General features: G+C 28.1%; 49 protein-coding genes and 2 tRNA genes (1 of these 51 running past the window's edge). 12 read left to right on the forward strand and 39 right to left on the reverse strand.

Translation table 11 applies throughout. The features are described from left to right. Nucleotides 1–172: 172 nt before the first annotated feature. From Q0J69_RS09540 to Q0J69_RS09560, 5 genes are all read right to left on the reverse strand, one after another. Complete coding sequence (locus tag Q0J69_RS09540) at nt 173–2,113, reverse strand: ankyrin repeat domain-containing protein (RefSeq protein ID WP_297206726.1); 1,941 nt, start codon at nt 2,111–2,113, stop codon at nt 173–175. 89 nt (nt 2,114–2,202) lie between these two features. Next, nucleotides 2,203–4,797, reverse strand: a complete 2,595-nt coding sequence (locus Q0J69_RS09545; protein ID WP_297206728.1) for an ABC transporter substrate-binding protein — start codon at nt 4,795–4,797, stop codon at nt 2,203–2,205. A gap of 186 nt (nt 4,798–4,983) precedes the next feature. Beyond that, nucleotides 4,984–5,301, reverse strand: a complete 318-nt coding sequence (locus tag Q0J69_RS09550) for a hypothetical protein (protein ID WP_297206730.1) — start codon at nt 5,299–5,301, stop codon at nt 4,984–4,986. A gap of 11 nt (nt 5,302–5,312) precedes the next feature. Then, entirely contained in the window at nt 5,313–5,588 is a 276-nt protein-coding gene (locus Q0J69_RS09555; protein WP_297206732.1) for a hypothetical protein, read from the reverse strand. Between the two features lie 84 nt (nt 5,589–5,672). Further along, nucleotides 5,673–6,410 (reverse strand): lysophospholipid acyltransferase family protein, encoded by a 738-nt coding sequence (locus Q0J69_RS09560; protein WP_297206734.1) that lies wholly within the window; start codon nt 6,408–6,410, stop codon nt 5,673–5,675. A 106-nt stretch (nt 6,411–6,516) separates the two neighbouring features. On the opposite strand from Q0J69_RS09560, the gene Q0J69_RS09565 reads away from it, so the two are divergent. After that, nucleotides 6,517–7,395: an NAD(+)/NADH kinase gene (locus Q0J69_RS09565; protein ID WP_297206736.1), complete on the forward strand. Its 879-nt coding sequence runs from the start codon at nt 6,517–6,519 to the stop codon at nt 7,393–7,395. Continuing rightward, nucleotides 7,395–9,116, forward strand: a complete 1,722-nt coding sequence (gene recN, locus Q0J69_RS09570; RefSeq protein WP_297206738.1) for a DNA repair protein RecN — start codon at nt 7,395–7,397, stop codon at nt 9,114–9,116. Before Q0J69_RS09565 ends, recN begins: the two co-directional genes overlap by 1 nt. 64 nt (nt 9,117–9,180) lie before the next feature. On the opposite strand, the gene thrB is transcribed toward recN, so the two are convergent. Both thrB and thrC read right to left on the reverse strand, forming a co-directional pair. Then, entirely contained in the window at nt 9,181–10,143 is a 963-nt protein-coding gene (gene thrB / locus Q0J69_RS09575) for a homoserine kinase (protein ID WP_366030565.1), read from the reverse strand. Nucleotides 10,144–10,145: 2 nt separating this feature from the next. Then, a complete protein-coding gene (gene thrC / locus Q0J69_RS09580; protein ID WP_297206742.1) occupies nt 10,146–11,201 on the reverse strand; it encodes a threonine synthase in 1,056 nt (351 codons plus the stop codon). Nucleotides 11,202–11,413: 212 nt separating this feature from the next. Between thrC and Q0J69_RS09585 the strand changes: the two genes are divergently transcribed. From Q0J69_RS09585 to Q0J69_RS09600, 4 genes are all read left to right on the forward strand, one after another. Next, the gene (locus tag Q0J69_RS09585; protein WP_297206744.1) at nt 11,414–11,911 is read left to right on the forward strand and encodes a DUF2147 domain-containing protein; all 498 of its coding nucleotides are present in this window, start codon (nt 11,414–11,416) and stop codon (nt 11,909–11,911) included. 84 nt (nt 11,912–11,995) lie between these two features. Then, nucleotides 11,996–12,526, forward strand: a complete 531-nt coding sequence (locus Q0J69_RS09590) for a DUF308 domain-containing protein (RefSeq protein ID WP_297206746.1) — start codon at nt 11,996–11,998, stop codon at nt 12,524–12,526. 71 nt (nt 12,527–12,597) lie between these two features. Then, on the forward strand, nt 12,598–12,810 hold the full coding sequence (locus Q0J69_RS09595; protein ID WP_297206748.1) for a (2Fe-2S)-binding protein: 213 nt from the start codon (nt 12,598–12,600) through the stop codon (nt 12,808–12,810). Continuing rightward, nucleotides 12,800–12,979 (forward strand): (2Fe-2S)-binding protein, encoded by a 180-nt coding sequence (locus Q0J69_RS09600; RefSeq protein ID WP_297206750.1) that lies wholly within the window; start codon nt 12,800–12,802, stop codon nt 12,977–12,979. The genes Q0J69_RS09595 and Q0J69_RS09600 overlap by 11 nt, the downstream gene beginning before the upstream one ends. Nucleotides 12,980–13,061: 82 nt before the next feature. Here Q0J69_RS09600 and Q0J69_RS09605 read toward each other — a convergent pair whose 3' ends face one another. From Q0J69_RS09605 to Q0J69_RS09620, 4 genes are all read right to left on the reverse strand, one after another. Then, the gene (locus Q0J69_RS09605; RefSeq protein WP_297206752.1) at nt 13,062–13,979 is read right to left on the reverse strand and encodes a transketolase family protein; all 918 of its coding nucleotides are present in this window, start codon (nt 13,977–13,979) and stop codon (nt 13,062–13,064) included. Nucleotides 13,980–14,008: 29 nt separating this feature from the next. Beyond that, nucleotides 14,009–14,806: a transketolase gene (locus Q0J69_RS09610; protein ID WP_297206754.1), complete on the reverse strand. Its 798-nt coding sequence runs from the start codon at nt 14,804–14,806 to the stop codon at nt 14,009–14,011. Between the two features lie 96 nt (nt 14,807–14,902). Further along, complete coding sequence (locus Q0J69_RS09615; protein WP_297206756.1) at nt 14,903–16,255, reverse strand: TldD/PmbA family protein; 1,353 nt, start codon at nt 16,253–16,255, stop codon at nt 14,903–14,905. Between the two features lie 2 nt (nt 16,256–16,257). After that, nucleotides 16,258–17,646 carry a TldD/PmbA family protein gene (locus tag Q0J69_RS09620; protein ID WP_297206758.1) on the reverse strand — a complete coding sequence of 463 codons (1,389 nt, stop codon included), beginning with the start codon at nt 17,644–17,646 and terminating at the stop codon, nt 16,258–16,260. Between the two features lie 205 nt (nt 17,647–17,851). Between Q0J69_RS09620 and Q0J69_RS09625 the strand changes: the two genes are divergently transcribed. Both Q0J69_RS09625 and Q0J69_RS09630 read left to right on the forward strand, forming a co-directional pair. After that, nucleotides 17,852–18,247 (forward strand): secondary thiamine-phosphate synthase enzyme YjbQ, encoded by a 396-nt coding sequence (locus Q0J69_RS09625; RefSeq protein ID WP_297206760.1) that lies wholly within the window; start codon nt 17,852–17,854, stop codon nt 18,245–18,247. A gap of 313 nt (nt 18,248–18,560) precedes the next feature. Further along, nucleotides 18,561–19,568 carry an aldose epimerase family protein gene (locus Q0J69_RS09630; protein ID WP_297206762.1) on the forward strand — a complete coding sequence of 336 codons (1,008 nt, stop codon included), beginning with the start codon at nt 18,561–18,563 and terminating at the stop codon, nt 19,566–19,568. A 61-nt stretch (nt 19,569–19,629) separates the two neighbouring features. On the opposite strand, the gene Q0J69_RS09635 is transcribed toward Q0J69_RS09630, so the two are convergent. The 14 genes from Q0J69_RS09635 to Q0J69_RS09700 form a co-directional block, all read right to left on the reverse strand. Beyond that, on the reverse strand, nt 19,630–20,316 hold the full coding sequence (locus tag Q0J69_RS09635) for a hypothetical protein (protein ID WP_297206764.1): 687 nt from the start codon (nt 20,314–20,316) through the stop codon (nt 19,630–19,632). An 11-nt stretch (nt 20,317–20,327) separates the two neighbouring features. Next, nucleotides 20,328–21,026 (reverse strand): hypothetical protein, encoded by a 699-nt coding sequence (locus tag Q0J69_RS09640; protein ID WP_297206766.1) that lies wholly within the window; start codon nt 21,024–21,026, stop codon nt 20,328–20,330. Between the two features lie 47 nt (nt 21,027–21,073). After that, complete coding sequence (locus Q0J69_RS09645; RefSeq protein ID WP_297206768.1) at nt 21,074–22,222, reverse strand: hypothetical protein; 1,149 nt, start codon at nt 22,220–22,222, stop codon at nt 21,074–21,076. 2 nt (nt 22,223–22,224) lie between these two features. Further along, nucleotides 22,225–24,117, reverse strand: a complete 1,893-nt coding sequence (locus Q0J69_RS09650) for a hypothetical protein (protein WP_297206770.1) — start codon at nt 24,115–24,117, stop codon at nt 22,225–22,227. Nucleotides 24,118–24,252: 135 nt separating this feature from the next. Continuing rightward, a complete protein-coding gene (locus Q0J69_RS09655; RefSeq protein WP_297206772.1) occupies nt 24,253–25,350 on the reverse strand; it encodes an ABC transporter ATP-binding protein in 1,098 nt (365 codons plus the stop codon). Between the two features lie 220 nt (nt 25,351–25,570). Next, nucleotides 25,571–26,584, reverse strand: coding sequence for a PTS transporter subunit EIIB (locus Q0J69_RS09660; RefSeq protein WP_297206774.1), 1,014 nt, complete (start codon nt 26,582–26,584; stop codon nt 25,571–25,573). A 180-nt stretch (nt 26,585–26,764) separates the two neighbouring features. Next, complete coding sequence (locus tag Q0J69_RS09665) at nt 26,765–30,334, reverse strand: DNA translocase FtsK (RefSeq protein WP_297206776.1); 3,570 nt, start codon at nt 30,332–30,334, stop codon at nt 26,765–26,767. Between the two features lie 21 nt (nt 30,335–30,355). Next, entirely contained in the window at nt 30,356–31,165 is an 810-nt protein-coding gene (locus Q0J69_RS09670) for an undecaprenyl-diphosphate phosphatase (protein WP_297206778.1), read from the reverse strand. Between the two features lie 150 nt (nt 31,166–31,315). Next, nucleotides 31,316–32,041, reverse strand: a complete 726-nt coding sequence (locus Q0J69_RS09675; RefSeq protein WP_297206780.1) for a hypothetical protein — start codon at nt 32,039–32,041, stop codon at nt 31,316–31,318. 102 nt (nt 32,042–32,143) lie between these two features. After that, complete coding sequence (locus Q0J69_RS09680) at nt 32,144–39,058, reverse strand: ABC transporter (RefSeq protein ID WP_297206782.1); 6,915 nt, start codon at nt 39,056–39,058, stop codon at nt 32,144–32,146. An 80-nt stretch (nt 39,059–39,138) separates the two neighbouring features. Then, a complete protein-coding gene (locus tag Q0J69_RS09685; RefSeq protein WP_297206784.1) occupies nt 39,139–39,471 on the reverse strand; it encodes an STAS domain-containing protein in 333 nt (110 codons plus the stop codon). A gap of 88 nt (nt 39,472–39,559) precedes the next feature. Continuing rightward, nucleotides 39,560–40,075 (reverse strand): hypothetical protein, encoded by a 516-nt coding sequence (locus Q0J69_RS09690; RefSeq protein WP_297206786.1) that lies wholly within the window; start codon nt 40,073–40,075, stop codon nt 39,560–39,562. Between the two features lie 13 nt (nt 40,076–40,088). Next, nucleotides 40,089–40,622, reverse strand: coding sequence for a hypothetical protein (locus Q0J69_RS09695; protein WP_297206788.1), 534 nt, complete (start codon nt 40,620–40,622; stop codon nt 40,089–40,091). A gap of 152 nt (nt 40,623–40,774) precedes the next feature. Continuing rightward, complete coding sequence (locus tag Q0J69_RS09700) at nt 40,775–41,362, reverse strand: TetR/AcrR family transcriptional regulator C-terminal domain-containing protein (RefSeq protein WP_297206790.1); 588 nt, start codon at nt 41,360–41,362, stop codon at nt 40,775–40,777. 329 nt (nt 41,363–41,691) lie between these two features. Between Q0J69_RS09700 and Q0J69_RS09705 the strand changes: the two genes are divergently transcribed. After that, nucleotides 41,692–44,865 carry an efflux RND transporter permease subunit gene (locus tag Q0J69_RS09705; protein WP_297206792.1) on the forward strand — a complete coding sequence of 1,058 codons (3,174 nt, stop codon included), beginning with the start codon at nt 41,692–41,694 and terminating at the stop codon, nt 44,863–44,865. A 14-nt stretch (nt 44,866–44,879) separates the two neighbouring features. Here Q0J69_RS09705 and Q0J69_RS09710 read toward each other — a convergent pair whose 3' ends face one another. Further along, nucleotides 44,880–45,608, reverse strand: coding sequence for a hypothetical protein (locus Q0J69_RS09710; RefSeq protein ID WP_297206794.1), 729 nt, complete (start codon nt 45,606–45,608; stop codon nt 44,880–44,882). Nucleotides 45,609–45,780: 172 nt separating this feature from the next. On the opposite strand from Q0J69_RS09710, the gene uvrB reads away from it, so the two are divergent. Beyond that, complete coding sequence (gene uvrB, locus Q0J69_RS09715) at nt 45,781–47,835, forward strand: excinuclease ABC subunit UvrB (RefSeq protein ID WP_297206797.1); 2,055 nt, start codon at nt 45,781–45,783, stop codon at nt 47,833–47,835. Nucleotides 47,836–47,850: 15 nt separating this feature from the next. On the opposite strand, the gene Q0J69_RS09720 is transcribed toward uvrB, so the two are convergent. From Q0J69_RS09720 to Q0J69_RS09775, 12 genes are all read right to left on the reverse strand, one after another. Beyond that, entirely contained in the window at nt 47,851–48,195 is a 345-nt protein-coding gene (locus tag Q0J69_RS09720) for a hypothetical protein (RefSeq protein WP_297206799.1), read from the reverse strand. Between the two features lie 18 nt (nt 48,196–48,213). Further along, nucleotides 48,214–48,543 carry a hypothetical protein gene (locus Q0J69_RS09725; RefSeq protein WP_297206802.1) on the reverse strand — a complete coding sequence of 110 codons (330 nt, stop codon included), beginning with the start codon at nt 48,541–48,543 and terminating at the stop codon, nt 48,214–48,216. Between the two features lie 19 nt (nt 48,544–48,562). Beyond that, nucleotides 48,563–48,922 carry a hypothetical protein gene (locus Q0J69_RS09730; protein ID WP_297206803.1) on the reverse strand — a complete coding sequence of 120 codons (360 nt, stop codon included), beginning with the start codon at nt 48,920–48,922 and terminating at the stop codon, nt 48,563–48,565. A gap of 120 nt (nt 48,923–49,042) precedes the next feature. After that, entirely contained in the window at nt 49,043–49,648 is a 606-nt protein-coding gene (locus tag Q0J69_RS09735) for a hypothetical protein (RefSeq protein ID WP_297206805.1), read from the reverse strand. Between the two features lie 16 nt (nt 49,649–49,664). Then, nucleotides 49,665–50,426, reverse strand: coding sequence for an AAA family ATPase (locus Q0J69_RS09740; RefSeq protein WP_297206807.1), 762 nt, complete (start codon nt 50,424–50,426; stop codon nt 49,665–49,667). Then, a complete protein-coding gene (locus Q0J69_RS09745; protein WP_297206809.1) occupies nt 50,419–50,880 on the reverse strand; it encodes a hypothetical protein in 462 nt (153 codons plus the stop codon). The genes Q0J69_RS09740 and Q0J69_RS09745 overlap by 8 nt, the downstream gene beginning before the upstream one ends. 423 nt (nt 50,881–51,303) lie before the next feature. Next, nucleotides 51,304–52,935, reverse strand: a complete 1,632-nt coding sequence (gene groL / locus Q0J69_RS09750) for a chaperonin GroEL (protein WP_297206811.1) — start codon at nt 52,933–52,935, stop codon at nt 51,304–51,306. A gap of 183 nt (nt 52,936–53,118) precedes the next feature. Then, nucleotides 53,119–53,328, reverse strand: coding sequence for a 30S ribosomal protein S21 (rpsU, locus tag Q0J69_RS09755; protein WP_297206813.1), 210 nt, complete (start codon nt 53,326–53,328; stop codon nt 53,119–53,121). 28 nt (nt 53,329–53,356) lie between these two features. Next, a tRNA-Met gene (locus tag Q0J69_RS09760) sits at nt 53,357–53,430 on the reverse strand. 30 nt (nt 53,431–53,460) lie between these two features. Beyond that, a tRNA-Met gene (locus Q0J69_RS09765) sits at nt 53,461–53,533 on the reverse strand. A gap of 67 nt (nt 53,534–53,600) precedes the next feature. Then, nucleotides 53,601–54,536, reverse strand: coding sequence for a hypothetical protein (locus Q0J69_RS09770; protein WP_297206815.1), 936 nt, complete (start codon nt 54,534–54,536; stop codon nt 53,601–53,603). Between the two features lie 45 nt (nt 54,537–54,581). Beyond that, the gene (locus Q0J69_RS09775) at nt 54,582–55,472 is read right to left on the reverse strand and encodes a hypothetical protein (protein WP_297206817.1); all 891 of its coding nucleotides are present in this window, start codon (nt 55,470–55,472) and stop codon (nt 54,582–54,584) included. A gap of 151 nt (nt 55,473–55,623) precedes the next feature. Here Q0J69_RS09775 and Q0J69_RS09780 point away from each other — a divergent pair, with 151 nt between their 5' ends. Continuing rightward, nucleotides 55,624–56,856: a peptidase U32 family protein gene (locus Q0J69_RS09780; protein WP_297206819.1), complete on the forward strand. Its 1,233-nt coding sequence runs from the start codon at nt 55,624–55,626 to the stop codon at nt 56,854–56,856. A 1-nt stretch (nt 56,857) separates the two neighbouring features. Then, a complete protein-coding gene (gene ruvX, locus Q0J69_RS09785; RefSeq protein WP_297206822.1) occupies nt 56,858–57,277 on the forward strand; it encodes a Holliday junction resolvase RuvX in 420 nt (139 codons plus the stop codon). Here ruvX and Q0J69_RS09790 read toward each other — a convergent pair. Next, nucleotides 57,274–57,671: the 3' end of a hypothetical protein gene (locus Q0J69_RS09790; protein WP_297206825.1), read on the reverse strand. Its footprint extends 598 nt past the window's final position; only the last 398 of its 996 coding nucleotides appear in the window; its start codon lies beyond the right edge, outside the window; the stop codon is at nt 57,274–57,276. The two genes, ruvX and Q0J69_RS09790, sit on opposite strands and share 4 nt — an antisense overlap.

Consider the following 57,671-nt stretch of genomic DNA (forward strand, 5'->3'; position numbering starts at 1 on the left):
AAAGAAAAATATAATAAATTATTTATTGCGGTGCGGTGCGGTGCGGTGCGGTGCGGTGCGGTGCGGTGCGGTGCGGTTACCGTCATAATATTATTCTCCAAATTAATTTATGTTGCAACATATTAATACAATTTAGAATTAAAGTCAAACGTAAATTAAAAATATTAGCTAATTACATATTAGCATTTTGTTTTTCTTCTGCTTCTCTTAATATCTCAAATATAGCACTATTATTATTATCTTTGGCTATATCTATAGGATATTTTCCATTATTATTTCTAATCATAACATCAGCACCAGATAATACTAACTCACTTACTATATCAATATTTCCAGAATTAACTGCTTTATGCAAAGGAGTATCACCATTTTGATCTTGTATATTAAGATTCGGTTTTTTCTCTAATAACATTCTAACAATAGGAAGTTTAGAATACTCCGAAGCTATATGCAAAGCAGTATCTCCATATTTATCAACAGCATTAATATCTACTTTCTGTGTTAATAAAATTCTAGCTATATTTTCAGCTCCGCTTTTTGCAGCTATCATTAACGGAGTATAACTTGATATTCCCGCATAATTTATATCAGCCCCAGCTTCCACTAATACCTGAAGCAAATCAACATTATCATTATTTATAGCATATTCAATTAAACTTTCACCATCCTTTGTAACTATAGAAAGATTAGCTTTATTTGCTATTAATAATTTTGTAAGCTCAACATCATTATTCATAACAGCAATTGTTAAAGGACTTATGCCGTTACTATCCTCTTTATTCACATTAGCTTTATTTTCTATTAGAAGTTTTATCATATCAGTTCGGCTTGATTCTATAGGGCTATTCATAGCATAAATTAAAGGAGTTTTCTCTTCATAGCTTTCAGAATTAATATTAGCTTTATTTTCTATTAATACTTTAGCAAGTTCAATATCGCCATTGTTTGCCGCATACATTAAAGAAGTCCATCCGTCATTATCTGCAGAATTAACATCAGCACCATTTGTAAGAAGCACTTTAACCGTATCTATATATGAATTACCGCTTGCTATTATTAATGCATTTTTCCCATTAACAAGTCTATTTAATACACCTTTATTTATATTTGTAATTATTTTTTCCATTATTTTGGCACTGTCTGCAGATTTCTGCTGAACCAATACTAAATCTACAGGAGATGAACTAGTATTATTAAATTTAGAACCAGCAGCAGCCATTATTATATTTCCGTATAGATCGCTTTCCCCAGCCTCTTCTATTTTAGCTCCTTTTGATAAGAAATAGTCAACTAAAGAAGGATTAAGAGATAAAACGGCATTATAAAGTATAGTTGTGCCGTCAGCATTTTTATAATTAATATCAGCTCCATTATCTATTAAATAGCGTACTATACTTTCATCACTATTTTCTATAGCATAACCCAAAAGTGAAGGCTCTCTTTTTAAATCAAATGAATTATCTAAAAGAAGTTTTATCATATTTTTATTAGTATGAGAAACCGCATAATACATAGGATAATTATCTAAATACTTGCCAGCATAAGAACCGTATACATTTGCATTTCCTTCTTTTATAAGAAGTTCTGCTATTTTTGTATTATTATTACTTACAGCAAGTACAAGAGGACTAATTCCTGAATCATTAGCTATTTCTGTATCAGCTTTATTCTCTAATAAAAACTTAACAGCTTTAATATTATTATTTTGAACAGCATGATATAAAGGAGTTTGATTATCGCTGTCTGTTTCATTAACATCAGCACCATAATTATTAACCATTTCTTTTACAACTCTGTCGCCATATTTTTTATTATATATCTCTTCGCTGTATATTTTATAGCTGCTAACCATTTTCTCCATATCAGAATTGCCCTTTACAAATAAGAACAAACCAACCAATATTCCAGCACCAACAAGAAGTACGAATACTATGGCACAAGCTACTACAGCTACTTTGAATATATATTTTTTATTTTCTTCCGCTTCTTTTGATTTATTTATTCTTTCTATAGCACTGTCATTATTATTAACTATAACATTACTATTTGATTCATTATTGCTTGAATTATTATTAAGATCATTATTATTTAAATTATTCTCCATATTTTCCATAACCACACCTTAAACAAATTAAATTACTGAATATAATAACATATTTTTTATAAATTAAAAGCAGTAAAATTAAAAAATATATACCGCATCTACTGCAATACAAAACTTCTTGTTTCTATATAAGGAGTTTCATCAGCAATATATGATTCTATAATAGCTATATAATTGCCCCTAGGAAGAGATAATAATTCTTCTTTTGGTATAGTAAGTTTAAACACATCGTCCTGTAAAACTGCCTTATACTCTATTTCACCTCCACTTTGTAACTGAAGCAAAACTTTCACAGTAGTATTAGGGTCTGGAAGCTCCAAAGCATTATCAGGATAGTTATATGAAGAAACATAAATATCCATATTAATATCATTATTCCTGTTTGCTATAGCAGGCATTTCAATATCTTCTATTCGGCTCATTTTAGCTGATAATCTTTTAATCCAATACTCAGCAGTATAACTATAATCTTTAAAAGCGGTTAACTCTATATAATTAGCCTTTGAATCTATTCTTGATATAAAGAAAGGTCCATTTGATATATAAGCATGTCCGTATTTATCTATGAAGTCAATAGCAGCCTGATATCTTTTAACAGCTTCTTCTTTTGTTATAAAATCTTCTATGCCTGCAGGTATATATTCACTATCTCTCATCTCAATTAATTTCTCTTTTATATCCGATACGCATGTAGGATTTTTTACATCTATAGAAGTTAAAGACTGATCCTGCGAAATAGTATAAACATTTCCAGATTTAGAACCCTCAAGTACAATTTTCATTATAGCTTCATTTATCTCAAAAGGAATAACAGTATTTCTATTTGGGTTTCCTATTTTAGGACTAACTGCTGCAATAGCAATTTGTCTATCCATATCCATAGGCCAATAATAATTTCCATAAAGAGTAAAACTTCCGTCTTCATTTATAACGCTTCCAACAGATCCATCCATAGCAGAAAGATATCTTCCAGCCATAGCAGAATCATAATATTTATCATTCTCATTAGTTTTTGTTATAACATTAGCTATAAATACGCTTCCGTACATCAAATCAACTAAAGAAGATTCTATGCCATGATGCCATTTAAAACTTCTAGGCTTAAAATCACATTTTACATAAGCGGTAAGATTATCAGACTTTTGATAAACTAACTCTCCTTTTTCATTAACTTTTACAGTAAGTCCCTCTTCCCATTTCTGAGTATAAGGATTATACATTTTAGCATTTTGAGGCACTTTTATAGTACCTACTGGTATGCCGTTATTTCCAGCTCTCACTCCTATTTCTAAACTGTTAGTATCAGCCTCTCCAAGTATAAACTCTGTCTTTGCAGTAGAAGGCGATTCAAAAGTGGCTCCAGCATCGGAACAAGGACCTATCATTATTGAAGAATAAGCATCAGAAAATCCTCCTACACCTACAGGGTCCCAAGGACTTATAAATAATGAACCCTGAGCTGAATGCTGAAGTACTCTTAATATTTTTTCTCCGTTTCGGTTTGGCTTTATATCGGCACTTCTTATAGACCAGTCATTAACACCATCCCCTACTCCGTAAAGCATTCTTTTATTAAATCTCTCTTTATTAGCTACAAAAAACTGAGTCTGAGAGTTCAAATATATTCTTACAGCATCTTCAAGTCCTATTTCCTGCAAACGCATATTACCACTCCAATATTCATCAGCAGTCAAAAACCAGCCATTTGAATTCTTATCGCTTATCCTTGAAGCCTCTCTATTATCATAATTCCAAAACTCAGAAATATTTCCTCCCGGCATATAATTTCCTTCTCTTACATACATCTGTCTTAATGTAACGTCCCACCAAGCTCTTGTTGCACCTGCCCCCCAAGCCTCTGTTATAATATTCCATTCATAATCTTTTGGGTCTGAACCGTATACGACCTGTGTTGATTTATTTCTATCATATAGTAACTTTTCTACTTTTATGCCCGTTTTTTCTATCAAATCGGATATTGCATTACCAGCTGGAAGCCTTCCTGTAGGATCATCAACCCTTATAACAAATTTAATAGTTACTATTTCACCGTTATATTTCCACCATCCATTTTCTTTTACTAATTTTCCTCTGTTTTCTGGTAAGGCAGCAGCTTTTTCAATGGCTTTGTTTATATCATTAATTGCTTTCTCTTCGTTGCCGTTTGCTGTCATGCCCATTTTTGAAGGAATAAGATTATATCTGTAAGTACCTGGCTGTCCAGGTGTAGCCTGTGTAAATGAAGGCTCGCCTGCTCCTCTTAAAATTTCATCAACAAGTTTTTTTCTATCAATCAAAAAATTCATAGCAAATCTTACTTCTTTTATAGCTAAAGGATTAAAATAAGTTTTACCGTCTTTAGTTGTAACTGTATAAGGGGATTTATTAGGTACTGGATTAAATAATAAACTCCAAGAACCAGAAGGTACAGCATAAGTATCAAGTTTTTCTAAATCGCTTTCACTTAATGATAAATATATTCCTCCGTCTATTCCGCTAGCCATTAAATCAGCCCTTCCGTCTGCAACATCTTTAATAGCTATTGTCATATCTGTTCTTACTTCATATATTATTTTATCTATTAATGATCCGCCTCTGTCTATTTCTTTTTGTTCAATCTCTTCTTGATTATTTGAACATGATAAAATTATAATTGATAATATTAGAATATATAATTTATTATTTAATTTCATTATAAAGCCTCACAAATTAACATAATATATAATAATAGCATAAATAATAAATGTCAATAAATAATAATGCTTAAAAAATATGAATGATTTATAATTAGATAATATATTTGTTTCAAAAGTACTTATATAAAAATGATAAATATGCAGTCTTTTACATTAAATATAAAACTAAAGATTCCATATTAATCATAAAGCAGGTGCATGATATCCTTTATAATTACCATTAGGATGACGCATGCATTTTGATGAAGTTAATTGTTTTAAAGTTTTATATTTATTACCGCAGTATTTACATGTATATTCATCTTTTTCGCTTCCTTCATAAAGTTTATGCTTACCTTTATAATTGCCGTTAGGATGACGCATGCAGTTTTGAGATGTTAATATTTTTACAGAATTAAATCTATTGCCGCAATATTCACAATAAAAATTTTCCTGACTCTTTGGAGTTAAACTAAAAGCAAAGCAAAAAAATATAAAAGTAATAATGTATAATTTTCTCATTTTTTATTATCCTAAAGCAAATCTTTATATTTAGAATCTTTAAACTCTATATATGGTTTGGAACTTAGCATGTGAATTGCTGTTATAAGTGAATAGCTAATCCAAGCCTTTTTATCAGTTGGTTTTGATGATGAAGATTCATTTTTTTTTAGAAGTTCATTTAAAGAGGCTGATATATCATCAATATGCTCTTCAAAAAAATCTTCACACTCATCACATGTATCCATAGTAGCCTGACCTTCTACTTCTTCTATGTTTTTTCCGCACCAAACGCATTTAACAGACATTTATTTTCCTCACATAATTTAATTACAAATATTATATAAATAATTTTAACTTTGTAAAGACATAAAATAAAGAATATTACATAATCAATTTTCAGATTTTAACTCATTGTAATTTTTAGACATGATATCATACCAATAATCTAATTTGGCATTATCATCGCCTTCTATTTCATTAAAATAAAAAGGCTTTAAAAATCTTACAGTTATCTTCCTAAATGGAGTTACCTTCAAGCTCCTAGCTTTCATTATACTTCTAGTTCCATATATAACAACAGGAAGTACTGGAATATCTGGACATCTCTCTGCTATTTTTAATATTCCTCTTTTAGGTTTTTTTATTTCTCCAGTATCGCTTCTAGTTCCTTCAGGATATATAATAATACTTGTATTAGATTTTAATCTATTTTCCATATCATCTATAGATTTAGCAGCACCTACAGTACCCCTTTTAACAAATATATAATTAGCAAGCTCCATCCCTTTTCCTATAAATGGAACTTTTCCATAAGTATCCTTTGAAACAAAAGCATAAGATTTTTTGAATATCGTAAAACAGCAGAATATATCAAATGAACTTTGATGATTAGGGGTTAATAAATAAGTTTTTTTAGAATCATAATTTTCTTTTCCTTCTATCTTAAAAGATGATAAAGTTAAACGCATTATTACACTTCCCCATAATTTACCTATAGAATGAACATAATTTATAGCGGCAGCTCTTCCAAATATTCTAGTAAACGGATAAAGTAAAAATAATATGATAACCAATACCAATGTAAATATAATAGATATTAAAAAATAAATTATACTAAATAAAATCATGCCTACAGTTTAATACAAAATTTAAAAATTATCAATATATAACTTGATATATTAATCACTGTTTGTTATAATTATACTTTATTTTTAATGATAAGATTAATTTATTATGAAAAGTAATATAAAAGACAATAAAAAAATAGTTGGGATAATCGTTAACACAATGAGAGGCGATCCCAATATTATAGTGAAGAACATAAAAAAAATATTGAAAAAATATAATGTAAAAGATATAGTTATAGATTATGATATATCAACATATTATAATGTATGCAAAGCTATAAAACAATTAAAATATGTATCAATGCTTATATCTATAGGCGGAGATGGTACTTTATTATCCGCTTTAAAAATAGCTGTAAAATATGATATATCTGTTCTTCCTATATATAATGGTACCTTAGGCTTTATATCAGAAATACCGCCGAATGAAGCATATCTTATATTAGAAGAATATCTTGATAATAAAAAAACATTATATGAAATAGAACCAAGAACTCTTCTGTCTGTAAGAATATCTTCAAATAAAAAATCAAAAGTTAAAGAATATTTGGCAGTTAATGAATTGGTGCTAAGCAAATGCGGAGGAAGAGCAATTTATATAAATATTATAATATCTGGTAAAATGATATCTTCCATAGTAGGAGATGGAGTTGTAATAGCTACGCCTACAGGTTCTACAGCATACGCTTTGAGTGCAGGAGGACCTATATTAGCTCCAAGTATAGATGCAATATCATTTGTTCCAATAGCACCTCACTCTCTTACATTCAGACCTTTAGTAATACCTAAAGAAGACAGCATACAATTAGAACTTACTAAGAAATCTTTAAAAGCGATGATAACAATAGACGGATATGAAGTATGCCAATTTGATAATAATAATATTGTAAAAGCAGAAATTAGTAATAAAAGCTGCTATATATTCCAAAGTGCCAATAGATTATTTTATGATATACTTCGCAATAAACTTAATTGGGGTAGATAATGCTCAAATATCTTGAAATAAGAAATTTTGTACTAATAGATAAATTAAAAATTAATTTTCATAGCGGCTTTAATGTTTTAACTGGAGAAACAGGAGCAGGAAAAAGTATAATTATTAGTGCATTAGAACTTATAACAGGGGAAAAAGGCTCTACTAGAATGGTTGGAGCAAATGGAGATAGGCTAATAGTTACAGGATGCTTCAGCCTGCAGTCATCATCAAGCATAGTAAAAGCTAAACTAAAAGAATGGAATATAGAAATAAATAATGATGAACTTAATATTAAAAGAGAAATAACAAAAGATGGAAAAAGCAAATCATTTATAAATAATGTAGGAGTTAAGGTTGCTGAATTAAAAGAGCTTGGAGATTTAATAGTTGATATACATGGACAGCATGAACATCAGTCATTGTTTAATCCTATTAATCATTTAAATTTTTATGACAGTTATTTGAATATTGATGAAAAACTAGAAAATTACAGAGAACATTATAATAAATTAGTAAAACTAATAAAACAGTATAATGAAATATCTCAGAATAAAAATACCATATTAAAAGAAAAATCTTTTTTAGAATATGCAATAGATGAAATAGAAAATGCCAAATTAAAACCTAATGAAGATGAAGATATAAAAAACGATATAACTATGATGTCTAATGCTGAGAGTATAGCATCATCACTGTCAGCTATAAATAAGGATATATTTGGAAGCGAATCAGGAGCATATATAAAACTTACGAGAAGTATAGGTGCTTTGCAGTCAGTATCAAAATATGACAATAGACTTTCTGATATGGCATCTCAAATAGAAGGCATAACATTAAATCTTGAAGATATAAAAAATGTATTAACAGAAATCAGAGCAAAAACAAAATTTGACCCTGATGAAATGCAATCTCTTAATGAAAGACTTTTTTTCATAAATACGCTAAAAAAGAAATATGGTTCAAATATAAAAGAAATTATAAATTATGCTAAAGAAGCTAAAGAAAAATTGGAATCATTAAATTTCTCAGAAGATGATATTCAAAATCTTAAAAATGAAATAGAAGCATTAAGAGAAAAAACTTCCATATTGGCAAAAGAAATATCTGATATAAGACATAACAGAAAAGATGAGTTTATAAAAGCAATAGAAAATGAAATGAATGATTTAGGAATGTCATCTACAAAATTTGATGTAGAAATAACTCTTGATGAAGATGATGACGGTATACTTATAATAGACGGCTCTCATTTAAAAGCAAACTCAAGCGGAATAGATAATATAGAGTTTATCATAGCACCAAATAAGCAAAGTATGTTCCAGCCATTAAGAAAAATAGCTTCAGGAGGCGAAATATCAAGAATAATGCTTTCATTAAAAAGCGTTCTTTCCATTGGAGATTACTGTGAAACATGCGTATTTGATGAAATTGACGTAGGAGTTGGAGGAAGAATAGCCGAAGTTATAGGAGAAAAAATAGCATCTCTTTCAAAAAGAAAGCAGGTATTAAGCGTTACTCATTTAGCTCAAATTGCAATATATGCTAATACTCATTTTAAGGTTACAAAAAATGAAGGCGAAGATACTGTAACTTCTACAATAGAAGAACTTGATGATTCTGCAAGAGTTCAGGAAATAGCTAGAATGATTACTGGTAAGGAAATCACTGAAGCAAGCATCAAACATGCAGAAGAATTATTAGAACATGCCAAAAAATCTATTATATCATAATATTTTAATATACTTATTATAATAAAAAACATGCTGATAAAAAATTACCAGCATGTTAAAAAATCTATTTTATTAAAACACCTTTTATAGGTATATTTAATACTTTTATTTCAGAATCTATTTTCTTTTTTGAGAAACTATTTTTCATTGCATTGGAAACTTTCTTAATAATTTTTTCATCATCTTTTACTAAAGAAAGTATTGATGATCCTGCTCCGCTTATAGTAACAGAGTATGCACCTGCTATTTTTACTTGTTTAAATAAATCTTTTAGTCCTGGAATAAACTTAGCTCTGTAATCCTGATGAAGTTTATCGTCTGTAGCAACTTCAAGCAAATCAAGTCTATTAGAAGATAATGCAGAAGTGAGAAGTGCTGCTCTTGAAATATTGAATATAGCATCTTTCAAACTTATTTCCTTAGGCAAAGCATTTCTTGCTTTCTCTGTACTTAAATGAAAATTAGGAATAGCAACTATTGCTTTTAATCCTTTAGGAGGATTTATCTTAACATATTTAAAATCCTCATTTTTTCTAACCACCCCAGATATGATTCCTCCTAATATAGCAGGAGATACATTATCAGGATGACCTTCTAATTGAACAGACATATTAAGTATATCATCCTCAAGTGAAAGTTTATTCCCTAATATATAGTTTGCAGAAAGAAGTCCTCCTATTATTGCTGCCGAACTGCTTCCAAGCCCGCGTGAAAGAGGTATTCTATTTATACATTTTATTATATATCCTTTATCTGGCTTTGCCTTTAATTTTTTATATACCAATTTCATGGCATCAAGTATCATATTATTATCTTTTGATATTTCACTTTCGCCTTCTCCGCTTATTTCAAATTCTATATTTTTAGAATTTTCATTAGAGTATATATGAATCTCATTATACAAATCTAAGGCAAGTCCTACACTGTCAAAAGCAGAACCTATATTAGCACTAGTTGCAGGTATTTTGAAAGTTACAAGTTTCTTATTTTTATTATCTTTACTATTTTTCTTTTCATCTTTCTTCATCATTATATCCCTATAGCCTTCCTTATTTCTTCTATGTTATTATCTACTTTTATAGGAGCTTCGCAAATTTTAATGGCATTATCAGGGTCTTTAAGCCCGTTGCCTGTAAGTACAGAAACTACAGTATCTCCTTTGTTTAATTTTCCAGCCTTATAAGTTTTTATAACTCCAGCAAGCGAAGCAGCAGAAGCAGGCTCAGCAAATATTCCTTCTTCTCTTGTAAGCATTTTATAGGCTTCTAATATTTCATCATCAGTAACAGAATCTATAAAACCGTTTGATTCATTAGCAGCATTAACCGCAAGTTTCCAGCTTGCAGGATTACCAATTTTTATAGCTGTAGCAATAGTCTGAGGATTTTCTATTACTTTATTTTGTACTATGGCAGCACATCCCTCAGCCTCAAAGCCTATCATTTTTGGTAAATTTGATACTTTTCCATTTTCTTTATATTCTTTAAAACCCATCCAATAAGCAGATATATTTCCAGCATTTCCAACAGGTATAGACAAATAATCAGGAGCTTTTCCCAATGTATCGCAAATTTCAAATGCTGAAGTTTTTTGTCCCTGAAGTCTGAAAGGGTTAATTGAATTTACTAATGTAATAGGATATTTATCTGTAATATCAACAACAGCTTTTAATGCTTCATCAAAATTACCCTTAATAGCTATAACTTTAGCTCCGTACATCAAAGCCTGTGCTAATTTACCCAAAGCAATATTTCCATCTGGTATAACAACTATACATTGAATACCGCTTCTTGCCGCATAAGCAGCAGCAGATGCTGATGTGTTTCCTGTAGAAGCACACATTATAGCTTTAGAACCCTCTTCTATAGCTTTAGCAACAGCCATAACCATACCCCTGTCTTTAAATGAACCTGTAGGATTAAGTCCGTCATATTTAAAATATAATTCTATGCCTCCAAGTTCTTTTCCTATTTTTTCAGCTTTTATTAAAGGAGTATTTCCTTCATGCAAGGTAATTAATGGGGTTTTATCTGTAATAGGCAAATAGTCTTTGTATTCTCTTAAAAGTCCGTTCCATGATTTCATAATATTATCCTTTCTTATCTTATTATTCTTAATAAAATAATAATTATCATTAATAGTATTTAATATAGAATATAATATAAAGAATAATTTTTCAATACTTTTATATTATATAAAATTTTTTTTATGATAAAAGTATCATATATTCATTATAAAATTGACAATAAAGTTTAAAATGTTAAAATATGATTATATTAATTAACAGAGATTTTTATATGAAAAGAGTTGTATTTTTAATTATAATTATTTTTAATTTAACTAACTTAATTTATGCCTATAGTGCAAATGATGCTGAAGGTTTTTGGCTTATGCCAGAAAAACCAAGAGGAAGAATGGAAATAGTTAAAACAATAGTAATAAATAATAAACTATACGCATACGCTGTTAAACTTCATGATGATGTAAAAAGTAATCTTGATATACATAATCCCAATAAAGATTTAAGAGATAAGGAGCTTATAGGGTTAATATTTATATATGATATGGTATTTGAAAATGGAGAATGGCAAACTGGAAGAATATACCATACGGATCAAGGAAGCATATTCTACGCTAAAATAAGTTTATCAGAAGATAAAAATACATTATTTCTTAAAGCATCATTAGATAAATCAGGTGTTGTAGGAGCTACAGTAAAATGGACTAGAGTTCAAAATAAATATAATGATGTTCCTAGAAATAAATTAAGAACTATAGAAGGTAAAACTTTATAATATTTTATATTTTTTATTGATATCGTATTGTTTTTTTTATAATAATTTATTATTATAAATACAAATATTTTTTAAGGATTTTTTATGGGAAAATTAGGAAGAGTACTATGGTTAATATTTGGTATATTATTAATTATATCAGGTATAGCAACAATGTTTAATCCAGCAGAAACTATATTAATGCTTGCTTATGTTATAGGATTTTTAACTATCTTTTCTGGTATTAGTGCAATATTTTATTTTTTCAGTATAAGACATGTATCAGGCTCTAGTTTAATTTTATTAGATGGTATAATATCTACTATATGCGGTATTATTATAGTTTCTAATTTAGCTATAAGCGGAGCATTCATACCTTATATGGTTGCATTTTTTGTAATAGTAAGGGGTATTGTATCTATATCATCATCTATAGAGTTAAAAAAACATGGCTATAATCAATGGGGGCTTTCTATGCTTAGCGGAATACTTACTTTAATAGTTGGTATAATATTAACATTCAATCCAGTACTTGGTGCTATTTATGTAAGCGTTGTTCTTGGATTATGTTTAATATTCTACGGAATAATAACGCTTCAATTATGGTTTGCTTATGGAAAATTTTTTAAAGCATAAATATCATTGATTTTATTTTCTATTTTGTTAAAATTAATTATATTTTTATAATAAATATTGGGGAGCAAATTATGATACAAAAGAATGCCAACAGCACTTTATGTTTTTGTAAAAATATAAAGTACAAAGAGGTGGTAAATGCTATTAAAAAGAAAGATTTAAAAACTTTGGAAGAAGTTATGCATACTACAAAGGCTGGAATTACATGCTGGAGCTGCAGAGGAGATATAAAAGATCTGCTGGAAGAATATAATAAAACAGGTGATATACAGATTGAAGAATAATGATTTTATATGCAAATGCAAAGAACTTTCATTAGAGGAAATAGAACTCTTAAAAAAAGAACAGGGTATTGACACTTTAAAAAAATTAGTGATAAAGACAAAAGCAGGGACAGCCTGCGGAGGATGCAGAAATAAATTAAAAGAACTTTTTAAGGACAGACTTAAGTAAAATTTTGCTATACAATAAAATATAAAAGGAATAGAAAATTAATTATTCTCTATTCCTTTTTTATTATAATTTTTTTAATTTATTATTTTAAAGCTTCGTATATAGAAGCAGCATTCAATTTATATTTATTCATAAGTTCATTAACAGTTCCTGATTCTCCGAATGTATCTTTTATTCCAAGTCTTATTAATTTACTAGGATATTCATCAGTAAGCACTTCAGATACAGCAGATCCAAGCCCTCCTATAATGGAATGTTCTTCTACACTAATTAATTTTTTATGCTTTTTAGCCATTTCAACAATAATATCTCTATCTATAGGCTTAATAGTATGAATATTGACAACTGTAACAGATACACCATCTTTTTCAGCCATTTGAGCAGCCTCCAAAGCCTCTGGTACAACTATACCCGCAGCAAATATACATATATCTTTACCTTCTCTTAATACATTAGCTTTTCCAATTTTAAAAGGAGTATCATTATTAGTTATAATATTTGTAGCAGGTCTAGCCATTCTTAAATAACAAGGTCCGTTAAATTCAGCAGCAGCAAATACAGCCTTCTCAGCCTCAACAGCATCGCATGGAACAATTACTGTCATATTAGGTATAGAACGCATAAGAGATATATCTTCTATTGACTGATGGCTTGCACCATCCTCTCCTACAGATATTCCTGCATGAGTAACAGCAACTTTAACATTTAGTTTAGGATAGCAAATAGAGTTTCTAATTATTTCAAAAGCTCTTCCAGCACCAAACATAGCAAAAGTAGAAGCAAAAGGTATTTTACCATCTATAGCAAGTCCTGCAGCTGCTCCCATCATATTTTGTTCTGCTATTCCCATATTAAAAAATCTATCTGGAAAAGCAGATTTAAAAGTTTTTGTCATAGTAGAACCTGATAAATCGCCATCTAAAACTACTACATTTTTATTTATTTCTCCAAGACGTTTTAATGCCTCGCCATAAGCATTTCTTATTGCCTTTTTTTCCATAGCACTTATTCCTCAATTTTATAATTTTTTTAATCAAGTTTATTCAACTCTTCCATAGCCTTTTCATACTCTTCTTTATTAGGAGCTTTTCCATGCCAGCCTACAGCATTTTCCATAAATGAAACTCCTTTTCCTTTAACAGTTTTAGCCATAACACATTTAGGTTTTCCTGATACCTTTTTATTAAATACCTCCTCAAGTTCAGCCTCATTGTGTCCATCAACAACATAAGTTTCAAAACCAAATGCTTTCATTTTAGCTTCTAAATCGCCTAAACTCATAACCTCATCATTCTTTCCATCAATCTGTAAACCGTTCCAGTCTATTATAAGAGTATAATTATCCAATTTATAATTAGCAGCAGCCATAGCAGATTCCCAGAAAGTACCCTCTTGTGCTTCTCCGTCTCCTGCAATAGCAAATATTTTACCGTTCTTTTTGTCCAGTTTATAGCCTAAAGCAACGCCCAATGCTATACAAACTCCCTGACCAAGAGAACCTGTAGAAGCCTCAACACCTTCTAAATGCTTTTTATCTGGGTGTCCCTGAAGTCTTGAACCTAATTTTCTATAAGTCATAAGCTCATCTACTGGAAAATATCCTCTATGTGCTAATGTAGAATAAAGTACAGCAGAGGCATGTCCTTTAGACATTATAAGTATGTCCCTGCCTTCCATATTTGGATTTTTAGGGTCTATATTCATAATCTTAAAATATAGTGTATGCATTATCTCAACCAATGACAGAGATCCGCCTATATGTCCTGAATTGGCATTATAAACCATACTTACTATATCTTTTCTTATTTGAGTATTTAAAGAAGACATAATAATTCCTTATATAATATAAATTTTTCGCAAATATGATACTACAAAAATATAATATTGTCAAACATGTATTTATCATCATACTGTAATGATATTTTATGAAGCAAATGAAAGTTCTTTAATCAAAGCACTAGGCGTATAAATAGATGAATGATTATAATCAGTATCATTTGCAAGCATCTCTACACTGCTCAAAAAATCTAATATATTTCCCGAAACAATAAAAGGACTTGCTGTATAAGATAATCTTCCGTTTTCTATTTTTATTCCTTCTGCCTGCAAAGAAAAATCCCCGCTTATGGCATTAACTCCTGAATGAGTGCCAGTAAGAGAATTTACTAATATACCGTCTTTAACTTGAGAAATTAATTCATCTTGTGTATTAATTCCATTCTCCAAAATAAAATTATGGCATGATATTCCTATTGATGACTTAAAACTCCTTGAAGCATGAGAAGTTGTTTTTATATTATCTTTTCTAGCAGTATAATTATTATATAAATAATTGTTTAATATTCCATTGCTTATTATATTCAAATCTTTTGTAGAAGAACCCTCACCGTCAAAATGTGTATTAGCCAATCCCTTATCAAATACTGGTATATCTTTAATATTTATTATATCACTTGCTATTTTTTGATTTAATTTTCCTTGAAGAAGAGATAATTTTTTCTGTACAGCTTCTGATGAAAATAATCCTAAATATGCACCTATAATAGTTCTCATTGCTTTGCTTGTGAATACTGTTTTATACTTTCCGCTGCTTATAGGCTTGGCACTCAATTTACTTACAGCATTATCTGCAATTTTTTTTGTAAAAGGATTAACATCAAATACAGCATTAACAGATGAATAAAAATCAAAAAAAGTTTTTATGGTATCAGAATCCTTTGCTATAACTTCAGCATAATATGATATGCTGTTTTTCTTTTCCTCTTTGCATATTCCATTGCTGTTAATTATGCATTTGGCAAAATTATACCTTGCTAATCCTGCTGACGGAACATTGACTATTCTTTTATCCAATGAATATAATTTATCCTCTATTGAGAGTGATATTTTTTTTAATTCATCGCTTGATAAATTAACTATGTCATTATTAATCATATCATAGCTTTTATTACTATCTTCATCATTTTCTATTAATACATTGAAATCAGGCTCAGATGCAGCATAATTTAAAGAACTTTTAGCATTATTAACAAGAATTTCAATAGACTCATTAGAATTAATTTTTTCAGTAAAACTTATACCAACCTTTCCATTATTTATAAGTCTTAAACCTATTCCTCCAGATTCTGCAAATGTATATTTATCTAAATCCCTTTCTCTAACAATAAACTCTTCTTCAGCACTTTTAGACATATATAATTCTATCTGTTCAATATCTTTAGCTTTGTTTTTAACCGATTCATAAATTTCTTTTAATACATTTAGATTATCAGACATTATTATCTGCCTCCCACAGTAAGCTCTTTAACCCTTATAGCAGGCTGTCCCACAGTTGTAGGCACAGACCCTGATACGCTTCCGCATATTCCATCAGCCAATTCCAAATTAGAAGATACAGCTTCAATATTCATCAAAGTTTCATCTCCGCGTCCTATAAGTGTAGCTCCCCTCACTGGCTCTGTAATCTTTCCCTTCTCTATCAAATAACCTTCAGAAACAGCAAAATTATAATCGGTAGTTGCAGGATCAACAGAACCTCCTCCCATTTTTTTAGCATAAAGTCCGTACTCTATACCAGAAATTAAATCATCAAAACTTGAATTACCTTTATCTATAAATGTATTTCTCATTCTTGATGTAGGAGGATACTTATAACTCTCTCTTCTTGCACTCCCTGTAATATTCTGATTCATCTTCATAGAACCAAGCTCATCGACTAAATAGCTTTTTAATACACCTTTTTCTATTAATACAGTTCTCTGAGCATCATTTCCTTCATCATCAATATTATAACTTCCCCAAGCATTCTTTATAGTTCCGTCATCAATAGCAGTAACTACATCTGATGCTATTTTCTCGCCTAACTTATTGCAAAAAACACTTGCATTATCAGCAACTGCCGTAGCCTCCAAAGCATGTCCGCAAGCCTCATGGAATATTACACCTCCGAATGCATTATCTATTACAACAGGATATTTTCCTGATTTAGGATATTTAGAATCAAGCATTTTTATTGCAGAATTAGCCGTTTCTTTAGCCATATTCTCCAAATCAATATCTTTTATTACTTGATATCCGTCTAAAGCTCCCCTAGTTCTGCTGGCGGTCTGAGTATTAGAACCATCTGATGCCATCGACATCATAACAAGTCTTATATAAGTTTGAGAATCCTCCCTAATAATGCCTTTGCTAGTACATACTAAAATATTTCTCTGCTTCTCATTATATCTGGCACTAACCTGTTTTATCTTATCAGAAACGCCTCTCGCAGTTTTATCTAAATATGAAAGAACATCTATTTTTTCATCAAATTTAATAGAAAAAGGGTCTATATGCAAAGGATGATTATTATTTTCTTTTGACTCAATAAAATTATTAATTATATATTTTTTATTATTCACAACCGAAGCTGCACTTTTAGCCAAATTAATTAAGCTCTCATCTCTTGTATCGTTAGAATATAGATATATTGTCTTTTTATCAGATATTACCCTTAATCCAACTCCATAATTAATACCCAAATTCATATCATCAACTTTAGAATCTAAATAGCTTACAGAATTAATTTTAGTATCTTCAAAAAATAAATCAGCATATTCTCCGCCATTTTTTAAAGCCTCCTCCAAAACAGTATGAAGGAAATTCTCATTAAAACTAAAATATTTCATTAATCCTCCTATTTTTTTAATTTTAAACAATTTTATCATATTTTATATAATATATAAAAATTTGATAATATTTATCTATTAATATTTATTTTTTAATAAAAAAAGAATACTATTATTAATTATACATTTTATGAAAAAAATAATCAATTGACAATCATATAATTATCATATAGTATTAAGTATAATAAAATAAAGGATATAATAAATGTATACCATTAATGTAAAAACAAAATCAAGATTTGATATAGTTGATATTACAAATGAAGTTCAAAGATGCGTAAATGAAGAGAAAATACAAAATGGAATTGCCGTAATATTTGTTCCTCATACTACTGCTGCTGTAGGAATAAATGAGAATGCCGATCCTGATGTAGTTTTTGATATGAAGAATGCTTTTAATAAATTAGTACCTCAGCATGATAATTATGAGCATTCGGAAGGTAATTCACAGGCTCATGTTTTATCATCATTAGTATCTCCAAGCCTTACCGTTATAATAGAAAATTCTAAAATAGTATTAGGCACTTGGCAGGATATATACTTCTTTGAATTTGATGGTGCTAGAAATAGAAAAGTGCATATACAAATTATTGGAAAATAAATAGTGAGGAGAATAACTTGCTCCTCACTATCTGTTCAGGGATAAATCTATTATATTAAATGCCGATTAACTGCTGTTTAAGATTTTTTCTTCTGTAAGAATTTATTTTTTATAAAATTACTAATTAAACTAATTAGCTCTATTATTAATCACATCACCTATCCTTTATACATATACTTAATAGTATATACAAAATTATATAATTGTCAATATACCCATTATATGTATTTTAAAAAATATTTATTTTTTGTATATATATAAAAAATAAAAAATAGTATATAATAACTGCATAAATTACTTTAAGGATATTAATATGTTCAAATCAAAAAAAGAGGATTTTGGAAAAAATTCATTTCTATATACATTAGAAAATAGTAATGGATTGAAAGTAAAATTAGCAGAAGTAGGTGCTTCTATAACTGGTATCTTCTTTAAAGATAAGAACAATAATGAAGTTGAAGTAGCATTTGGTTCTGATGATATAGAATTTTATACTGATAAGGCAAAAAATGGACACATGGGAGCAACTGTAGGCAGAGTGGCAGGACGTACAATGAATGCCAAATTCAAAATAGATGATAAAGAGTATAATATAACTCCTAATAAATCACCAGACCATACTCATGGCGGTATCAATGGACTTTCTTATGTTATATATAATTCAATTCAGAAAAAAGATAATGAAGTACTATTTTCTTATGCTTCAAAAGACGGAGAGGAAGGTTATCCAGGAAATGTAAACTTAATAGTAAAATATACTATTACAGAAGAAAATGAATTGATAATAGATTATATAGCAACAACAGATAAGCCAACTCCTTTAAATATTATGAATCATTCATACTTTAATTTAAATGGAGAGGGGAAAATAAATGAACATGAAATATTTATAGATTCCAAATACTATTTAGGTGATGATGAAAATGGTATAACATCAGGCGAGATACTTAGAACTAAAAATACTCCTTATGATTTCACCGTATCAAAAAAAATGGATGATATAATAAAATCCAAAAATGGATGCGATAACTGCTTTATATTTGATGATAATGATATAAACAAACAAAGAGTTAAAGTAATATCAAGAAAAAGCTCAATAAGTTTGGAAGTTTTTACTACAATGCCTTCTATATTATTTTATACTGCTAATTATTTAAATAATTTAAAAGTGAGAAATCAAGTTCTTAATAAACATGAGGCATTTTGTTTGGAAGCTCAATATTTTTCATGTTCTCTCAATTTTAATCATTTTCCAAGCATAATACTTTATCCAGACAGAGAATATAATCATAGAACAATATATAAATTCGGTTTAATTTAAAAAATGAAATTAATAAAAAAGGGCTTTTATTCAAGCCCTTTATAATATATATATTTTTTATTTAACTTATAAAATACATTCCAAATTGGAAACCTATATCAAATGATGCTAAAGAATCCTGATTAATAGTAAAGTCCTTTAATATTCCATTTTTACTTACATCTATAGGAAAATCATAATTAGCATATATTCCAAATGAAAGCATAAATTTTCTCTTAGTTTTTACCAAAAAATCTGCTGATACTTTTACATAAGGTATATAAAAAGTTTCAAAAGAGTCTTTTATATCTCCAAAATCAAAACGGTATTTACTTGAATCTCCTCTGCCTTTGGAACTATAAGTCATTGATAAAGGTAATTTTATTCCTCCTCCTACTCCTATAGAGAAAAATCCTATATTTAATCTTGGAAAAATACCTAATGATAAACTATTAAATTTATAATTTTCAACAACTCTTTTTTCATCTGCATTATTATATTTTATTTCGTATACATCTTTATTATATCCTATATCAAATAATAAAGCCGTTGATAAAGTATCATCATATCCCCAAAATATTCCTGGCTGAAAAGAAAAAGAACTTTCAAAAGCCCTAAAATCTGAAGTAAATATTTTGCTTCTATCAGTTGTAGCACTGCTCGCACCAAAACGTCCTACAAAACCTGCAACAAAATCTGCAGCATATAGGCTATTAATAGATAGCAATAAAAATAAAATAAAAGTTAATGAAAAAAATCTATTTTTCATAAATAATACTCCTAATTATTATATTTATCAAAATTAATGTTAACATAATATCCAAATTGAATACCTATATCAAATGCACTCATAGAATCCTTATTAATAATTGAATCGCTTATATAGTTATCATACTGAAAATGAAGCGGAAAATCATAATTAGCATATACTCCTATTAACCAATAATTAAATATACTAAAATCAATAGAAAATCTCAAATAAGGTATAACTGCACTCTCAAATATATCGCTCAAATCTCCAAAACTAAATCTGTAGAATCTATATTTATCATAAGAATCCAATCTGTACACAGCGGAACCTGGTATTTTTACACCTCCGCCTGCACCTAATGATATAAAGTTGAAATTAAATCTAGCATATCCTCCAATTAAAAAACTTTCAAATTGATAATTTTCTGTTGCTCTTTTTCCTTGTATGGTATATTTAAGATCATAAGAATCATGATAATATCCCAAATCAAGAAGCAATGATAAAGAAACAGATGATGATGAAATAGGCTGATTAATTCCTATAGAAAATGCAAATCCAGAATCAAAATCTCTAAAGCCTGATGGGAATATTTTTGATGCATTTGTATTAGCTCCGCTTAGTGCAAATTGGCTTGTAAACCCTAATGCAAGTCTAGCAGCATTTAAATTATAAAATGGAATTATAAATATAAAAAAAATTGTTAAAAATAGCTTTATTGTTAATTTCATAATACCTCTTTGTACCCATATATAGTATAATACAAATATAATAAAAGTCAATAAAATAACAGTATTATTAAAAATATAATATAAAAATAATTATACAAAAATAAAAATTTCCTATATCTATTTATAGAAGCAAGCACTATATTATAAATAAAGTTAATAATTATCATTACATTAAATATAATTAAAAATATATCAGAAAATATTTCTATAGTTCTTTTTAAACAGAATAAACCAAATATAGTTCCTATTATATTTGAAGCAATATATATTATAAAACATACTTTATTATGATCTTTATCTATCCTAAATAAAAACATATTCAATAAAAACAATGATAGAAATATAATACATATCAATAATAAAAAATTTGAATATCTATAATATTTCATAATCAAAATTGACGCAGCACTTATAAATAAAGCTAATACCCTAGAAACATTAATTGACAATTTAGTATTAAGCATTATGCTATAAATCACATAAGAAAAATATATTATACAAGTTTTTAAAACAACAAAAATAGATAAAATGATTTTTAAATTTTTCATATCGTTTCTTATAAAAAATATAATAAGTCTTTTTAATTCTATTTTTCCATTAAAATAAAAAAAAGCAAATATTGAAATGAATATTAAAGAGATTATAAAAAATATTAAAAAAGTCCATATAATAATTTCAGCGATCATAGTATAAAAATCAGATAAAATATAAAGTTTTTTAATATCATATCTTATATAAGACATTCCAGCTATAAAAAGCATAATAAAATTAGCAGATACAATATGAACTATCAATTTAATAAAAGCATTCAAATTATCTAGAGGATAAACCAATATATTATAATCAAGTTTATATAAATAAAATGCTGTTAAAAATATTAATACAAATGATATTAATATTGATTTAAGACTAACTGGATTAAGAACAAAAAGAAAAATAAATATAAAAATGCTTAATGGAATTAAAAAAGAAAATAATATTTTTATATAAAATACAAAACTTTCTCCAATTATATTTTCTAATAAAGCTAAATCAATATTAGAATTTAAACTTGGAATATTAATACTAAATATAGATATGATGTATATAACAGATATAATCATTATAAAACTAATGCCTATAATAATATTAAAATTTCTAACTATATTTTTATAAGCAATAGTATTTGTATTATTTTTATTGATATCGTTATTCACTATTAATTATCTATACCCAATATATTAAGCATCTCATTTTCTATCTGAATTATATCTCCATGCTTATCTTCAATAGCATTCATCTTTGAACTTATTTCATCTTTTTTATCATCATTAGCTTTTTCAAGTTCATTTCCTATAAGTTTATCTGCAATTCTCAAGGTTTTATCAGATATTATAGCTCTTTCAGAATCATTAGCCGCTTTTGACATGTCAAAACCAGCATCTGTTTTTAAAACTTCATCAAGCATTGATTCTTTCCATAATAATTTAGGCTTAAATTTATAAGTTTTATAAGAAAACTCATCTACATTAACAACTCCATTTTCAGAGAAAATATCCTGATACATATTGGCATCCATATCAATAAGAAGTATTTTATTTTTTCCATTTTCTGAATATACTTTTTGATATGTATTCAACCCCTGCCTGCTGCTTCCATTCAAAGATTTTCCCAAAGCACTTTCTAAATCCAATTCCAAATTATCCTTCAAAACTACAGTATATGAAGCTGTACCTCCTCTTCCTCCAGAATGCTCATAAGTACCTGTAAGCATTATATCATCCTTACCGTCATTATTTATATCGCATAAGAAAAATTTAGGATAATATATAGGAAAATATAATATATCATATAAATACTCAGCATACTCATCTGCATTAAACTTTCCGTCTGATGATATGAACTTTGAATTATTAGCAAAATTTTTTAAATCATTAGCTTTTATGTATTTAATATTATCCGAATTTAATTTCCTATCATCACCTAATCTAAAATTGAATGTTTCTTCTGTTTCATAAGAAGCATATCTTGTATTTTTTATAAACTTTGGATTAAAATAATATATTTCTTTTAACTTATCTTCATAAATAGAATAAATAAATGTGTTTTTATTAAACTCCAAAAAATATAAATCAGAAGTTTCATCATATTTTTCTTTTGGAGATGAATTTTCAATATTATAAAAATTCTCATAATTGTATGCTCTATTTCCAGTAATATACGTTCTAACATATTCATTCATTATATTCGTATTTACAATATCCTTTACAACTCCAATATATGAAATATGTGCTGTTCCTTCATAAATTATAGAAGAGATATTATAATTATTTTCATTATAAATATCTAAATATCCGCTATCCTTAGATATATATTTCAAAAATTTCTTCTCATAAGCATCAGCTATTAATTGCTCAACTTTTAAATCTTCAGGAGAATCAATTATATAATTGATTAAATTCATTTTGTTGGAATAAACTTCATTTATATTTTCATGTTCATTTACAATACCAATTATCATATTGATATTAGTTCCTCCTGATTTTTTCCATTCTTTTATATATTTCTGCATATCAGAAAAGCAATACAATGAATCAGTAGCTAGATGAGATAAAAATAAAGCAAAATAAATATCAGCATCTTTATTTTTTATATTTAGAAGCAAATCTCTAGCCTTCTTCAAAGCCAAATTCCTTTCAACATATACATATTCATATGCATAATATGAAGTGAAATCCTCGCCATACAAATCAAAACTGTCTATTTTAGCTTCATATCTATTATGATATGCATTAGATATAAAATCTATAGAATATTTTTTAATATCATTATCCCCTACAAGTTTTTTGTTAAGGAAATCTCTATTTCTATTTAATATATTACTGTAAACTTCATCCTGATAATAATTGCTGAGTGCATTGCTGAAATTATTTTTATCCGTTCTTACAGCTTTATAAACATATTTCATATCAAAAAAATATGTATACTTCTTTTTACCATTATTTAAACTTAAATTTTCTTTTTCAATATCATTATTGTTTTCATTTCCATTGCATCCGTAAAAAACTAATATAGTAATAATAGAAATAATATAAAAGAAATTTTTAAACATAAAAACCCCAACAAAATATTTGTATTATTATATATATAAAATACTTTTTTACAAGTATAGATAATTTTAAAGGATAAAAAATAGGACTAAGTATTAAAATAATACCCAGTCCTATTTATATTAAAAAGATATTTATTATATTAAAAGATTTTGTTCAGTATCTTTATCAAAAATATGAAGTCTATTTAAATCAAATTCCATGAAAGCATGCTGATCTCTCTCATAATCATCAGAACTATTAATACGTATCGTTATTTGAGAGTTTCCAAAATTCATATATAAATAACTTTCAGAACCTATCATCTCTATAACATCAATTATAGCTTCTATTAAATTTTCAGACTTATCTTTATGCAGTATAACATTCTCAGGTCTTATTCCGAGTATAACTTCTTTTCCATTGTAAGAATCATCCAGTTTCGATATTCTGTCATTATTTAATTCAATATCATACCTATCAAAATTAGCATGCCATTTGCCGTTATTTTTATTAACTACCGCATTAATAAAATTCATCTGAGGAGCACCAATAAACCCAGCTACAAATAAATTTTTAGGACTGTTGTAAAGAGTTTTAGCATCATCAACTTGCATAATATCTCCATCTTTCATAACAACAATTCTAGTACCCATAGTCATGGCCTCAACTTGGTCATGCGTAACATATACAAAAGTAGTTTGAAGCTGTTTATGAAGTTTAATTAATTCAGTACGCATTTGAACTCTCAATTTGGCATCAAGGTTGGATAAAGGTTCATCTAATAAAAACACTGACGGATTTCTCACCATGGCTCTTCCCAAAGCAACCCTTTGACGCTGTCCTCCTGAAAGTGCTTTAGGTTTTCTGTCTAGTAAATGTGCTATATCAAGAACTTTAGCAGCCCATTCTACACGTTTCTTTATTTCTTCTTTAGGGGTTTTTCTTAATTCTAAACCAAAAGCCATATTCTTAAATACTGACATGTGAGGATACAAAGCATAATTCTGAAAAACCATAGCTATATCTCTATCCTTAGGAGCAACATCATTAACCAATCTATCTCCTATATACAGCTTGCCGTCTGTTATATCTTCAAGACCAGCTATCATACGAAGTGTTGTAGATTTACCGCATCCTGAAGGTCCTACCAAAATGACAAATTCCTTATCGTCTATATCCAAACTAAAATCTTTAACAACCTCTACATTATTGTCATATACTTTTCTAATATGTTCAAATTTAATACTAGACATAATTCCCTTCCTTTTGTAATAATTTATAAAATACTACTAATAATAGCAGATTATTTTATTGTTATTGGTTCCATACAAAAACATATAAAAGCTTCATTACAAGTCAAAATTAATAAGTATTAAAATGATTTTTGAAAGAAGCTATTTAGTATATAAGTTATAGTATATTTAGTATTTTTATATTGTCAAGACATTAATTGTCTATTTTTTATATAAAATATCATATTACAAATTTTTTAAACTCATCAGCAAGTAAATTGGCATCGGTTCCAACAATTATATGCACTTCATTATTATTAATTTTCTCTACAGCAGGATAATATTTTTTTATCTCTTCTATATTTATTTTATCAGCATCTTTAATCTCAAGTCTTAATCTGGTAGCACAATTATTAACTTTAATAATATTTTCAATTCCGCCAACTAAAGGAAGAAGCAATGATGTTTTTAAAGTTTGACTTCCTAACAATTTTTCTAAATCTTCAGCAAGTTCGCTTACTGAAGTACCAACTATTATATGCAATTCTGTATCACTTATTTTTTGTACCGCAGGATAATATTTTTTTATTTCTTCAGCATTTACTTTATTAGCATCTTTTAAATTGAGTCTTAATCTAGTAGCACAATTATTTACTTTTACTATATTTTCTATTCCTCCAAGCATAGGAATAAGCAACCAAGCTCTATTAGAATAATCTGTATTAGCATCAGAGTCATTTAAAATCTTTGATAATTCATCAGCTAGCTCAAAAGCCTTAATACCAACTACTACATGAACCTCTGTATTACTTATTTTTTGTATTACAGGATAATATTTTTCCTCATTAACCTTATCAGCGTTTTTTACTTCAAGTCTTAATCTAGTAGCACAATTATTAACTTTAATAATATTTTCTCTTCCTCCAAGCAATGGAAGAATCATCAATGCCATATTACAAAAACTATCATCAGAAACTATAATTTTTCTTAATACATCAGCTATAACACTCGCATTTGTACCTACAACTATATGCACTTCTTTATCACTAATTTTTTGTACGGCAGGATAATATTTTTTTATTTCTTCTATATTTATTTTATTAGTATCATTTACCTCAAGTCTTAATCTGGTAGCACAATTATTAACTTTAATAATATTTTCTCTTCCTCCAAGCAATGGTACTAAAAAACTAATTTCTTCTTCATTGGAATGATTATCAATCTTTTCTTTTTTATTAAATAAATTAAACAACATTATTAACCCTCATAATTTTGATAACTGTATAATACTAACATAATATTTATTTTTTTCTAGTTTAAATAAAAATAATTTATTTAATAAAATAAAAGACAAGAGAATTAATTTCTTAACTCTCCTGTCTTTTTAAGATAGGTATAAACATATATATAAATATTTGATAGTTTTTAATATTAACTATTCATCTAAAGTAATTAAAACCTCTCTAGGCTTACTGCCATTTTCAGGTCCTACTATACCCTGACGCTCCATTATCTCTACTATTCTTGCCGCCCTATTATACCCTATTTTCAAACGTCTTTGTAAGAATGAAGCACTTGCTTTTCCTGTTCTTGCCACCAATTGAACAGCATCATCCCAAAGCTCTTCATCAAGTATATCCTCTTCATCACTATTTTTATCATCAGCATCGCTTCCCTCTAAAGCAGCAATCAAGCTCTCATCAAACATAGGCGACATCTGCCCAGATAAATAATCAACAACCTTTTTAACTTCATTATCAGATACAAAAGCTCCCTGCACTCTATCAGGCATTTGACTTCCGGAAGCACAGAATAAAGCATCCCCCTTGCCTAGCAGCTGTTCAGCTCCAGACATATCAATGATAATTCTTGAGTTAGTTTTGTTAGGTACTTGGAATGCTATTCTTGTAGGCAAATTAGCTTTTATAACTCCAGTAACAACATCAGCAGAAGGTCTTTGCGTTGCTATTATCAAATGTATTCCAACAGCTCTGCTCATTCCAGCCAAACGTGATATTAAGTCTTCAACTTCTTTTGATGCTACAACCATCAAGTTATGAAGCTCATCTATAACAAGAACTATATACGGAAATAGCTCTAAAGGCTCTCCGTTAAACTCTGTTTCTCCCTCTTTAAGTAATTGTCTAACCTTTTCATTATATGTCTTAACATTTCTTACAAAAAATCTCTCCATTCTCTCATATCTTTTTTCCATTATATCTACAATATATCTCAATACTATAGTAGCTTTCTTTTCATCGGACACTACAGGCGACATCAAATGCGGTATGCCGTTATATATAGAAAGCTCTACCCTTTTTTTGTCTACAAATATAAACTTGAGTTCATCAGGTCTGAATTTATATAAAAGTGAAAGTATTATAGTAGAAAGACATACACTTTTACCAGAACCTGTAGTTCCAGCAACAAGTAAGTGAGGAGCTTCCGACATATCAGATATAACATTATTTCCATATATTCCTTTTCCTAGTACAAAAGGTATATCAAGTTTTGATTGTCTGAAATCGCTGCTTTCCAATACATCTCTTAAGAAAACTGCATTTCTTACTTTATTAGGTATCTCTATTCCTATAACAGAACGCCCAGGTATTGGAGCTATTATCCTTACGCTCTCAGAAGCTAATGCCAAAGCAATATTATCTGTAAGATTTGATATTTTTGACACTCTTATTCCAGAAGCTATTTCAAGTTCGTATCTTGTGATAACAGGTCCTCTTGATACTCCTGTAACTTTTGCTTCTATATTAAAATCTAATAATGTATGTTCAAGCTGCATAGCTGTTTGTTTTATAGATTCCATCATAGCACCGTCATTGACTGGTATGGATCTATTAAGTAAATCAAACGGAGGGTGTTTATAATGCTTATCAACATACTTTGTATCAAAATTAGACTGTATACGTTCACTGTCCATATTTTTTATATTTTTAGTACCAAGTATAACTTTTTTAGGCTTATTCAATGTATCTATCGTTTTTTGAGATTCCATATTTATAAATCCTGCTGCTTCTTCCGATGCAGTATTCTTTTGAGAAATATCATCAAAAACATTACCATTTTCTTTTGTATTTATTTCTTTATTTACATTATTTACATTCTCATCTTTTTCTATTTCTTTTGTGTGTTCTATATATTCTTCATCTTTTTCTCGCTTTTCATCAATATTGACACTATTTGCTAATTTATTATGCTCCGTCAAATTATTTAAATATTCTGCATACATATCATCATCTATATTATAATTATTAGGCTCATGATTAATTTTAGTTTTTAATCTAACATCTTCTATATCATCATCATTAATATGATAAAGTTCTTCTTCATCCAAATCAAATTCATCTATTTTTCCATCTGCATTATAATGATTGTTATAATCAGGTATATGATCTGCTCTGTTATATTCTCTCTTAGAGGCATATCCCATAGCAAATTCAAAAGGCTCCTTCCTTTTATTATCTGATGTTTTTGGCTTATTATCATATACAGAAACATATTCTTCATTACTATTCTTTATTTCATTTGATGTACTAGAATAAATTTCTTTCTTTTTATTTAATTCTTCTAATTTCTTATTGAATTCATTTATTACATTATTATTATCTTCTTCATTATTATTATTTTCTTCAATTATTTCGTTTATTTCATCTAGCTTATTATCTTCTCTCTTATTCTCCTCTACAAGTCTTTGTAACTTCTCAAAACTATCATCATCCTCTTCTTGATATCTAGCTTTTATATACTTCTCTCCAACATTATATTTAGCATAATTATCAACGGAATCCTCATAAGCAGCTCTTTTAAAATCTGACTTCCTTAAATAATTTATATTATAATCAAGCTCTTCAATATGATCTTTTATTACATCTTCATTTTTTTTTTTATTGATAAAATCATTATAATAATCTCTATAAAAATCATCCTCTTTTTGCATAGCACTCTGATATTGAGAAGCATTATAATTATTATTATGCACTCTCTCCTTTCCAAATACTGCTTCTGCTAAAGTTAATCCTAAATCTTCTTCTTCAGTTTCCATTGTATTTACATTAATTCCTGTAAAATGATTGTTTTTTAAATCTGAAATTATATTATCTACTTCTTTGTTTTCTGCATCCGTTTTATTAAAGAAATTATTTATAGAATTATTTTTTTTATATAGTTTTTCTCTATAACTTTTTTCATCAAAACCATAATATCCTCCATCAGCTTTCTCTATAAAAGGAGCAGTTTTAAACTCTAATTCACTGACATCTTTAGCATAAAATAATGGCAGATAATCTTTAGTATAACTTTTTTCAGAATCATTTTCTTCATTTTTAGCACTCTTTATTTCTAAATCTTTTATTCCATTAACAACTTTTTTCTCTATACTTTTAATTTTTTCTAAATCAACATTCTTTATCATATTTCTAAAATAATTTACTAAATCCATTATAGAAACTTTAGTAAATACTATAGCAGTTATTAAAAGTGCTGATATAACTATCATAACAGCACCTGTCTTGCCAAATACTGATACCAAAGAGCCGCCAATAAACTCTCCCATAATACCGCCCTTATTATAAAAATCCAAATTTCCTAAAAATATATTCAATAGTATGCTAAGCAGTATCATTAATATAGATGATGATAATGCAGATACCAAAACTTTATCTGTAGAGTTTTTTAATATAATATTGACTCCAGCATACATAAAAAATGCAGGTATTATATATGATGAAAAACCAAATGCCAAAAAAGAATAAGAAGATATATAAGCTCCAAATATACCTAATAAATTTGTTATTCCATTTCCAGAGTTTAAATCCTCCATATTCATACTAAAATATGAAAGCAGAAGTATTCCAGAAAATAATAGGCATAAAAAACCTGCTATATCAAAAAATATATTTCTATTTTCATATTCATCTTCAAAAGATTTATTTTCCATCTCTCTTTCTTCAGCTCTTTTTTGTATTGTTAATTTTCTTTTAAATAATTGCATAATAAAACTCCAATACTAAAATCACACTTTTATAAAATATAGAAAAACTGCCATTCCTACTATCATGCAGTAAAATCCAAAAAAGAAAAGTTTACCTTTCTTTAAAAATACAAGTAAAAACTTCAATGCTATAATACCAAAAACAAATGCCGTAACAAATCCAATCAAAGCATAGGTAATATTAAAATCAGCAATATCCTTTATAGAAAGAATAAATGCACCGAATATAGCAGGAAGCGATATTAAAAATGAAAATCTGCCTGCTAAATCTCTGTTTAATCCTAAAAATAAAGCAGCACTTATAGTCATACCAGACCTTGAAATACCTGGAAAAACAGCAGCAGCCTGTGCCAAACCTATAACAAATGCATTATAATATGTCATTGTAAATATATTTTTTGAATCATTGCTGTAAGTATTTTTATCCAATTTTCTAGTTAAAAGAAGTATACATCCTGTTATTATAAGATTAAGCCCTATTCTTTGTAATTCTAAATTACTTAAATATTTTTCTAAAAGAGGTCCGACTACAGCAACTGGTATAGATGCTATAATTACCATAATAGATGTTCTAAATCCTTCATCATTTTTGATGGAATTTTTTACATCTTTTAATCCTTTAAAAAAACCTGTTATAGCTTTAATAATATCTTTATAAAATATAAGGCAAGTAGCCAAAAATGTGCCAAAATGAAGAGCTACTTCAAATGATAATATGTTTTCTGCATGATAATTAATAAAATATTCAATTATTCTTAAATGACCAGAACTAGACACTGGTAAAAATTCCGTTACAGCCTGCACTAAACCTAATATTACAGCTTTAAGCATTAAACTACCCCATTGTTTACATAATACTGTAATAATTCTCGGATAGTTTAAAAAAAACAATATAAAAAAATTATGTAAACTTATACATAAAAAAATGACAGACCTCAATTCAAGCCTGTCATTATTCTTATGAATAAAATATCAATAAAATTAATTGTCAACGAAATAGAAACTTATTTGTCCTCCCAAATCAACAGCACCTAAATCATTTTTAGTAAATCTTGAATCATTAATCTTCGGTCCGAAATCATATCCAGCATAAAATCCTATTCCCAAAGCACTATCATCACTGAAGAAAAATAAATAATCCAAAGTAAGTTTTATATAAGGTATTACAGAGCTTGCATATTTACTTTTTAAAGAACTTAAATTGTAATAATAATTAGCATTTTCAAATTGGCTATACTGAGTATTATAATTTTGTGTTGATTCTCCTCCTGCTAAAGGAATTTTTACCCCTGCACCTAATCCTATAAAGAATTTAGCAATATTGAATTTAGGTAAAATACCAATAACCAAGCTGTCAAAATAATATGAAGTATTAACAGTCTGATATGCTCCTCCAGCACCTGCTGCTTTGCTTTCTTTATATGAATATACATCTCTGTGATAAGCTATATCCAATGCTAAAGAAAATCCCATATAATCATCAAATCCATTATATATTCCAGGAGTTATTCCTACTCCCCATTCAAAACCTGCACCTGTTGTCAGCTTTCCCTCATTATTATTAACACCTAATCTATAGTCCTGATAGCTTTGCGAAATAGATGCACCAAGAGGTATATACAAACCTATTCCTGCATTAAAATCTGCAAAGAGGTTTGATATATGAGTTAAAAAAATTATACTAATTATAATAGATACCTTTTTCATAATATCTCCCATGTTTTATATTATAATTATATTATAATATATTGTAAACAAAATGTCAAGAAAAAGTAAATATTTTTTACTAAAAAATACGAAATGTAAAAATTATTTTTCTCTAGGTATACCAGGGAGTATATAATCAAATAAGGCATAATTAGCCATATAAAGTGTATTTCTATCGCTGGAATTTATAGTATTAATAGAAACTCTGTTAGTTTTTATAAATCTGTACGCATCTATTATACCATAATCAAAATTATTATACAGATATTTCATAACAGTATAATAATCTCCTGAACTATTGGTTGTATAAGTAAACATAAGTTTTGTATTATTTCTAGCTTTCAAATATCCGAAAATATCAGCATTTCTTGCAGGAGATAAAAATAAATCTCTGTCGTCAAAAGGCTTATTCCTATTGGTATCTATTCCTATATAATGAGTTAATGCAGTATTTCCTTTAGGCTCTCTAAAAGCCTCAACAGCCAAAGTTTCCAATGAAGTATAGAAATTAGTTTCAGTATTTAATTTAATACTAGGCTTTCCAATATCTAAAATAGAGCTAGGAGAATATTCAAATTCTCTTATTTTTACAACATCATTATTTTTAAAAGCATCCAAATAAGCGAAAGGAACTGTAAATAAATTAGCATAAGAGCCTGTTATATAAATTCTCTGAACTCTCTGAGCATCTTTAATAATATCTGATGAAAGCATTCCTCCCTCGATAGATTTTAATGCATTTCTTCTATCCCTTGCCTTTGAAACATTTGTAAAGCTTTCTAAATAACCTCCTAATTTCTTCATATCAATTAAATTAGCTTTCTTAACTTCAGCATCTCCAACTACATAACTATATGCTGTATATTTATTGTTTTCATAAGCATAGAATATAAACATCGTATTTGTATTCTCATTAGAAAATATTGTATATGCATTTTCTATATTCTTATCAAAATCACTCTCTGGTACTCTTATTTTATTTAAAAGACCATATATATATGCAGAATTAGTTTTATATAAAGAATAGAATCTGTCTGCAAAAGATGATACTGTTTCTGTTTCAAATATATACTGATTGCCGTATATATAGTTCATAGTTATAAATATATCGCTTTCATTTGTTACAGAAGTATTAAGTATTGTATTTGCAACGGTTAATATTTCATTTGTATTTTGCATTCTATTAAGGAAATTAGTTACAGTATCAATAGGAGTTTTAGCATATATCAGATCATAAAGAACAGCTACCTCCAAAATTTTGTCTTTATTATCTCCATCAACTTTGCCAGCTATATAATTTAAATATCTTACAGACTCTTTAGGATCATCCTTGGCCTTTAAAAATCTTGATAAAGTTCTAGGAGTAAAATATTCATCAATTAAGTCATAATTATTGTTTGTATATAAATATATAAAATGCAATGCTCTGTTTGCCCCCTTAACAGCTCCCTCTTCTCCCATTCTTCTATAAACAGGAAGCATTGATTTAATAAATCTATAAGCATTTGAATCACTTATATTACTGTATGAAGCAGCAAAGAACTTGTATCCATCCTCAGAAAATAAATACGCTGTATTAGTATCTTTAGCATTGTATCTGTCTTCAACAATTCTTGCATAATTATACATTTTTTCATCATCGCTTTGAGAATATGCTATAACATTAGACATCATAGAAAAACTAGGATTAGAATTATTATCATAAGATTCATAAAGTCTTGTTTTAAAACCGTATGCAGCATTTGATAATGATGTCATACTGTAATCAGGCTTTCCATATACAGTAAATAAATTATGGTCATATCCTTTCATACTGTTTTCTAATGAATTAGTCAGCAATTTTCTAAAATAATTAGTATAGAACATCATTCTTGAATCTCTGCCGCTATTTCCTACAATCAATGCTATATTATTAATATTTCTCAAAACTCTTCTATTATTATCGAATGTTTCTTTATCGCTATAGACTATATATAGATTTTTACTCATAACATTTGATATATCAGAAGCACTTGCACCTGTTATATCCACAACTAAAGGCACATAGGAATTAGTTGGTATATCTTTTATTTCAATAAATCTGAAATTTCCTCTCCTTCTTCTATTCGTTTCAGAAGATGAAGTATTACTATTAGTTGAAACATTATATGATACATTAGTATATAAATTATCTTTTGAAGAATAGCTGTATGCATTAGTGTTGCTTGACATACTCATACTGCTGTTTATTTCTCTCTCAGTACTTCTTGCTGTTCTAAGGAATGAGATTAATTTAGTATCTATATATGCAGTTTTAGGAGGAAGCATATATTCTGTAGAATCATAAAGCTCTCTTACAAAGACATTTCTATTGCTTATAGCTATAGGTCTGAATCCTATATGAGAAACATAATTTTTGGTTTTAGGCATGGCATTGCTTTGTATATAAAATGAAGTTTTTCCATTTTCTCTTACAAATCTATATCCTAAATATGTATCCCATATTAAAGTTTCATCATTACGCATAGATTTATCAATGTCTTCAGGCTTAACATCACATACAACTATTGATTCTATAGGAGTATTTGAAAATTTTTCTACAGCCTCTTTTTCATAATTAGAAATTTCTTTAAGCATTGCAGATTCTGTCTTACTGTCATAAGGAGTTGCTACAGCATTTAAATATCTTTGATATGCATAAAGAGCTTTTTCATAAAGATCATAATACTCTCTTAAATAATAATTATTTTCACCCAATGTATAAAGTCTTCTGTCCAAAAACTTTCTTCTCATATCAATAGCATCAAACATAGCAAGTATATTCAAACTGGCATCAGGATATTTATCCTGAAGAAACTCTATAACTTTATATTTTGCCTGTCTTAATATAAAATTATTTCCTTCAACAAATGTTATCATAAATACGCTTTCTCTTAATCTCTGAAGTATTCTAAATACATACTGCACAGGATAATCTAAGCTGTCTGGATATCTATCTCTATATTTAGTACTAAAATCAATCAAAGTTGTAAGTATGGCTATTTCTTCAACTGCAAAAGCTGAAACTTGTGCCTTTGAAAATGCCGACATATATTCTCTTGCCGCCTCTTCAATATATCCTGCAAGTTCATAAGCCTTAGCTAAATTGTATCTAACTATTATTTCAGTTTTTAAATCAACTGGGAAATTAGAATTTGAAGAGAGAATATATTTATACCTGTCAATAGCATCCTTAAGCATTGTAAGTCTTTGCATATTTATATCATAATCGGTCATATCTGTAGGATCATCATTCTTTCTTCTATTGTATTCTATACTGTTGTCAGCTGTAAGTTTGAATGCCATTATATATTGGAACGCTGCTATATGAGAATATAAAAGCAGTCTGTCTTTTATACTAACGGCATTATTAGTTGACAATATTTGAAGTGTTTTTGTTGTATTAAATAATTCTATAAAAAATTCTTTTTTAATAGATGTTAAATCATTTTCTGATAAATACCTTAAATATAAAGATGATAAGCTAAGATAATTTTTGGCATCATTTTCAGCATTTTGATACTGAAGGCTTGGGTTATTAGCAAGTGTTTTTGCATCCAAAGTTTTTTTATACTCTTCTATTGAAGCTTTAAAAGACATAATAGAATTTGACTGATCTCCCTGCTGATAATATAAATATCCTTCATTATTGTAATATGTAGCAAGCATCAAAGGCTGAATAGATTTTTTAGGCTTATCCTGAATAATATAATTTCTATAAGAAGATAAAGCCTCTCTTGCCTCAGAATATCTGCCCATTTTTTCGTATAATTCCTGATATATAGAATAAAGCATCTGCTGTTTATCAACGTTCAAAGGCTCTCCCGGTATATATCCTCCAAAAGAAGCAAGTCCAAAATTTACTATATTTATATTAGCACCGTAAAAAGTTATGCTTAAATAGTTAGGCGTATACAAAGAAGAATCCAAACTGTCAATCTTAGCTTTTACATTATCACAGTACATTAAAGCATTCTTATAATCTTCTAATTTTAAATAACATGCTGCAAGCAGAAGCTGATTAAGTTCATTTTTATCAATATCATTCTCTGTAAGTTTATCTCTTTCCAATAATGATTCTATAGCCTTTTCATAATCTTCCTGCTCTATCGCAGCTATAGAAGTATATCCTACTATTTTGTAAATGGATTCCTTATCTCCCAATTTTTCAAATAATTTTCTAGCAAGCTCATATTCTCTATAAGCCCCATTTACATCATTGTTCATCCAAAGAGAATAGCCGTAAAAGAAATGATACCATGCCATACTCTTATCACTGCCTGCTTGTCTAAGCAAACTCTCAGCCTCTTTATATTCATCCACAGCATCAGAATATCTGCCGTTTATCAAATATGAATTAGCAAGCATTATAGAAATTACATTAGGCTTAGTCTTAACCTTACTCTTAGCCATTATTAAAGCATCTATTATTTCAGAATCCAAATTGGAAGTTTGAAATGCAAGCATATTATATCCCATATACTTGTCATTAGTAATATTATTATCCCTATATGCAGGCACAAGCTCTATTACGCTTTTATATGTTTTTTGATCCTGCAACACCTGCATCTTCAATGCTTGGGCAAATGTAAGCATCTCAGCTTTTTTTACATAATAATCTTCATTATCAGGATATAAAAATATTGCAAAATCAATATATGAATTAGCTTTATCAAGTATTGTATTAAAAGATTTATTCAAATACAAATAAAAACCGTCTTCTCTCTTCTTTTCGCTTAAAACATATCTGTCAGGACTATACTGCTTATCTATAGCCATACCATAATATCTATTAGCTAAATAATAATAAGCATTAGCGAGTTCAGCATGTGCTTCATGATCTGAATACTTTGTAGATAAAATATTTTTTTCTCTCTCAGCAATAGTCATTTCAAGAGATTCTATAGTGCTGTATGCTCTAAGTCCGCTTTCTATCAACCTTGATGATGAGGAAGTATCATTAGGATTATATTTTAATACCTCCTGATAATTATCATAAGCAGCTGCATATCTGCCTTCATTATAGGAACTATCAGCCAAAGATTTATAATAATCAGCTAAAATTCTTTTGCTTTCTTCCGCCTCAGATGTAGAATCAAAATCATTGCCTCCTGAACTCAAAGCGTTTTTAAATAAAGCATAAGAACCATCATCTTTTTGTTCCAAAAGAACTTTAGCATTTGCATAATAGCCTAATGCAAGCATTATATCATTTTTTGACTCAATATAAGGCTTAAATAGATTTGTTGCATCCTCATAATTTCTTGAAAGTATCAAACTATCTAAATATGAAAGTCTTGCAGCAACAGATAATGGAGAATAAGGATGAGCATTATCTAATATAGAAATAGAAGAGATTTTAGTATCTTTTACAAAATCTTTTGCTATATCCAATCTTTCTGAAAATATCAAATCCTTTCTTTTATAAGGCGTATTATAAAGGTCTTCATAATCAGGATATTGATAGCCGTTATTTTCAACTGAATGCGAATATAATTTTGATATAAGTATATATAAATCTTTCTCTGTATTTAAATTTATAATATTGCTTAATATAATTAATGTACTCTCATTTCTGCTGTCTGCCTTATATTTTTCATTTGCAGATATATATCCAGCCCAAGATACAAAATTAATTATTTCATCTCTCTTGCTGTTAGTTAAAAAATATTCATTAGTAAAATACTTTGTATCAACCCAATTATTATTAGTATCAAAGTTCTGATTTATTTTTGAAGCTAAAAAACCAGAAAAAGTTTCTTTATATTTATTAGTTAATATTCCAATAGATTTATTATACTCAGCAGTATTTTTATTAGTATATGATGATATCATTACATTAAAATAGGCCTTAGCAACACTGCTTTCATCATCATCAAATGGAAAATATTCAGCAAATCTATCTATAGAATCAATTTTTCTATCATAAGGAAGCTCAGTAAATGTATTATACATTGTTTCCGCATTAGCATCTTTTATAAAATATTCTTTTGTAGAACCAATTGTAACTATGCTTGTAGAACCCTCATTAACAACATAAGCCCCTACCAAACCTGAGGGATAAGCAACATTAAAGGTACTTAATTTTGTGTCTTCTGATAATACATAATACTGATGAGTTGATAGTGAATATGACATTAAGCGTCTTTTATCATAGTATGTCAAATTACCATCTCGGTCTGTATCTTTTTCTATTTCAAAAAATATAATTGTATCATCATTATAGAATGTAGGATTAAATTTGAATGTTTTAGTGTCAGTTAAAATAGTTAAATTTGTTGCAGAATTAGTATCAGCATTTAAATCTAAAACAACAAGCTGTGAATATCTCTCCCCTACTTTAGAAGTTATAAAAGCTATTTTACTGTCATCAAAAGAGAATGCTGGAGAACTTGCTTCTATATCTGACATTTTTTTCAATTCTTTACCGTTAACCCTCATAGTAAACAATTTTTTTACTCCGCCATCTCTGTCTGAAATAAAAGCTATACTATTTCCTTTATGAGAAACTACAGGGTCTACATCATATCCTTTATAATCAGTAAGCCTTACAATATTTTGCTCTAAATTCTCCAAATTATTTTTTGAAGTTCTTATTCCAAATATATTTACAAGTTTATAAAGATAAATATCTCCAAATGCATCATCTCTGGTAGATGTAAAGACTATATATTTTGATTTATCATCGACGGAAACAGATGTATCTATACCTGGACTTCTAGTTAATCTATAGTTTTCAAGAGTATATGAGTCAACTGCAAAAATATCGGTATTTCCTGCATTTTCTCTTGCATAATATATCCAAGTACCTTCTCTGTCAATTACAGCATCTAATACAGGATTAGCCTCTCCTGAAGTGAGAGAGTATCTTTTGTATTCCCTTAGGAAGGGTCTGCTGTCAAATACAGAATCCGAATTCTTTTGACTGGATGCACAAGCAAACAATACAAAAGAAATCAAAACTAAAATTTTAAACTCTAAAAAATTTATTATCTTCATAAAATAATATTCTAATATTAGTATTTTTTCATATATGTAATATTATACAAAAAATACTAATAAAAGCAATATTAACAATATTAAAATGCAGCTAATGCATCATCTACAGATTCATAAACTTCAAACAAATCTTCTAATTCAACAGTCTTTAATATTTTTTTAATAATATCTGGAACACAAGCTAGTACTAATTTTCCTTCTTTTGATTTTATTTTTCTCATTATAGAAATAAATACTCTGATTCCACTGGAGCTTAAATATTCAACACCTGATAATTCTAATATTAATTTTGTAGAACCTGATTCAACCAATTGCTCCAATTCTGTTTCTATAGATATAGATAAATTAACATCCAATTTACCCTCTAATTTTATAACTTTAGCATTTCCTTTATCTTCTATATTTAGACTCATCTTTCAACTCCTTCTTCATAATTATAATATTTTAAAATTATAGCAAATAAAAATATTAAAGTCAATATAAAACACCTATCTATTTTTATTATGACAGCAGTCCAATCATAGCCTTTTTCTCCCAATTTATATCATTATATTGAGGAGAAGGAAAACTATTCCATTTTATATTTTTTTTAGCAACCCAAACTTCTTTAGATTGAAAAACTCCATTAAGCTCCATCCATTTATGAAGTCTTTCATAATAAGAAGATTTATAAGCATAAGTGTAATATAGTCTATTATTTTCAACAATATATCCTTCCATAAAAGTAGCCTTTATAGAAGGATATCCTGAAAAAATTAACATAAATTTATTCAAATAATCTGTATTACTGTATACAGCCATATTATTATATTTAGCCTTAATAAATATTAATTTCTTTTTATTATCTACAATAAGCTCAGCATCATCTTTAAACAAATAATATTTATCAGAATCAACAGTTCTATTTCTAACCAGTTTTACCCATTCATTATCATAAGATACTACTTTCTTATTATTGATAAAAAATAAAACTGCAAGAAGCAATATGATGACTAAAATAATAAAAATATATTGCATTTACAGTTTTTAATTAATATAAATCTCCTGCATACTCTCCGTCTGCCCAATTAACATCTTCAGGCTGAGGTACTGGATAAGAACTCCAATCAGCATCGGTATTAGCAACCCATCTGTTATTAGTATAAACAGAATTGGCTTTTTTCCATGAATCCAATTTACCTTGATAGCTTCTTACATATTTAGAATATCTCATAACTTTTCCCTCTTCAATAGAGTATCCTTCAACCAAATTAACTCCTAAAGCAGGGGCATTATCATAAAACATAGATATAGGAACCTGATGAGAATAATAAGCATGATTATCTGATCTTGCCCCTACAAATTTATACATTTTTATAAGCAGCATAGGAGTTCTTCCTGAAACTAATTCTAAATCTCCTCCAGGTCTTCCCTCATATAATGCCCCTTTCATATCTATTGTCTTTTTAAAAACAAAACTTGCCCAATTCTTTGAATAATCACTGTCTTTTGTAATGTTTTGTCCATTTAACAAACTAAATGATAATATAAAAAACATTGACAAAAATACCATTATCTTCTTCATAATTGTATTCTCCTTATTTCATAATTACACCTAATTAATTAAATCAATTAAAGCGTATAAAAGTAAAATAATTATTTTATTTTTTTATATTATCGACATTGGAATATTTACTTTAAAAGTAATATGAATATTTTAATTTAAAATGATTTAAATTATTCTGCAAAAACTCTTTGCATTATTATATCTGATATATATACAGCCAAATCTTCAACAGAGATGAAACAGTCATTTAAAATCCAATCTGTAAGAACTGATATAAAAGCTCCTGAATAAAAACTGCCCATAATTCTCATAACATTTTCTTTATCATGACGTATAGTTTTAAAATCTTTTATTCCTTCTATTACATAAGAAGCTAAGTATTCTCTTAAAATTTTAGTAATACTTCCATCCTTATTATTCTGAAATATTATCTTCAAATATTTTCTATTCAAATAAAAATATTGAAGTATTTTTTCCATTATATCTATATGAGAATCTTTTAATTTATTTTCTATTTTATATCTATTTAAATCTTCTAAAAATTTGGCTTCATATTCATCTAACTTTGATTTTAATAGTTCATATTTATCATTGTAATAAGTATAGAAAGTGCTTCTATGCATATTTGCCTTTGCACATATATCTATTACTCTAATATCTTCAAAAGGTTTTTCTTCTAATAAAAGACCTAAAGAATCTTCAAGTAATTTTTTAGTTTTTCTTACTCTTGCATTATTTTTGTTTGAATCATTTTTCATACACAATGTTCCTATAAACTATAAAAGAAAATAATATTGTTAATTGATTTCAAATATTATTGACTATGATTATTATATTATAATCTTATAAAATGTAAACTGTTAATATAACAATAATAAATGATAAATGAAAAAAATTTATATTATAATCAACACTATAATATTTATGTCTATTAATTAGTCTAAAAATATACTATTTTATAGACATATTTTAATTTATGTCAAAGTAAAAAATAATAATTATATTTTTTTATTTTAAGAGGTATAAATTCATATAAAAATTTATATACTATCTTAATAGGAATAATTATTTAGAGATTTTTAATACTATGAGAAATTTAATATATTTTTTTGCAAATAATAGAATGCTGGTAAATATCATAATATTTGTATCTATTATGATAGGACTATATTCGTACTATAATATAGATAAAGAATCATTTCCTTCTACAGATTTAGAATTAATGATTTTACAAGTAGTATACCCTGGTGCCTCTCCTTTAGATGTTGAACAAAATGCAGTTATACAAATAGAAGATCAATTAAGAACAATATCTGGAATAGATGAATTTACTTCTATAATAACAGAAAATGCAGCAATAATATTTGTGCAATTAGATATGGAAATAGATACAAGCAAGGCAAAAGACGACATATTCAGAAAAATGCAAAGTGTTCCAGATATGGCAGAAGATGTTGAAACTATAGAAATAACGGATATAAACCCAAAACTTACATCTATTTACAAAATAGGAGTTCATTTTAAAAAAGGATTTGAAGGCGATGAAAAAGTTTTATATGATTTCAGTAAAGAATTAGAAAGACAATTAAAATATGTTGACGGGGTTGCTGATATAACTGTGCAGGGAAGAACAGACCCTGAAGTAAAAATACTTGCTGACCCAAAAAAACTTCAGGAATACTACATCTCTTTAACTGATATAGTAAACTCTCTTTCTGCAAGAAATATAAGAGCTACAAGCGGAGATTTTAAAAAGCCTCTATATACTGAATTAGAGGAAAATGAAGAAGAAAAAACGATAGTAACAATGGGACAATTTGAAAACCCTGTAGAAGCAACTAATGTTGTAGTGCGTTCCACTTTTAACGGACAAAGAGTAAGAATACAGGATTTAGCAAAAGTTGATAGAGGATTCGTTGAAAAGTCTATATATGTAAGAATAAATAGTATAGAAGGATATTCTCTAAGCATACAAAAAAAAGAAAATGCTGATATAGTAAAAACTACAGAAAACATTAATAATTTCTTAAAAAATAATCAAAAACTAATACCTGAAAATATTGAAGTTACAACTATGGGAGAAACTTCAAGGATGGTATTAGCACTTACAAATGTGGCAACTAGCAATTTGATATTTGGATTTATAATAATACTTATAGTTCTAATAATATTTTTAGATTTCAAAAGTGCATTATTTACAAGCATTGGAATGATAGTTGTAATATTTATAACATTCTCATATATTAATTTTTCTGATTTAACTTTTAATATAATATCGCTTGCAGGAATAATTACTGTAATAGGTATGGTTGTTGATAACAGCATTGTAGTATGCGAAAATATATACGATTTCCAAAAATCAGGAAAAACTGGATTGGATGGTACTGTTGATGCTGTTAAGGATGTCGTAAATCCTATAATGGTTGCTACCATGACTACAGTTGTTGCATTTATGCCAATGCTTCTAACTAAGGATGTTGTAGGTAAATTAATAGCTCCTTTCCCAAAAGTTGTAGTGGTGGCATTACTTGCTAGTTTGTTTCAGGCAATATTTTTACTTCCAAATAACTTGCAGGATAAAACGAATAAAAAATTAGCATTCTTAAAAAAGATTAAAAATCCTCTGGACTTTGATAAAGAAAAACTTTTCAATGCTATGAAAAATCCTTTTAATAAAGCATTAAAGACATTATTAAAATTCAGATATTTAGTAGTTTTATTTTTTATAGTTCTTTTAATATTTTCATTCTTTTTGGCTAAAGAAAGCCTGCAGAAGTTCATACTTATATATGATACAAGCTCTGACAGTATAATGATAAATATTGACTCAGGTATAGGAAACTCTATAAAGAATACTATGAAGTATGTTGAGGAAATAGAGAATGTTATATACAAATCGGTTGATCCTAAAAACTTAATAGCAGTCAATAGCGTTGTAGGAAAACAGGTAAATCAGAATATAGTTGATATATCAGAAGAATCAGCTAATCTTGCAGGCATAACAGTTTATCTTATATCATCAACAGAAAGAAAGAAAACAGCTTATGATATAATGGATGATATAAATAGAGAATTAGAGAAAACAACTTTAAGACAGCAGTTGGATGCTTTAATGGTATCAGTAAAACTTCCTATGGACCCTGGCAAAGCTGTGGATATAAAAATAGTTGGAAATGATATAAACAAAACCAGAAAGGTAAGAGATGAAGTAAAGGAATATTTGCTTAGTTTAGACGGAGTAATAAACTATTATGATGATGATAAAATAGGCAAAGATGAACTTAGAGTTATATTTAATTATGATGAAATAGCACAATTAGGAATGAATGTAGCTAATGTTGCAAATGAATTAAGAACAGCATATAGCGGAACAGTTGCTACATATATTCAGGAACTAGATTATAGACTGGATTTCAGGGTTCAATTGGATAGAAATTATATATTTGACACAAATGTATTGAATAATCTTGTTATACCTAATACATACAATAGACTTTTATATTTAAAAAATGTTGCAAACATAATTAACACAAACGGCGTATCTGCTATTAGGCATTATAACGGACAAAGATGCATAACAATAACAGCAGATTTAATCCAAGGAAAAAATACATCAATACAAGTTATGTTTGCTGTAAAGAATAAATTTAAAGATATAAGTCAAAGATATCCCGGTATAATAATAGGTTTCGGAGGAGAGGCGGATCAAACTGTAGGAGCATTGGACGGACTAGCATCTACATTATTAATAGCTATAGTTTTGATATATTTAATACTATTACTGCAATTTAAAAAATTCATTCAGCCTTTGATGATAATGTTTTTGATACCATTCACATTAACAGGAGTATTTATAGCATTCTATATTCACGGAATGCCTATGTCATTTATAGGATTTATAGGAATAGTTGGATTATGCGGAGTTCTTGTTAATGACGGAATAATAATGATAGATTTAATAAACAAAATCATAGAAGTGGGAAAAACTGATTCAGAAGCATTAAGCAATCCTAAAAAATTTGCATTCAATTCTATAGTAGAAGGTGCAACTCAAAGACTTCTTCCTATATTTTTAACTACAATAACAACAGTAGGAGGGCTTCTTCCAACAGTTTATGGTATAGGAGGACGTGCTGACTTGATAGTACCTATAGTTATGAGTTTGGCTTACGGACTTATATTCTCTACTCTTATAACTTTAATATTTTTACCATGTGTATTTATGATAGCTGTAGATTTAAAACTTATAAAATTAAAATAATTAATGTATTGAAATTAATTATTATCAAACCTTGATTCAGCAAGCTTATCATAAAGTCTTTTAGACATCACCTCTACAGTAATGAATGTCATTCCGCCTGATATTACTCCGCCTGCTATAGGTATAATCTTAGAAACTGTTTTTGCTGCTAAGTTTTTCGTTAATCTTATACCAAGTGCTTTTAAAATACTCTTTATCATTTGATATCCTACAACTTTTGTTAAAGCTATCTTAGGAATTTCTTTTAAAGCAACTCCTGATAAATACTTAGCAAGTGTTTTTAATGCCATTGCAGCCTGAGATTCTCCAAACATAACACCCAAATATATCAATACTATATTAGCTTCTTCATCAGTCATATCATTAGAATCCGAAAAACCAGGCATTCCAGATAAATATGCTAACTTCTGAACAATTCTCATACAATGACCCATAAACTGGCTTAAATCTGCAGGTATAGTACCAGCCATGGCAACTCCTCCAGGTAATCCTGTTAAAAATGAAATAGCTGACGCTTTTGTTCTCTCATAAGAGATTGCAAATTTAGCTTTCTTTTCTATAACATCTATAGGAACTCCTGCTTCGTAAGGACCTTTTTCTAAAATATCATCCATTATATGATAATAATCTTTAGAAAATTCTTTCCTTAAATAATCTTCCCTGCTAACTTTTACTAACGGTAAATTTGATGTGGTTTTAATTAATGTAATAACTTGTTCATCTGTTATCTGCGGCATTCCCATAAAATACTCCTAATAAAAATCACGTTCTATTATAATATAATACAAATAAAAGTCAATAACATTATTATTTTTTACATATTTATTGTTATAAAATAATAATATACTTTAAAAAAAATTATTATATAATATAATGAAAAAAATAAAATTTATTAAGGAAAATAAACTACAATAGATGGGAAATTTTAAAATAGAATCCAATTTCAAACCATCTGGAGATCAAATTACCGCAATAGAATCTCTAGTAAAAGGACTTGAAAATAAAAATAAATATCAAACTCTTTTGGGAGTTACAGCAAGCGGAAAAACTTTTACTATAGCAAATGTTATAGAAAAAGCAAACAGACCCACTCTTGTAATGTCGCATAATAAAACTTTGGCAGCTCAGCTTTACAGAGAACTTAAAGATTTTTTTCCTAATAATGCTGTAGAATACTTTGTTTCATATTATGATTATTATCAACCTGAAGCCTATGTACCTGCTAAAGATTTATATATTGATAAAGATGCTTCAGTTAATGATGAGATTGACAGATTAAGGCTTAAGGCAACTACTTCGCTTCTGGAAAGACGTGATGTTATAATAGTGGCTTCTGTTTCATGTATATATGGTTTGGGTTCTCCTGAAGATTACAGAAAACTATACATATCAATAGAAAAAGACGGAGAATATGACAGAGATGAAATTATAGAAAAATTAGTTTCCATTCAGTATGAACGTGTTAAAGATGTACTTGAACGTGCAAAATTTAAGGTAATAGGTGATACACTAGAAATAATGAGTGCCTATTCTGATGAGGTTATAAGAATAGAATTTTTTGGGGATACAGTAGAGCGTATAATAAAAATTAATCCTATTACAAGACAAAAACTAGCAGAGCAGGAAAGAGTTGTAATATACCCTGCCAAACACTTTGTCACAGGCGGGGAAAAGCTGGCGGCTGGTATCAAATTAATAGAAGAAGAACTTGAGGAGCAATATAATAAATTCAAATCTGAAGGAAAGTTAGTAGAAGCAGAACGTATATACGGAAGAACTAAATATGATTTAGAAATGCTTAGAGAGGTTGGATACTGTGCTGGAATAGAAAACTACTCAAGACCATTATCAGGACGTAAAGAAGGAGACAGACCTGCTTGTTTAATAGACTATTTTCCAAAAGATTTTTTAACTATTATAGATGAATCGCATGTGAGCGTGCCTCAGATTAGAGGAATGTTTTTTGGTGACAGAAGCAGAAAAGAAACTTTAGTTAAATACGGATTCAGACTTCCTTCTGCACTTGATAACAGACCTTTATTTTTTGAAGAGTTTGAAAAGCTCACCAATGATACAATATATATAAGTGCTACGCCTGCTGAATATGAACTTAAAAAAAGCAGTCAGGTTGTAGAGCAGATAATAAGACCTACAGGACTTCTCGATCCTATTATAGAAGTATATCCTATTGACGGACAAATTGATAAAATACTTGAAGAAATTAGAAAAACTGTTTCAAATAATGAAAGAATATTTATAACCACACTCACAAAAAAAATGGCTGAAGACCTCACAAAATATTTAAATGAAAACGGAGTTAGAACTCGTTATCTGCATTCTGATATTCAAACTGTTGAACGTGTAGAGATAATAAGAGATTTAAGACTAGGTGCTTTTGATGTACTTGTAGGTATAAATCTCTTAAGAGAGGGACTTGATGTACCCGAAGTATCTTTGATATTAATACTTGATGCAGACAAAACAGGTTTTTTAAGAAATACAACCACCCTAATACAGACTATAGGACGTGCTGCTAGAAATGCTAATGGCAGAGTTATAATGTTTGCTGACAGTATAAGCGATGCTATGAAAGTGGCAATAGAGGAAACAGAAAGAAGAAGAAAAATACAGATGGAGTACAATAAAGAGCATAATATTACTCCGAAAACTATTATCAAAAAAATACAGGACATAATAGAAAGAGAAGAAAAAGTTGAAACTTCTTATGAACTTCATTTTGATTTCAGACGCTTTAATGAGAGGGTAAAAATTGACCCTAAACAGCAAAGCGATGATTATATAAAAGAGCTTGAAAAAGAAATGAAAAGAGCTTCTGACAGTTTAGAATTTGAAAAAGCTATTGAGATAAGAGAAAAAATTAATCAGCTTAAACAATTAAAGCCTACTAAGAAAAATGTACATAAGAATATAACTTCAAAAAATCCTAATGGAAAAAAGAGTAAAAAATAAATTAATATAATTATATTATTTAAATACAATCATATCCTTATCAGAAAAGGCTTTTTTTAAATCATCATCTATATCTTTAGATTTAAACATTACAGATAAATTATCATCAATTAAAACTTCTTTTTTCTCATTATTATATAATGTACATATTATTTTATAATAATCTCTATCTTTTGATATTGTAGAAACAGCTAAAATATTGGCATCAGATTTTAGATTTTCCATAATATCTTCACTCTTAAAAAATGTTATCAAGTCCTCCATTTTTAGTATATCTTTTTCTACCACATTTTTTAAATAATCCTCTTTATTAAGAAAAGGGAAAAAACTTAAAATTTTTTTTACTATTTTATACAGCATATTTTTTATACCTTAAACTTATTGCAATATTATCATATCCTTATTACCAAATGCTCTTCTAGTTTCACTGTCTAAATCCTCAGCTTCTATACCAACCGCATCCTCCTCATAATCAATAACTTCCCCTCTATTTTTATCATATAAACAATTTATAACATTGACATTCCCATCCTCAAGATTTTGCTTAATAGTAGTTGCTAAAACATTTTTATCCTGCTGCAGTTTCTGCATTCTATTTCTATTTTTAAAGAAACTGAATATATTTTTTACAAAACTAACAATCTGAACAAATATGTGTTTAATAAAATCCCATATAGAACTTATTATCTCAAATATAAAAGAAAACATATAATATTACTCCGATTAATTACTTCAACACAATCATATCTTTATTACCAAATTGATTTATCAAATTATTATCCAACTTATTTGTATAAATAAGCCAGCGTTTAGAACCGCCATCTAAAATAGGTTCATTCTTATTATCTATAAAACATATATGAATTTCATATTTAAACTTTATACTTTTATCAATATTATTTTTATTCAAAATACAAGCTGATGCATTCTTTTTAGGATTAAATTCTGATTTAACTAATTCTATGCATTTTTCTAATGTTAATTCTTCTAATTCTAATTCCTCAAGATTCCAAGATTTCTTTAATTCTTCTATAAGTTTTTCTTCAGGTACTCCATTAAACTCATCACCTAAATTAAGTTTTTCCAATATATCTTTTATACTATCACCTAATTTAACAGTAAATTCTTCTAACTATTTTTTTAATTTTGTTAATGAATTTTTATCAAAATTATATTGCATTTTTATATCTCCATTATTAATTTATATTTATACATTCTTCTCATCATTTAAATTATCATTATTTTCATTACATTTATCTGAACTGTCATCAATATCTTTAGCATCTACATATTTGCCATCCTCTGTTTGAACATTATAATTTTTATTGTCCAAATTATCTTTTATCTGCGAACTTAAATTATCTTTTTTAGCCTTTGATTTAGCTTTTAATTGCTCAAATTTTTCCTTTGATTTACTGAATACCTCATCAAATAATTTTCTATCCATTTTAGCATTTTTTTGTATACTTGATATACAAACTTCTAAAATAGTATTTTTTATCTCTCTAGGTGAAAAACCATCTATTATTTCACTCAAAGACATTAAATATTCATCATCAAATACTTCTCTATCAATAGGAGCTTTTGACGGTATCATCTTTTTTATAATTTTCAATCTTATATCTTTATCAGGAAGTTCAAATTTAATATGCCTTAAAATTCTGCTCTCAAAAGCACTGTCATAATTTTCATGCAAATTAGTTGCAAATATTACAACTCCATTAAATGATTCTAAAAGTATCAGCATCTGACTTCTCAAAGAATTAACTGCCTGATCCGAACTGGAAGATACATTTGTAATACGTTTACCCAAAAAAGAATCCGCCTCATCAAAAAAATAAAAGACAATTTTCCCTTTTAGCTATTTCAAATGCCTGAACCAAATTTTTAGGGGCATCTCCTACAAATTTTGATTCAATATCAGAATAATTTAAAGGCAATATTTTTGTATTCAGCTCACTTGCTATTATGTGTGCTGACATAGTCTTTCCCGTACCAGGAGGACCATAAAAATTAACTATACATCTTGGAACAGGGTCTATTTCAGAAAATCCCCAATCATAATAGATTTTTTGTATATTTTTTATTAATGTAGAAACCTTTTGTATCTCTTCAAATGTAGAATCATTCAATATAATTTGACTCATATTATATTTAGGCTCTATTGGAAATACATTAAGTTTGACTTCTTCTTTTTTTGAGTTATCTGTATTTATAAAATATTTATTTTCTATAACCTCTTTTTTACAATTAAATGCGATTATTACTTTTACATCTAATTTGTTTTCTTTAATAATATTTTTTTCTATAAAGTCTATCTGAGTTTTAAATAGAGATATTTTTATTTCCTGCTCTGAATTAAATTCAACTTCTTTTTCATAAGCATATATAATATTACCCCTATTAGAAATGTTTTTAAAATCATTAGGAGAATAAACTATATAAATATAAAAAGTATTCAAATTATCATCTTTAATCTCAAATCTATTAAGCTTATCTAACAACTCATCATATAATAATTTATATGATGAGTTATTATTATGAATATCATTTTTGTTTATTTCATATAATTCTTTAATAGAATTAGACATAATAAACACCTTCTTTTACTTCTGTTTCTAGAGGAACATTACCCAAATAATCGCCATTTTCATCTTCCACATATACTCTTTTAAGTATTCCTGCATCTATATAATTAACATTGTTAGTCTTCAAATTCTCATTTATTCTTTTATTCAAAGCAATTTTTTGTTCCTCTGTATATTGTCCAACTTTAATTTTTTTAGCATTTGAAAATAGTCCTGTAATATATCCAATTACCCCAGCCACACCAGTACCAACAGTAGAACATAGTCCGTATACTATAGCATCTCCGCAATCAAAAATACCATCTAATACATCTTCAGCAATATCTCTAACCCCATCAACAACATCCCCTACAGCATCACCTATGGTTTCTCCGACATCCATAGCTACTTCAAGAGCTTCACCTGCAAGATCTGTTACTGCATCAAAAGCATCCTCTAAAAAATCAAACAATCCCATATTTTTCTCCTTTTATTAAATTTTTTATTTATTGCAAATTTGTATATTCAAATTGCTAAAATAACTAATTTGAAAATTTATTAATAATAAAAATTTATTTAAATTAATCTGATAAAATGCAATACAAAAATGAATAATGAACTTAGGTATCATTAATATATAAAATAATTTATAAATTTTATTTAGATGCGATGCGATGCGATGCGATGCGATGCGATGCGATGCGATGCGATGCGATGCGATGCGATGCGATGCGATGCGATTATGCATTATAATATCCTTAATAATTCTATATATTAGAGTATATAATATTTTTAGCATTTGTCAATATTTTTTAATATATAAAACAAAAGCCTCAGTAAAATACTGAGGCTTTTTCATTTATATGATTATTTTTTATTCTAATCTTAAATAGGCTGTTTATTAATACATACCGCCCATTCCGCCGCCAGGCATTGGAGGCATTGCTTTTTCTGGTTCAGGTATATCAGTAATAATAACTTCAGCAGTTAATACTTGGCTAGCAATAGAAGCAGCATTTTGTAAAGCACTTCTTGAAACTTTAGCAGGATCAATAATACCAGCTTTAAGCATATCAACCCATTCATTAGTAAGAGCATTGAAACCCATATTACCTTTTTGTTTTTTAGCTTCAATAGCAACAACAGAACCATCTAAACCAGCATTTGTAGCTATCATTCTTATAGGCTCTTCAATAGCTCTTTTTACTATATTAACACCAACCTGCTCATCAGCATTATCTACAGCAATAGATTCAAGTTTATGCTGAGCATGTAAGTAAGTGATACCGCCGCCAGGAATTACACCTTCTTCAACAGCAGCACGAGTTGCAGATAAAGCATCCTCTACTCTAGCTTTTTTCTCTTTCATTTCTACTTCTGTAGCAGCACCTATATTTATAACAGCAACACCGCCTGAAAGTTTAGCTAATCTTTCTTGTAATTTTTCTCTGTCATAATCACTGTCAGTTTCTTCTATTTGTTTTTTAATAGTAGCAACTCTAGCCTGAACATCTGCCTTGCTTCCAGCACCTTCAACTATAGTTGTATTTTCTTTATCTACAGTGATTTTTTTAGCTTTTCCAAGCTGTTCTATAGTAGCATTTTCAAGTTTCATACCTAATTCTTCACTGATAACTTGTCCGCCAGTAAGAATAGCGATATCTTCTAACATAGCTTTTCTTCTATCACCGAAACCAGGAGCTTTAACAGCACAAACTTTTAAAACACCTTTCATTTTGTTTAATACTAAAGTAGCTAAACCTTCATTTTCAATATCTTCAGCAAGAATAAGGAATGGTCTTCCAGTTTGTACTATTTGTTCAAGTATAGGAAGAAGCTCCTGCATATTAGATATTTTTTTATCATAAATAAGAAGCAAAGCATCCTCTAATTCTGCTGTCATACTATCCCCATTAGTTACAAAATATGGAGAAATATAACCTCTGTCAAACTGCATACCTTCTACTAAAGAAAGGCTTGTTTCTAAAGATTTAGCTTCTTCTACAGTAATAACACCTTCTTTACCAACTTTATCCATAGCATCGCTGATTAAAGTACCTATTTCCTTATCATTATTAGCAGAAATTGTAGCAACTTGAGCAATTTCTTCTTTGCCTTTAATATGTTTAGCTTCAGATTTAATATGAGCAACTATTTCATTAACTGCTTTTTCTATACCTCTTTTAATAAGCATAGGATTAGCACCGCTTGTTACATTTTTTAAACCTTCTTTAACCATAGCCTGAGCTAAAACTGTAGCAGTAGTTGTACCATCGCCTGCAACATCGTTAGTTTTAGTAGCAACTTCTTTAACTATTTGAGCACCCATATTTTCAAATGGATCTTCTAATTCTATTTCTTTAGCGATAGTTACACCATCATTTATTATAGTAGGAGGACCGAATTTTTTGTCTATAACAACGTTACGTCCACGAGGTCCTAAAGTTACCTTTACGGCATTAGCTAAAGCATCTACCCCACGCATAAGGGCACGTCTAGCTTCTTCATCAAATAATAGCTGTTTTGCTGCCATACATTTTTCTCCTTAAATATTATAAATAAAAATTATTAGCATATTAAACTTTTAAAATTATTTCATTTTAAAATTGAATGAATTATACACTAAAAAATAAATATTTTCAAGTATACTGTATTTATTAAAAAAGCATTGATATTAAAAATACCAATGCTTTTAAATAAAAAATACAGATGACTATTAAAGTAAACCAAGTCTGCGTTCTTTTTTAATTTTTCTTTTCATTCTTTTAAGAGCTTTTTCTCTCTGAAGTTTTTTCTCAAGAGAAGGCTTTTTGTAGAACTGCTTTTCTTTAAGGTCTTGTAAAATACCTTCGTTCTCACAAGCTCTGCGGAATCTTTTAATAACGCTTTCTATTTGTTCACCTTCATTAGCGAATACACGTACCAATTAACTCACCTGCCTTTTTATAAAATATTAGCGGCGAAGGGACTTGAACCCCTGACACTGCGGATATGAGCCGCATGCTCTAACCACCTGAGCCACGCCGCCGAAAAACAAGCCTAAAATATTTTCGGCTATTAGCGGGGGCAGGACTTGAACCTACGGCCTTTGGGTTATGAGCCCAACGAGCTACCAACTGCTCCACCCCGCGATGTAAAAATATACAATATTAAACATTTAAACTATTTTACATGTTTTCAAAAAAATGTCAAGTATTTTTATACAAACTTACTTAAAAATTCATCGGGTTTGTCATTTTTACCAGATTCAAATAAATCTATTATATATTTATTAATAAACAATTTTTCTTTTTTTATCTTAGTTTCTACAAAAAGACCCTCATCCTTTAATCTTGATAAAAATCTTGCTGCTTTATCACGCTTCCATTCAAACATATACATTAAATCTACTATTTTTATATATGGTGTTGTAAATATGATAGAAAATATGTTAGGATTTGCTGCTTTCTTAAAATTCTTATTTTTGGATAATCTATTCTTAAGCTCAAGTAAATTCTTATTCACAAATTCTATAGTATCAACAGCATACAAACATATACCTCGTAAAAATTTTAAATATGTTTTAATAGATTCTATATTAGAATCATTATTCATACAGTTTACAAAAAATTGATAAGGATAAAGTATAGGATTATCTAATAACTTTAATTTACATGAATAAAGATTAAAAACAACTCTGCATATAATAAAAGAACTCTTTAATTCCTTAACATATTCATAAGATACCCTTTGATAAATTAAAAGTTTTAATAATGGATCCAAATCCAAACTATCTATATATGCTATATTATCATCATAAGATTTATCAATAAAAATATCTCTATCCTCAAGCATACTAACTATTTTAGAAAAAATTTCAGAATTATAATCCTTATATAAAAACTCATTTAATATTTTAAATTCCTTATGCTTAGACTGATACTCCTCTAATATGCTGTATGATATAATAGCAATATCTTTAAACTCATAATGATTATCAGGATTTAATATTAATGATAAAATACTTAAAAGATATTCAGAATTTTTTAATGATATACAGGACATTCTAAAATTATAATAAGCATGCCAAGTTTTAGCCAATTCTTTTAACACACCTACATCATCGAATATTTCTATATTAAATTTACTATCCATATACGTATATTAACATAAAAATGCTTATATATCAATATTAATTATTTACATACTATTAAGTTTTTTTATAGCCTCTTCTATTGCTTCCATTTTGGCATCATATTTATTAATATTTTCTATTCTATTTATGCCGTCGCAAGCCTGCCATAATGAAACTAAAGAAACATAATCTTCTGCTTTATCCTTAGCATCATATTTATCAAAATTATATGTAATACCTGATAATACGCATTCAAAATCACTTATAATAGCTTCGTATATCTTTTCTGCCTTTTCAAAGTCCTCTATCTCCTCAAAACATAATCCAGTCTTTATCATATCAGGACCAACTAATCCTCTATAATTAGCCATAACATTGCATGTAATATAACTTTTATAATACATAACTTCTGCCCTAGACCTAGCATCTCCTGCTATTTCTGAAAAATCTGAAAGCACATCAAGTATACTTCTATATATAGATGCTGTTATAACTATACTAACCTTATTAATATAACTAGTATTAAGAAAACTGCTTACCAAATTATGAGAAATTTTTGAAATAAGCTCATATACACTTTTTACAAGCAAATTAAGCTCTTCTCTATAACCTCCAAAATAAAAAGCATAAATAAATCTTACAAAATCTCCGTAAAGCAAAGCATTATTAGCTGTTAAATCAAAATCTATATTTTCAATGCCAGCTATGTTTTTATTATCAATCAAATCTTTTATAACCTTCAAAACACTGCCGTCATCTTCATAATTTAATTTAGAATTCTCAGAAGTAAATAACTCTATCGCATGCAGTTTCTTTTTCTCAGTGAACTCTCTCATATAAGATTCTAATGTAGATCTTACTAAAAAAGTATTACCTGCTGATAAAGGCTTTAATATATTCGAATATTCTCCATTGAATAATTCATCCCTTAAATGTTTTATCTCCTTATGATCCATAAATATACCCCATGATAAACTTCATTTAAATTATACTATATATTATACATTATATTTAAAATAATAATATAGATAATAATATTTAAATTAATATATACTTTTTGCTGATTTTAATATAGAATAATTAAAAACTAATTAGGATATATAAAAAATGGAACTTTTGGCACCAGCAGGAAATAAAGAAAAATTAGAAGTGGCATATCATTATGGAGCAGATGCAGCATATATAGGCGGATCATTATTTAATTTAAGACATCAAAGCAAAAATACTACAATAGAAGAATTGGCGGAATGCGGAGAAACAGCAAAAAAATTAAATAAAAAAATGTACTTAACTTTAAATGCGTTTTTGCATGAATATGATAAAAATAATTTGAAAGAATATCTAAAAGAAATTAGAGATATAAATATAGATGCTTTTATAGTTTCTGATTTGGGAGTACTTGGTATAGTAAAAGAAATAATACCTGAAGCTGATATTCATATAAGCACTCAGGCTTCCGTTACAAATAGCTATTCATGTAAAATATATGAAACATTGGGAGCAAGCAGAATAATACTTGCAAGAGAACTTTCATTAGATGAAATAAAAGAAATCAGAGATAATACAGACTTGGAATTAGAAACATTTGTACATGGGGCTGTATGCATGTCATATTCTGGAAGATGTCTGCTTTCCAATTTTTTAAATAACAGAGATGCTAATGGAGGAGAATGCTCTCAGGTTTGCAGATGGAATTTCAAAACATACATAGAAGAAAAAACAAGACCTGGCGAGTTCATGGAAATAGAAGAAGGAGAAGATCATTCTACAATATTAAGCAGCAGAGATTTACAGATGGCAGAATATTTGCATTTACTTCAGAAGGCTGGTATTGACTCAATAAAGATAGAGGGAAGAATGAAAAGTGTGTATTATGTTGCTAATACGGTTAGAGTTTATAGAGTATTATTAGACTTACTTGACAGAATAGGATACGAATCCTACCCTGAAGCAATAAAAAAAGAGCCTATTGCAAGTTATTTAAAAGAACTTGATACTATAAGCAGAAGAGAAAGCGATACTGGTTTTTATTTCGGAAGAGATAATATAAAACCAACTCTTAAAGGATATCTTAAAGGAAGAAGACTCATGGGTATGATTGCTGATGACGGAGATGAATATGCAAAAATTACCGTATACAACACTATAAAAAACGGAGACAATTTAGTATATATAGGAAAAGATTTTATAAATCATAATGATAACAGATTCAAATTATTTATAAAAACAGAAGAAAATGAGTTTGTAGAAGTTGACAATATTAGAAATATAGATAATGCCTATATAAAATCAGGAGCTCATGATTTTAAAAAATATGATATTATAACAGCAGAAGAATAATATGGAAACTGTATTAGGAGTAGATTTCGGTAGAAAAAAAACTGGAACTGCATTTGTGAATATGGATATAAAAATTCCTTTTCCATGCAGACTTATAGAAGAAAGCAATGCAAGAAAAGTTAAGCGTGCTTTGATGGATATAATAGAAGAAAAGAAAATAAATACTGTTGTTTTTGGTCTTCCTCTATCTGATGAAGGAAAAGAAAGTGAATGGTGTTCTGAAATAAGACGCTTTTCTGAGTTTCTTTTAAAAAGTGTAAAAGTTAATATTGTTTTTGTTGATGAATACGGCACTTCTAAAGAGGCTGATTTTATACTTAGAGGAAAAAAGAAAAATGTCAAAAAAAAAGCAAATGATTTAATTGCTGCTGTTTTAATATTAGAAAATTATTTAAATACATTAAATAAACATAATAATTAAAAGAAAAGAGAAACTTCCAATCCTAATTTATTTTCCATTTTTCTATATGCATATAATTGTCTTGAACGCATATATTCATATTTAACACCTATTACAAATCTGTAAATCTCTATTCCTATTCCAACTGAAATAGAAGGAAACCATTTATCATAACTATTCACTATATTGTATCCGTCAGTATTATTTCTTCTTAATACAGTGTTGATCCTATCATAGCTTGCTCCTAAATAAAATCCTGTTATTAAGCTTATTTCTCCCCATAACGGATATCTGAAATCTGTACCATAATATAATCCAAATAAATTTACAAAATTAGACTCGTCAAATCCTGTCATAGCAAATGAGAAGCCTCCGTAAAATGTAAAATAACCATATTTATAGTGAAGAGAAAAAT

Source organism: uncultured Brachyspira sp. (genome assembly GCF_944388875.1).
In the GTDB taxonomy this organism is placed as follows: domain Bacteria; phylum Spirochaetota; class Brachyspiria; order Brachyspirales; family Brachyspiraceae; genus Brachyspira.

What these genes read in the sequence shown, in the direction of transcription:
- Q0J69_RS09540 (WP_297206726.1), bottom strand. Translation starts at nt 2,113, where the DNA reads ATGGAAAATATGGAGAATAATTTAAATAATAATGATCTTAATAATAAT.
- Q0J69_RS09545 (WP_297206728.1), bottom strand. Translation starts at nt 4,797, where the DNA reads ATGAAATTAAATAATAAATTATATATTCTAATATTATCAATTATAATT.
- Q0J69_RS09550 (WP_297206730.1), bottom strand. Translation starts at nt 5,301, where the DNA reads ATGAGAAAATTATACATTATTACTTTTATATTTTTTTGCTTTGCTTTT.
- Q0J69_RS09555 (WP_297206732.1), bottom strand. Translation starts at nt 5,588, where the DNA reads ATGTCTGTTAAATGCGTTTGGTGCGGAAAAAACATAGAAGAAGTAGAA.
- Q0J69_RS09560 (WP_297206734.1), bottom strand. Translation starts at nt 6,410, where the DNA reads ATGATTTTATTTAGTATAATTTATTTTTTAATATCTATTATATTTACA.
- Q0J69_RS09565 (WP_297206736.1), top strand. Translation starts at nt 6,517, where the DNA reads ATGAAAAGTAATATAAAAGACAATAAAAAAATAGTTGGGATAATCGTT.
- recN (WP_297206738.1), top strand. Translation starts at nt 7,395, where the DNA reads ATGCTCAAATATCTTGAAATAAGAAATTTTGTACTAATAGATAAATTA.
- thrB (WP_366030565.1), bottom strand. Translation starts at nt 10,143, where the DNA reads ATGAAGAAAGATGAAAAGAAAAATAGTAAAGATAATAAAAATAAGAAA.
- thrC (WP_297206742.1), bottom strand. Translation starts at nt 11,201, where the DNA reads ATGAAATCATGGAACGGACTTTTAAGAGAATACAAAGACTATTTGCCT.
- Q0J69_RS09585 (WP_297206744.1), top strand. Translation starts at nt 11,414, where the DNA reads ATGAAAAGAGTTGTATTTTTAATTATAATTATTTTTAATTTAACTAAC.
- Q0J69_RS09590 (WP_297206746.1), top strand. Translation starts at nt 11,996, where the DNA reads ATGGGAAAATTAGGAAGAGTACTATGGTTAATATTTGGTATATTATTA.
- Q0J69_RS09595 (WP_297206748.1), top strand. Translation starts at nt 12,598, where the DNA reads ATGATACAAAAGAATGCCAACAGCACTTTATGTTTTTGTAAAAATATA.
- Q0J69_RS09605 (WP_297206752.1), bottom strand. Translation starts at nt 13,979, where the DNA reads ATGGAAAAAAAGGCAATAAGAAATGCTTATGGCGAGGCATTAAAACGT.
- Q0J69_RS09610 (WP_297206754.1), bottom strand. Translation starts at nt 14,806, where the DNA reads ATGTCTTCTTTAAATACTCAAATAAGAAAAGATATAGTAAGTATGGTT.
- Q0J69_RS09615 (WP_297206756.1), bottom strand. Translation starts at nt 16,255, where the DNA reads ATGTCTGATAATCTAAATGTATTAAAAGAAATTTATGAATCGGTTAAA.
- Q0J69_RS09620 (WP_297206758.1), bottom strand. Translation starts at nt 17,646, where the DNA reads ATGAAATATTTTAGTTTTAATGAGAATTTCCTTCATACTGTTTTGGAG.
- Q0J69_RS09625 (WP_297206760.1), top strand. Translation starts at nt 17,852, where the DNA reads ATGTATACCATTAATGTAAAAACAAAATCAAGATTTGATATAGTTGAT.
- Q0J69_RS09630 (WP_297206762.1), top strand. Translation starts at nt 18,561, where the DNA reads ATGTTCAAATCAAAAAAAGAGGATTTTGGAAAAAATTCATTTCTATAT.
- Q0J69_RS09635 (WP_297206764.1), bottom strand. Translation starts at nt 20,316, where the DNA reads ATGAAAAATAGATTTTTTTCATTAACTTTTATTTTATTTTTATTGCTA.
- Q0J69_RS09640 (WP_297206766.1), bottom strand. Translation starts at nt 21,026, where the DNA reads ATGAAATTAACAATAAAGCTATTTTTAACAATTTTTTTTATATTTATA.
- Q0J69_RS09650 (WP_297206770.1), bottom strand. Translation starts at nt 24,117, where the DNA reads ATGTTTAAAAATTTCTTTTATATTATTTCTATTATTACTATATTAGTT.
- Q0J69_RS09655 (WP_297206772.1), bottom strand. Translation starts at nt 25,350, where the DNA reads ATGTCTAGTATTAAATTTGAACATATTAGAAAAGTATATGACAATAAT.
- Q0J69_RS09660 (WP_297206774.1), bottom strand. Translation starts at nt 26,584, where the DNA reads ATGTTGTTTAATTTATTTAATAAAAAAGAAAAGATTGATAATCATTCC.
- Q0J69_RS09665 (WP_297206776.1), bottom strand. Translation starts at nt 30,334, where the DNA reads ATGCAATTATTTAAAAGAAAATTAACAATACAAAAAAGAGCTGAAGAA.
- Q0J69_RS09670 (WP_297206778.1), bottom strand. Translation starts at nt 31,165, where the DNA reads ATGCTTAAAGCTGTAATATTAGGTTTAGTGCAGGCTGTAACGGAATTT.
- Q0J69_RS09675 (WP_297206780.1), bottom strand. Translation starts at nt 32,041, where the DNA reads ATGAAAAAGGTATCTATTATAATTAGTATAATTTTTTTAACTCATATA.
- Q0J69_RS09680 (WP_297206782.1), bottom strand. Translation starts at nt 39,058, where the DNA reads ATGAAGATAATAAATTTTTTAGAGTTTAAAATTTTAGTTTTGATTTCT.
- Q0J69_RS09685 (WP_297206784.1), bottom strand. Translation starts at nt 39,471, where the DNA reads ATGAGTCTAAATATAGAAGATAAAGGAAATGCTAAAGTTATAAAATTA.
- Q0J69_RS09690 (WP_297206786.1), bottom strand. Translation starts at nt 40,075, where the DNA reads ATGCAATATATTTTTATTATTTTAGTCATCATATTGCTTCTTGCAGTT.
- Q0J69_RS09695 (WP_297206788.1), bottom strand. Translation starts at nt 40,622, where the DNA reads ATGAAGAAGATAATGGTATTTTTGTCAATGTTTTTTATATTATCATTT.
- Q0J69_RS09700 (WP_297206790.1), bottom strand. Translation starts at nt 41,362, where the DNA reads ATGAAAAATGATTCAAACAAAAATAATGCAAGAGTAAGAAAAACTAAA.
- Q0J69_RS09705 (WP_297206792.1), top strand. Translation starts at nt 41,692, where the DNA reads ATGAGAAATTTAATATATTTTTTTGCAAATAATAGAATGCTGGTAAAT.
- Q0J69_RS09710 (WP_297206794.1), bottom strand. Translation starts at nt 45,608, where the DNA reads ATGGGAATGCCGCAGATAACAGATGAACAAGTTATTACATTAATTAAA.
- uvrB (WP_297206797.1), top strand. Translation starts at nt 45,781, where the DNA reads ATGGGAAATTTTAAAATAGAATCCAATTTCAAACCATCTGGAGATCAA.
- Q0J69_RS09720 (WP_297206799.1), bottom strand. Translation starts at nt 48,195, where the DNA reads ATGCTGTATAAAATAGTAAAAAAAATTTTAAGTTTTTTCCCTTTTCTT.
- Q0J69_RS09725 (WP_297206802.1), bottom strand. Translation starts at nt 48,543, where the DNA reads ATGTTTTCTTTTATATTTGAGATAATAAGTTCTATATGGGATTTTATT.
- Q0J69_RS09740 (WP_297206807.1), bottom strand. Translation starts at nt 50,426, where the DNA reads ATGTCTAATTCTATTAAAGAATTATATGAAATAAACAAAAATGATATT.
- Q0J69_RS09745 (WP_297206809.1), bottom strand. Translation starts at nt 50,880, where the DNA reads ATGGGATTGTTTGATTTTTTAGAGGATGCTTTTGATGCAGTAACAGAT.
- groL (WP_297206811.1), bottom strand. Translation starts at nt 52,935, where the DNA reads ATGGCAGCAAAACAGCTATTATTTGATGAAGAAGCTAGACGTGCCCTT.
- Q0J69_RS09770 (WP_297206815.1), bottom strand. Translation starts at nt 54,536, where the DNA reads ATGGATAGTAAATTTAATATAGAAATATTCGATGATGTAGGTGTGTTA.
- Q0J69_RS09775 (WP_297206817.1), bottom strand. Translation starts at nt 55,472, where the DNA reads ATGGATCATAAGGAGATAAAACATTTAAGGGATGAATTATTCAATGGA.
- Q0J69_RS09780 (WP_297206819.1), top strand. Translation starts at nt 55,624, where the DNA reads ATGGAACTTTTGGCACCAGCAGGAAATAAAGAAAAATTAGAAGTGGCA.
- ruvX (WP_297206822.1), top strand. Translation starts at nt 56,858, where the DNA reads ATGGAAACTGTATTAGGAGTAGATTTCGGTAGAAAAAAAACTGGAACT.